Source organism: Prescottella sp. GW823-FHT02E09 (genome assembly GCF_058797375.1).
Genome location: NZ_JBXAJP010000003.1, coordinates 510,119 through 565,334 on the forward strand (window position 1 = coordinate 510,119; position 55,216 = coordinate 565,334).

The following is a 55,216-nucleotide window of genomic DNA, read 5'->3' on the forward strand; positions in this document are numbered from 1 at the left end:
ACGACTCGTGAACACCTTCCTCGACGTTCTCGCGGCGATCTGCATTCTCACCGGATCGTTCCTCGCGCTCACCGCCGCGATCGGCATCGTCCGCTTCCCCGACACCCTCTCCCGCATGCATGCGGCCACCAAACCGCAGGTCGTCGGTCTGGTGCTGGTGCTCGTCGGCGCGGTGATCCGCCTGCACGGCAACGTCGACATCTGGATGCTCGTGCTCATCGGCCTGTTCACGCTGCTGACCGCACCGGTCATCGCGCACAGCGTCGGCCGTGTCGCCTACCGCGAACAGCGCGGGCGCGACGGGCTGCTGATCAACCGCGACGAGGATCCGGGGACGTTCCGCTAGAGCTCACCCGACTACCGCGTTTCGCGCACTTATCGGTGTTCCTGGAGCCGCTCCGAGACCGACAAGTGCTCAAATCGCGGGGAGGAAGCGCGGTAGAACGTCCGCCAGTATGCGTAGGCGAAGAGCGCAGGGACGCCGAGGAGCAGCGGCGCCGACAGGATCGGGTACTCGGCGATCTCCACGGCCAGGAACCGGTAGCTCAGCAGCAGCGCGGCGAGCAGCGCGGCGCCGGACGCGACGATCCGCACCCGGAACAGGCCCCAACCGCGTTCCGGGGCCCGCAGGGCGGACTCCAAGGTCAACGTCAGGACGACGCCGGCGATGAGGTCGACGGCGTAGTGGTATCCGAAGCCGAGGGTTGCGGTGAGCGTGCACACCAGCCAGAACGTGCCGCCCCAGCGCAGCCACCGCGGACCCTGCCGGGAGTGCAGGAAGATCGCGAGCGCCCACGCGGTGTGCAGGCTGGGCATGCAGTTGCGCGGGGTGGCGTCGTCGAACGGCATCGCCGACGGCGTCAGGTCGAACGGGACGACGGACGGCCAGAAGTCGCCCACCTGGAAGCCATTGCCGTCGGCGCCGAAAGCGAAGATGGGTCCGACGACCGGGAACAAGATGTAGAAGACGGGCCCGATCAGTCCGATCAGCAGGAACGTGCGGACCAGATGATGCGACGGCCAGCCTTTGCGCAGCTGGTACAGCGCGACGACGATCGCGGCCACGGGCAGTTCGATGTACACCCAGTGCAGGACGGCGTAGCCGGCGGAGCCCGTGGCCTCGACGACGTTGCCCATCACCCACGACGGGTTGCCGAGCGCGTGATCCGCGAGCTGGACGTACTGGTCCAGAACCTCCGGGCCGGCGAGGACGGTGATGTGCAGCCACACGTCGCCGAACTTGGTGGCGACGATCAGCAGCGCACCGAGGCCGACACCCATGAGCGCGCTGCGGCGCTGTTCGCCGTACCATTTCCAGCCCGCCCAGACGCCGATCGCGGTCAGCACGATGACCGCGCCGTTGCCGACGGTGAGCGGACCGCCCGCGAGGTAGCGGATCGCGGCGATCACCACGTCGATCGCCACCGCGCTCGACAGTGCCAGCACCCGCTGCCGGTTGGTGAGCCCCACCATCGCGAGCGCGAGTCCGGCCCACGGCACCGACGCCGACTTGGGGGTACCGACAAAGTCGTCGCGCAGGCTCTCGAGCGGCCCTTGGAAGCCGCGCGACGACGCGAAGACCTGCAGCGCGATCAGGATGGCGATGCCGGCCGCGACGACGCCACCGAACAGGAGATTTCGAGTTCGTCCGTCGAACCGTCTCGGCTCCGTCCGCGCCCCACCGTCCACTAACACGCCGTTCATAGTAAACGGCGAGTGAATTCGCGCTTACGTGTCCAGTTCGTCGACGAGGGAACGGACGACGGCGCGCAGGTCGCCACCGGTCGCGGCGGCTACCTTGCGCTGACGCTGGTACGACGCTCCGCTCCGCGGGATGTCGGCGACGCGCGCGAGTTCGTCGGTGCAGCCGAGCCGCACCGCGGTGGGAGTGAGTTGTTCGAGCAGGTCGTCGAGGTCGTCGGTGACGAGCCGTTCACGATTGTCGGCGCCGAGGATCACTTCGGCGTCGAGGCCGTATCGGGCTGCACGCCACTTGTTCTCCTGCACATGCCACGGCGGCATGGACGGCAGCGTCTCCCCCGCCTCCAGTCGGGTGTCGAGGTCGACGATGAGGCAGTGGATGAGGGCGACGAGGGCACTCAGTTCGGAGCGGGAGGAGACGCCGTCGCACACGCGGACCTCGATGGTGCCCCAGCGCGGCGCGGGCCGGATGTCCCAGTGCAGGCCGCCGAGGTTCTCGATGACGCCGGTGGTGAGCTGGTCGTCGACGTAGCCCTCGAACTGCGTCCAGTCGTCGAACTGGAAGGGCAGGCCGGCGGTGGGCAGTTGCTGGAACATCAGCGCCCGGTTGCTGGCGTAGCCGGTGTCGACTCCGGTCCACATCGGCGATGACGCAGAAAGCGCAAGCAGGTGAGGGTATTTCAGTAGCAGCGCGTTGAGGATCGGGAACACCTTCGCCTTGTCCGAGATCCCGACGTGCACGTGCACACCCCAGATGAGCATCTGGCGACCCCACCACTGGGTGCGTTCGATCAGTTCGTCGTAGTGGGGCGTGCGAGTGAGCAGCTGTGTGGACCACTGCGCGAACGGATGGGTGCCCGCGCACATCAGGTCGACGCCGAGCGGATCGGCGGCCCGGCGCACCAGCGACATCGTCTCGGACAGGTCGTCCATGGCCTCGCCGACGTTGTCGCAGATGCCGGTCACGAACTCGACGGTGTTGCGCAGCAACTCCTTGGTGACCCGAGGGTGGTCGGCCAGCTCGCCGACGGCGTCGAAGACGGCTGCGGCGGTGTTGGACAGATCGCGGGTGGTCCGGTCGACCAGCGCAATTTCCCATTCCACCCCGAGGGTCGGACGCGGCGAACCGGCGAAAGGGACTCCCACATCACCGATCCAACCACAGCGGTCGAGCGCCTGCAGGACGCGAAACGGCGGGGCCGTGATGGCCCCGCCGTTGTCAGTTCTCGCGTCGTTCGAGCGTCAGTGCTCGCCGATGACGCCGCAGGCGACGCGGCCGCCGGCATCGCCGGTGGCGAGGGTGGCCTGGTCCGGCACCGGCGCGTTGTCGGGCAGCGTGTAGCGGGTGGGGATGTTGGCGAAGTTGTCGGCGTCCGCGTGGATCATCAGCGCGGTGCCCTTGCCGCCGTTCTTCAGGTCGTCGAGGGTGAAGGCGTCGGTGGTGGTGACCAGGTAGCCCTTGCCGTCCTCGCGGACCTCGAGGGAGGTGAGGTCGCCGCTGGCCGGGTGTCCGGTGTGACCCTCGACCTGGAAGTGGCCGCCGGCGGACAGGAAGTTGCCGGGCTCGCCGCCGGTGGGGGCGACCGAGTTGGGCTCGCACTTGCCGACCGAGTGGACGTGCAGGCCGTGGAAACCGGGCTCGAGGCCCTGGGCGTTGACGGTGATCTGGACGTAGCCGTCCTCCGCGGAGAACGACGCGGTGCCGGCGTTGGCGCCCTTCGCATCCTTGAGCTGCACCTCGACGGTGCCTGCCTCGGTCGTGGTGGCGTGCTCGGAGCCGCCCTCCTCGTGCCCACCCGCGGGCGCGGGGGAACCGGTCCACACCGGCGGGGTGGTGCCGGGGACGTCGGTGGGCTCCTCGTTGTTGGAGCACGCGGTCAGCCCCAGAGCGGCGATCGCGACCAACGGGGTCACGACGCGCCAGGACTTGCGACGGGTGGAATGCGAGGCCATCGAACCGCTCCTTCGAGATGGATGAAATCTGCCGATGATCATAACCAGCGGATTTTCGCGGGCTAGTTGGAGGTGACGATCACGATCACACCGGGGGACGCGCTGGCGATGCCGGCGAAACGCGGTTCCGCGGTGACGCCCAGTTCCGCCGCGATGGCCTGCGCGGCCTGCTTCTCGGCGGCGGTGTCGCCGTAGTACACGGTGGTCCTCTGGATCAGTCCGTAGCTGTAGTTGCCGGTCTCGGAGACGTTCCAGCCGTTGGACGTGAGCTCGCCGGCAGTCTCGCCGGCGAGACCGGAGACCGTGCTGTTGTTGAACACCCGCACCGGAATGGACTTGTCGACGCGCGCGGACGTGGTGGCCGACGCCGAACTGGTGGCGGACGCCGAACTGCTCGCCGTCGTCGTCGTTGCCTCGGCCGCCGTGGTGGTGGCGGGCGCGGGCGTGGTGGTACGTGCGGCCGCGGGCGCCGCGGCGGGCGCGGACGTGGTGGTGGCCGCGGCGTCGGTTGCGGCCTCGTCGGAGTCCGAGCCACCCAGGGAGGCGGCGCCCAGCCCCGCGAAGAGGATCGCGAGGGCGATCAGCACCATCGCGAGGGCTCGCAGCGGGGGGCCTGACGACTCTGGGTTCGGGGTGGTCACGGTTCCGACCTTAATCGGCGCGTCGGACTGTTCTCGTAACGAGGTGACGACGGCCGGGAGTTGAATGGCGGCTTACGTGGAGATGTCGAAGCCCAGGCGGCGGGCGGCACGGGCCTTCTGCCGGCTGGCCCGCAGCCGACGCAGGCGCTTGACCAGCATCGGGTCGGCCGCGAGAGCCTCGGGACGATCGACGAGCGCGTTGAGCACCTGGTAGTAGCGAGTTGCCGACATGGAGAAGAGTTCCTTGATGGCCTCTTCCTTCGCGCCGGCGTACTTCCACCACTGCCGCTCGAAGGAGAGGATGTCGTGCTCGCGGCGAGTGAGGCCGTCCTCGCCGACCTCATTGCTCGACGCGCCGTCGCTGCGTTCAGACTGGTCCCGGGCTGCTGCGCCGTCCATCTCACTCCTCGACTGCTGATCCCGCCCGGCCTTCGTGAACCTCGCGCCCCCTGGTGGGCCCGATCGGATCAGGCCGAACGTCGCGCTCGGGTGTACGGCCGACCGGCCCCCCGATCACGAATTACACCGATGTTCTTCCTGGTCATTGAACCACGGTCGGGGCGGGGGTGACGGGGTTCCAGGGGGGCGCGCCGCGAATATCACGCCCATTATCCTTGATGACCATGGCTATTCTTCCGATCCGGATCGTCGGCGATCCCGTCCTGCACGAGCCGACCAAGCCCGTGACCGAGTCCCCCGCCGAACTCGCCGATCTGATCCGCGACATGTACGAGACGATGGACGCCGCGAACGGTGTGGGTCTGGCCGCGAACCAGGTGGGTGTCGCCAAGCGGCTGTTCGTCTTCGACTGCCCCGACGTCGACGAGAACGGCAAGTCGGCCCGTCGCCGCGGCTGCGTGGTCAACCCGGTGCTCGAGACGTCGGAGATCCCGGAGACCATGCCGGACGAGGACGACGACGTCGAGGGCTGTCTGTCGGTTCCCGGTGAGCAGTTCCCCACCGGCCGCGCCGACTGGGCCAAGGTCACGGGCACCGACGAGGACGGCAACCCGGTCGAGATCGAGGGCCACGGCTTCTTCGCGCGGATGCTGCAGCACGAGACCGGTCACCTCGACGGCTTCCTGTACGTGGACGTGCTGATCGGCCGCAACAAGCGCGCGGCGAAGAAGACGATCAAGCGTGAGGGCTGGGGTGTGCCGGGCCTGAGCTGGACGCCGGGCACGGTCGACGACCCGTTCGGTCACGACGAGGACTCCGAAGAAGACTGAGTCGAGGACCCGTGATGAGTCGCGAGCCGGGTCCGCCGACGCTCGGTGGCCGGGTGGTGGTGCGGTACCGCCTGCCACCCGGGGGCACCCATCCGCTCACCGACGTGATCGGGACGCTCGAGCAGCTCGAGCCGACGCTGGTGGTCCGCACCGCCGACGATCGGGTGGTGGAGGTCGAGCGCGCCGACGTGGTGCGGCTCAAGGCGCTGGGCCCCAAGCCGGTGCGCCGGACCGGGCCCGGGTCCGACGACTGTCGGGGCGGCTGACTACCCTCTCGAGTGTGCGACTCGCGACGTGGAATGTGAACTCGGTCCGTGCCCGAACCGACCGGATCGTGGACTGGTTGGCCCGCACCGACACCGATGTGTTGGCGATGCAGGAAACCAAGTGCAAGGACGAGCAGTTCCCGTACGAGCGGTTCACCGAGGCCGGCTACGAGGTGGCACACGTGGGCCTGAGCCAGTGGAACGGCGTGGCGATCGCGTCGCGCATCGGACTCGAGGACGTGCAGGTCGGGTTCGCGGACCAGCCCGGGTTCAACAAGGATCCGGAGGCGGAGGCCGCGCAGGAGGCCCGCGCGATCGGCGCGACGGTGGGCGGGGTGCGGGTGTGGAGCCTGTACGTGCCCAACGGCCGCGAGCTGACGGATCCGCACTACGTCTACAAGCTCGAGTGGCTGGCGAAGCTGCGCGCGGACGCGGAGGGCTGGCTGGCGGGCAACCCGGACGCGCAGATCGCGCTGGTCGGCGACTGGAACGTGGCCCCCACCGACGAGGACGTGTGGGATCCGGCGTTCTTCGAGGGCAAGACGCACACGTCGCAGCCGGAGCGGGACGCGTTCGACGGGTTCGCCGACGCCGGTTTCACCGATGTGGTGCGCCCGCACGCGCCGGGCCCCGGCGTCTACACCTACTGGGACTACACGCAGCTGCGGTTCCCCAAGCGGCAGGGCATGCGCATCGACTACGTGCTGGGCTCCCCCGCGTTCGCGGCGCGGGTCACCGGCGCGCACATCGACAGGGACGAGCGCAAGGGCAAGGGCGCGAGCGATCACGCGCCGGTCGTGGTCGATCTGACCTGATCAGGGTCGCCGCTCGTCGAGCAGGTCCAGGTACTCGGTGTGGGTGCCGAGGAACCGGGTGACGTAGGTGCAGACCGGACGGATCCGGGTGCCCTCGCTGCGGGCGCGGTCGAGCACGGCCCGCACCAGTACCGCAGCCCAGCCGCGGCCGCTTCGATCCTCGCGGACGACGGTGTGCAGCAGGGTGAGCACGTCCCCGGACGGACCGGCACTGTCGCGGCGGTAGCCGAGGATGCCGACGAGGTCGTCGCGCACCCAGAGTTCGTAGCGCTCGTGGGGTGGGCTGTCGACGATGCGGACGGCGTCGGCGACAGCGCCCGCTGTTCGTGGGGATTCGCTGTTCACGTTCCCCATGAAACCGGCCGAACCGCCGGCACCGGGTCCGTTTCGGGACGGGTGGGGCGGTTCGATGCCGATCCTTGACCGCGGCGTGGCCGCGCGTCGATCAGTTCAGCGAGATCGAGTCGGACGCCTCTTGCGGCGCCATCAGATCCAGGTACTCCGGGTTGGCCTCCACGAACCGCTGCACATACGTGCACACCGGGCGCACACGCCAGCCGTAGTCCCGGGCCCGATCCAGGGAGCGCCGCACCATGACGGCAGCGAGACCGCGGTGACCGAAGTCCTCGACGACGACGGTGTGCATGAAGGAGACGACGGGAGCAGGTTTCCGCGCGCCGCGACGCCGGGCGGGCGACGTGTCGTAGTAGCCGACGATTCCCACCAGGTCTCCGTTGAGCCGCAACTCGAAGCGGTTCTGGTCGACGTTGTCGGTCACGTCGGCGCTGGGCGAATCGGCGAACACGACACCTCCTCGGGGCGCTTTCGATGCAACAATGTGATCCACGCCACTATTAGTACAGGCGTTCGCCGCGACCTGTCAGGCATTTGACCGAATCCATTCGACTCGAATTCCGCACCCTTCGATGGTGAGCACCAACCGTGCACCGATACCACCCCACCGGTTTCACAACCTCCTACCCGCGTTGCCGATACAGAAACGCCGATACAGAAACCACACCGAACCTCCCGGCGAGCCGGTGCGCCGAATAGTCCCCTGACAGAGCCGCTTCCATCGAGCACTGACGCATGCAACGCAAGAAGACCTCGACCGTCCCGGCACCATCGATACGAGCACCGGGACGGTCGAGGTCAGATCAGCGTCACGGCGTGACGTCGACTCCCGGCGAGAAGGTCAGCTTGCCCGTCAGGGTGGCCGTACCGGGGCCTGCCGGCGGGCACACGCCACCACCGGTGGAGTTGAAGTTGACCGTTCCGGAGTTCGAGGCGGTCACCGACGGCTTCGCATACGGCAGCGGCCCGATCGTGCTGGCCCCCACTGTGATCGAGCAACCGCTCGACGGCACGGTAACCACCGCTCCACCGGCAGGGATGATCAGCGAACCCTGAGGGGATGCTCCGTCGTGATCGACATTCAGCTTCCAGGTCCCGCTGGCCACGACGTTCGCAGCCTGACCGTTCAGCTGACAGCTCGACAGACTGACGGTGTTGATATCGATCGCGATGCCGCCAGTAGACGGATTGCTGTTGCCGGGTGCGGCCGGCGTTGATCCGCTGCCGGACACATTGGTGCAGCGCATGGTGTACCCCGGGGTGATGATCCGGAGATCGCTACTCGTCGCGGTGACCGGCGTGTTGGCCGGAGCGATAGTCGTCGACGCGTACGACAGCCCTGCTGCCGTCAAAGTCGCGGCCGCCGCAACGGCCAGAACTGCGCTACCACGATTGAGAACCTTCGTTGCCATCTACTTCTCCTTGTGTGAGGTGGAGCCCCGTTCGGGTGAACGGTTCGAGGTGGAACGGCATTGACGATCGACTCGACAGCGGAGCTACAGCAGCTCCCATCCTGCGGCGTTGTAGACCGAGCTGGTGGTGGACAGGTAGTTCCCTGCGCCGCCCGACGGCAGACCCGCACGTTGATTGACAGCCCAGTTCAGCGAGCCGAAGAGTCCGCATCCGGTAGCGCCGGGCACCGCGAAGTTGGTGGCTTTGTGGGTCGCCTGGGGCCAGACCCCGCCCGGAACGCCTGGGACCGTGTCCGAAATCCATTGCGCAGCACCGGCATTTTCAAGGGCGAGAGAGAGACGGATCGGGTTGGACGCAGAACCGATGTAGCAGTTGCTCCCCAGCAGCGGGTTGGTCAGTTTCAACCGAACCGGAAGCTCGACGCCGAGGGTGTAGGGCTGCACCGACGGCAAGGCGACAGCCTCGACCGTCGCCTGGATGGCGGTCGGCCCGAAGTCCTCGGACGAGCCCGTTCCGAGTGCGCCACCCGGAACACTGATCGACTTCGAGTACACACCGAACTTGCCATCGTTCGCGGCCGGGACGAAGACCTGATTGGTCGGCTGCGCCGGATCGGGCTGGCTGACGCCACCGGCAATCATCAAGCTTCCGTCCGCAATCCGGACGTTCAAGCTACCGACTCGCATCGTGCCGTCCCGAACCACAACAGTCATACAGGTACCCAGGTCCGTGGCAGGGTCGTATACCTTGTCGAGTTGACAGGTATCCCAGTTCTCGAATTCGTACTTGGCGCCCGATACCGGGGCGGCTGCGTTCGCCACACCACCACCGACCAGAGCAAAAGCGGCTGCCGCACCCAGGATCATGGAGCGGGTCAATAGTTTCAGCACTTGGAACCCCCATACGGAATAGTCACCCAGCCAGGCTGATTCGAGCGAATTCGATATTCCTGCCCGAGCACACTTCTGAAGAAGAGCATCGGCTCGAGGCGCACTGCAGCTCGTTGCGATGCATGACGTTGGGGTGAGTCGGGCGTGCGCTGTTGGCGTTGGGCCGGAACGAGCGGAGTTGTGCTCATCCCGACCTCCCCCGAGGTTCCCCATCCTGAGCCAGGCCTTGTGCCGGCCTGACTGCGAACGTGTAACAGATCGTCACATGCACGAGGCAGTCATGTGATGATTTTGCAGCTTTTCCTTCCGATCGCCTCGAGGCTTCACCCGACTTGAACAATCGTCCGACATATGTTGGTGCCCTGATCAATTCGATATTCTCCATCGGCTCCTCGACTGTCGACTTCCGGCCCCTGAACCCACGGACCATCCGATAGTCATTGGTACACAACATCTTCGGAGCCGATCTGCAAACCGTCCGCGAGGACTCCGCGCCTCCACCGGCTGACGCTCCGCCTGAACCACGCCATCGTGATGTACGTGCACCGTTCCGCCGCTGCGCACCTGGCACTTCCAGTCGGACCAACCGACTCGATCCACTCGACACGATCCATTCGGCACGATCACCTCGACGGTGACATGCCCGTCCCGCCGGAAGTCCGCAAACGATCTCCCCAAGATCGAGAGCTCAAAGTTTGTACTGCAGTACATCTTCCGATCTCGATGCCGGATTCGCGATTCTCCCCAAAACCGGAGCATGACTCGACGGTGTGTGTGACGATCTGTTACACGCTCGAAGTCGGATCGAAATCAGGTCCGACTCTGGACGGGGGAAATCGGGGGAGATCAGGATGGGCTCATCGCCGCTCATCCGGTCCGTTACACGCCTGACTCACCCCGACGCCAGGCGTCGGATCAGGCCTGTGCGAGGCCGGCGCCGCTCTGTCAGTAGTGCACTCGGACAGTCGAACCAGGGTTCGATCGAACCTCCTGGCCGAGTCGAAATCCATATGGGGGTATTACGTGCGAAAGAACACCACCCGCTCCGCCGTGCTGGCCGCCGTTGCCGCGCTGGCCCTGGTCGGCGGCGGCGTCGCCAACGCGGCCGGCTCCGCCGAAGGCAGCTCCGGCAGCCGCGGAAGCCTGTCCGGCTCCGAAGGCAGCAGCGGCTCCTCGACCGGTTCGTCGGCCGCACCCGGCACGCCGTACGAGTTCCAGAACTGGGACACCTGCCAGGTCGATCAGGTCTACAACCCGGCCACCGACCTGGGTACCTGTATGACGGTGATCATCCGGGACGGCAACATGCGCATCGGCAATCTCGATGTCGCGGTCCCCGACGGCAGCCTGATGATCGCCGGTGGCGTGACAGGGGAGCAGGTCTTCGTTCCCGCCGCCGACGACGGCACGTTCGGGGTGTACGCCAACCCGATCACCGTCCCCGGCGGTGCATTCGGCGCCGCCTCGGCGGAGGACTTCGGTCCCACCGCCATCCAGGCGACCGTCGAGGCCGTCGCCCTACCCGACGTCGATCCTTACAACCTTGCCGTGCAGCTTCCGGTGCGGCTCAAGCTCTCCAATCCGCTCCTGGGCGACAACTGCTACATCGGCTCCGCCGCCACCCCGATCAACCTGTCCCTCGCACTCGTGGGCAGCGCCGGACCGGCCGAATGGATCTCGGACAACGGCCCCGACGTGCCCGGCGCTGTCTGGCCCCAGGCACCCCACACCGCCACCGACTTCGCCGTTCCCGGCGCCACCGGCTGCGGACCGCTCGGCTCACTGAACTGGGCCGTCAACCTGCGGGCGGGCCTGCCCTCCGCGGGCACCGGTAACTCTCTGTCCACCACCAGCGCCGTCTACAACATCGGTGCATGGGAGCTGGCCGAGCTCTGATCCACCCGCATCTTCTGATCCACCGCTGACCTCGTCCCGGTGCCGGTATCTCTTCGGCACCGGGACGAGTCACGTCGTGGACGTCCCAGCACTCGACCTTCACCGCGCCCCTCACACCACCGTCCGTCGCACCCGGTCGCATGGGTAGGCTCGAGGCCGTGAACTACCTGCCCCTGACGCCGACCGGCCAGACCCCGATCCGCGCCCTCACCATCGCCGGCACCGACTCCGGCGGCGGCGCCGGCATCCAGGCCGATTCGCGCACCATGGCGATGTGCGGGGTGCACGCGTGCGTCGCGGTTGCCGCGGTGACGGTGCAGAACTCGGTGGGCGTCAGCGGATTTCACGAGATCCCGCCCGAGACGGTGGCCGCGCAGGTGCGCTGCGTGGTCGAGGATATCGGCGTCTCCGCCGCCAAGACCGGCATGCTGGCGTCCACCGCGATCATCGAGGCCGTGGCGCAGGTGTGCACCGAGGTGGGCATCGGCCGCGACGGCTCCATCCCGCTGGTGGTGGACCCGGTGTGCGCGTCCATGCACGGCGATCCGCTGCTGCACGCCGAGGCACTCGACGCCGTCCGCAGCACCCTCATCCCCATCGCGTCGCTGGTGACGCCGAATCTCGACGAGGTGCGCCTCATCACCGGCATCGAGGTGGTCGACGACGCCACCGCCCGCCGCGCCGCCGAGGCCCTGCACGCACTCGGCGCGCAGTGGTCGATGGTCAAGGGCGGGCACCTGCGCTCGTCGACGTCGAGCACGGACCTGCTGTTCGACGGCGACACGTTCCACGAGTTCACCAGCCCGCGGATCGACACCGGCAACGATCACGGCGGCGGCGACACCCTGGCGGCTGCGGTCGCGTGCGCGCTCGCCAACGGCTACGCGATGCCCGACGCGGTCGCGTTCGGCAAGGAGTGGGTCACCAAGTGCCTCGAGGCGTCGTACGACCTGGGCGCGGGACACGGTCCCGTCTCGCCGCTGTGGCGACTGGATCCGAAGAACGCCTGATCAGCGCGAATAGTCGCGCAGGGTCATGACGAAGCCGACCGCCACCACCGGCACGGCGAGGATGTAGACGGTGACCCGGAACCACGTGGGCCCGTAGTAGCTCACCGCGATCGCGGCCGCCAGCGCCGCGATGATCATCAGCACCCCGTAGAAGGGTGTGCGCTGCGGATGCCCGGACTCGGTCACGTTCCCCAGTGTGCGCGCCGGGCGTCGGGGGCGGCAACGGTTCCCCGAAGTCGTCCGAATGGTCCGCTAGGACGTCATCGCCCCGCCGGCGCCGGGCGCAGCACGTACACCCGCAGGTCCTCCGGGACCCCGCGCTGCGGCGCCGCCAGCAGCCCGCGCCGATGCCGCTTGGCGACCATGCCCAGCTCGCCGAGCCGCTCCTCGCCGATCGCGTCGTGCGTGTTGCCGGAGACGACGACGTTGCCGTTCCCGCCCAGTTCCATCATCCGCGCGGCCACGTTGACGTCGACGCCGAACCAGTCCGCACCGATGGGCTGCGGGGCGCCGGTGTGCAGGCCGACGCGCATGCGGGGGCGGTAGCCGGCGTGGTCCAGGGTCGCGAGCGCCGCACGCGCCGCGAACACGGCCTCAACGGCCCGGTCCGGGTGGTCGAACACCACCATCAGCCCGTCGCCCAGCCGTTTGACCACCTGGCCGCCGCGTTCGATCATCGGCGGCTCGATGGTGGCCGCGACCTCCCGCAGAAGCGACAGCGTCGCACCGTCGCCTACCTGCAGCGACCAGCTGGAGAATCCGACCAGGTCGGTGAACACGATGGTGACCTCGCCGTCCGCGGGGCTGCCCCACGTCTTCTCGAGCACCGCCTGCAGCACCTGCAGCGCCGCCATACTCACCTCGCGCGACGCCCCCGACCCGGTGTCGATCATGCGGGCCGCGGCCCGCGCGCCGCCGGGACCAGCAGTCGACAGGGGGTCACCGAATGCGGGATCACCGGGCAGTGAGCGCCTGATCCGCCGCACGGCGTCGACCAACTGGGGTTGCCGGTCCGCGTCGCGTACCCATTTCGCCACCGAACCGGTGACCTTGGCGTGCCCGCCCTCCGTGCCGGAATCCGTGGGGACCGGTTCCGGTGTGGCGTCGCCCTCCGGGTCGTCACTCACCCCGGCAAGAGTAATCGCGACCGGGTCGTCTCGCAGAACGGCCGCGTGACGCCGGTTCCGGCGCCTACTTCCCCGCATCGGACCTGGCCGCCGTCCGCGCATCGCCCGCCGTCGGCGCCCCGTTCGGGCCGTCGATCGACTGCGCGTAGTGCCCGACGCCGTACCCCACCGCCTCGGCGTTGAGGGCCAGCGCCTGCCGATCCACGTTCGCGAGCGTGTCCTGTGCCGTGTGGTAGTTCGGATCGAACATCGCATCGCCCTCGCCACCCCACTTCTCGGCCTGAGCGGTGGTCTTGTTCTCGTCGGCGCCGGTGAACAGCCCACCCGCCGGAACACCGACCGCGATGAACGGCCCGTAGTCGGAGCGGCCGTCGAAGTCCGTCCCGTCCGGCGAGATGCCCAGTTGCAGCAGGATCGCATCGAACGTGCGCTCGATCCCCGCCGATCCCTCCGGCCCCGGGCCCTCCCCCGCCTTGTCGGAGTTGTCGCCGTCGTACGCGAGGTAGCCGGCATTGTGCGAGCCGACCATGTCGAAGTTCAGGTACATCGCGATGTCGGCGCGCGCGGCGTCGTCGAGACCGTTCACGTACGCCTCCGAGCCGAGAAGGCCGATCTCCTCGCCGCCCCAGAACGCGAACCGCACCGCATTCGTCACGTTCGGCGACGCGCCGAGCTGCCGCGCCGTCTCGAGCAGTGCCGCGACACCGGAGCCGTTGTCGTTGATGCCCGGCCCCTCCCGGACGCTGTCCAGGTGCGCGCCCACCATGACGACGTTGTCGTCGGCACCGGTCTGTGTCTGCGCAATCACGTTGCGGGACTTGGATGATTCGATTGTGGCGTCGATCGTGAGCACCGCGTCGCCGCCCTGCCGTAGAGCCGCACCGTCGGCCTTGTCGACGCTGGCGGTGGGAATGCGCACGTCGTCCTTCTTGCCCAGCGTTCCCGCGGGAAGGTCCTCGTCCTCGTTGTTGGCCACCACGATCGCCACCGCACCCCGATCCGCCGCCACCTGCTGCTTCTGCACGAACGGGCACGACCCGCGATCCACCAGCACGACCGCACCCGCCACGTCCAGGCCGTCGTAGTCGGTGGCCTCGCAGCCCGGGGTCTCGTCCGACGGCACCGGCACCAGCCGAGCGTGCAATCCCCCGGCCGGGGTGGCTGCCGAATACGTCAACGCCGCCGCCGGGACGTCGCGGCCCGACACCTGCAGCGTCTGCGTGGTCACCTCGAAGATGTCGACATCGAATTCCGGTGTCTCCACATCGAACCCGGCCTGCTCGAGTTGTCCCACCACGTAGTCGACGCTCGCATCGTAGCCCGCGGTGCCCGCCGCGCGGTTGCCGCCGTTCGCGGCCGCGATCAGCTCGAGTTGCTCGAGGTCGCCGATCACCGCATCGGTGTCGATCGCCGTCGCCAGTCCCGGGCCGTCGATCGGCGGGCCCACGTCGTCCGGATCGCTGCATCCCGCGAGCAGCAGCGCACCGGCCAGGCCCGTCACGAACGCCGCCGTCATCCGCATGCCGCGAGCCTAACCGCCGCGCCACCCACCCGTCGCTGAACGCGACGAGGGTCCCGCACCGATGTCGGTGCGGGACCCTCGTCGTAAGTCTGGGACGGTCAGGCGTCGCGCTTGTTCACCAGGAACAGGGCGGCGCCGAAGACGATCGCGACGAATGCCGCGAAGTAGACCAGCGCGCCCCACGGGCCCCAGTGGAAGTCGAACCCACTGCCCTGACCCAGGAAGTAGTTCATGTTGTTGAACGGCCCGAACTCGCCGATGTACTTGCCCACCTTGGGAATCATCGTCGCCATGCTCTCGATCACCAGCGGCCACAGCAGCAGCAGCGAGATCGCGCCCGCCGATTGACGGATCAGCGTGCCCACACCCACCGCGAGAACCGCAACAAGTGCGAAGTAGATCGGGACGCCGAACAGCTGTCGGGCATTGTCTCCGTCGCCGATCGACAGGCTCACCCCCGAGGTGGCCTGCCCCAGGAAGAACGACACCAGCGAGATGATCAGGCCCAGCACCGCGGCGAACCCGGACAGCAGCAGCGCCTTGCCTCCGATGACGACCGACCGGTTGGGGATCGCCTGGAACGTGGTGCGGATGACACCGAAACGGTACTCGGTGGTGACAGCGAGCGCCGCCATGATCATCACGAGCATCGAACCGAGCTGGACTGCTCCGACCTGGGTGGCGGCAGCGTTGTAGTCGCCGAACGGGTTGTCGCCCGAGTCGGCGGCCGACTTGTACCCGGCGCCGATGAGCGCCGCGAAGCCGATGCTGACGACGACCGCGATGAGGCTGCACCACATCGGAGACTTCGTGGTCGTCAGCTTGATGCGTTCTGCATTCAACACGCTCATCGGAGCGCACCTCCCATGTTCTGCGCAGCGTCGGCGGGCTGTCCGGCGATCTGGGCGTGGTACTGCACGTCGTCACCGGTGAGCTTCATGAACGCGTCCTCGAGCGAGCCCTGCTGAGACGACAGCTCGTGCAGGACGATTCCGTTGGAACCGGCGAGCACACCGATGTCGTCGGTCTTGACGCCCGACACCAGCAGTGCCGGCTGATGGTCGTGGCCGGCGTCCTCACGGACCGCGAACCCCTGCGCGGTGAGCACGCTGCGCAGCGCGTCGAGCTGCGGGCTGCGCACCCGCACCGACGAATCCGACGAGCGGTCGACGAAGTCCTTGACGCTGGTGTCCGCGATCAGGCGTCCGCGGCCGATCACCACCAGATGCTCGGCGGTGAGCGACATCTCGGACAGCAGGTGGCTCGACACCAGAACGGTGCGGCCCTCCGCCGCGAGGCTCTGCATGAACTTGCGGATCCACACGATGCCTTCGGGGTCGAGACCGTTGACCGGCTCGTCGAACAGCAGCACCTTCGGATCACCCAGCAGCGCACCGGCCAGGCCGAGTCGCTGCGACATGCCGAGCGAGAATCCGCCGGCCTTCTTGTTCGCGACCTCGCTCAGGCCCACCAGCCGCAGCACCTCGTCGACGCGCGAGGCGGGCAGCGAGTTGGCGGCCGCCATCCACTGCAGGTGAGCCTTGGCCGACCGGTTGGGATGCACCCACTTGGCGTCGAGCAGCGCGCCGACGGTACGCAGCGGCTGATTGAGCTGGTGGTACGGCACCCCCTCGATCAGAGCGGTACCCGACGTCGGCTTGTCGAGCCCGAGGATCATCCGCATGGTCGTCGACTTGCCGGCACCGTTCGGGCCGAGGAAGCCGGTCACGATCCCCGGCTTCACGGAGAACGTGAGATCGTCCACCGCTTTCATCGACCCGTAGGTCTTCGTCAGTCCCCTCACTTCAATCATGGGGACCACAATGCCCGATGCGGGGACGCCCGCGCATCGGTCGCAGGTCTACATCCGTGTCATACCCAGGGATGACACGAACCCTGAGACAGTGTCAGGGACCACCCCCGGTCAGGCCCGGAGGGCGCCGTCCGGCATCGTCACGTCGGTGAGATCGGCGCCACTCACGTCGGCCGTGGCGAGCACCGCTCCGGTGAGATCGGCGTGCGCCAGGTACGCGCCCGCCAACCTGGCTCCCGTCAGATCGGCGTCCTCGAGGTGTGCCCCGGTCATGTACGCACCCGACAGGTCCGCCCCGGCGAGAATCGCATGCGCCAGGTAGGTCGACGTGAGGAACGACAGCGTGAGCACCGCACCCGACAGGTTGGCGTTCGTCAGATACGCCTTGCTGAAGTCGGCGTCCGCGGCGACGGCCCCCGCGAGATTTGCTCCCGTCAGGTCGGCACCGCCGAGTTCCGCGGACGTGAGGTCCGCTCCCGACAGGTCGATGCCCGCCATGTTGGCACCCGTCAGGTTGGCTCCGGCGAGGTCGGCGCCCGACAGGTCCATTCCGTGGAGGTCCGGCGCGTCGGGCATTTGGTCGCGTCGGGCGTTCCACGCCACGACATCCGAGCGGAGCAGTTCGAGGAGATCGGTACTCAACGTCGTCATGGCTGCCCTCCAGGCACTCGAACCAACGGAGCAAGTGGTCCCGAGCGTAGCCTGAATCGGCGCCAGGCCTGGGATTTCGACCAATCCGTGATCCGCGTCCGGCCGGAGTGTCCATTCCTTCGCGCCCGAAGCGGCATTCCGCGCAGACCCGGCAGGGAACGGACACCCCCGACGACGTCCGTCTACATCGGCGACGACGCCTGCGCCCAGAACCGCTTGGGGATCCGTCCGGCATGGCGGGCCTCGTAGCCGGCCGTGACCGCGCCACGCATCGCCGACGCCATGAGCGCCGGATCCTTGGCTCGGGTGACGGCCGTCGCGAGCAGCACCGCGTCGCAGCCCAGTTCCATCGCGAGCACCGCGTCGCTCGCGGTGCCGATACCGGCATCGAGGATGACCGGGACGTTCGCGGCGTCGACGATCATCTCGATGTTGTGCGGGTTCGAGACGCCCAATCCGGTGCCGATCGGCGAGCCCAGCGGCATCACCGCGGCGCAGCCCACGTCCTCGAGCCGCTTCGCGAGTACCGGGTCGTCGGTGGTGTAGGGCAGGACGGTGAAGCCGTCGTCCACCAACTGCTCTGCGGCGGAAACCAATTCGATGGCGTCGGGCAGCAGGGTGCGCTCGTCGGCGATCACCTCGAGCTTCACCCAGTCGGTTTCGAGGGCCTCGCGCGCGAGCTGCGCCGTGAGCACGGCCTCGGCCGCGCCCCGGCAGCCGGCGGTGTTCGGCAGCGGCGCGATGTCGAGGCGGCGCAGCAGGTCCAGCACGCCGGTGCCGCCCGCGGCGTCGACGCGGCGCATCGCGACGGTGGTCAGTTCCGTACCCGACGCCACCAGCGCCTCCTCGAGCACCGCGAGGTTCGCGGCGCCACCGGTGCCCATGATCAGGCGAGAGCCGAACGTGCGGTCGGCGATCGTCAGCTTGCCCATGTCAGCCACCCTGCACCGCCGTGAGGATCTCGATCTCCCAGCCGCGGCCGACGGATTCGGCCCAGCGGCCGCGCGGGAACACCGCGCCGTCCACCGCGACCGCGATGCCGCGCTGCGGCAACTCCAGGCGGTCCAGCAGTTCGGCGACCGTCAGCGGCCCGTCGAATTCGTGGTCCTCACCGTTGACGGTGATACCGATCAACTCATTCATCCAAACCTCACTCATGCCTTCGCGGGTGAAAATCGTTCGGCGGCGGCGCTTTCCGCCTCCGCCAAGGGGTTGTCGTCGAGAATCGCGACCGTCGCGTCCGCGGTGACCGGAGTCATCAGGATGCCGTTGCGGCCGTGCCCGGTCGCGAGCACCACCCGGTCCGAGACGCGACCGATGATCGGCATGTTGTCCGGACTCATGGGGCGCAGACCGGCTTTCGCCTCGTACAGCTCGTACTCGCCGATCGCAGGCATCAATGCCTCGGCGTCGGCGATGAGGTCGCGCACGCCCGCGACGGTGACCTGGGTGTCGTGTCCCGACTCGTACTGCGTCGCGCCGACGACGATCCCGTCGGCCCGCGGCACCAGATAGGACGGCCGCCCGTGCACGCTGCCGCGGATGGTGCGCAGCGGCGCCGGCGTCACGCCCGGTCGGGCCCGCAGACGCAGGATCTCGCCCTTCACCGGGCGCACCGGCAGGTCTGGCCACAGCTGCGCCGAGTTCGATCCCGCCGACAGCACCACCTGATCGGTGGGGAGCGCATCCAGATCGGTCACGGTCTGCTCGATCAGCTCGACACCGGCCGCCACGGCGGCCGTCCGCAGCGCCTGCACCAGCAGCCGGTTGTCGACCGCCAGTTCGGTGGGCGCCTGCAGCGCCAACCGGATGCCGCGACCCAGCGACGGCTCCAGTTCCCGGATCCGGGCGCGGTTCAAGATCCTGAGCTCGTGCCCCTGCGTCGCCACCCATTCGGCGATCGTGTGCAGGTCCGCGGCGTCGGCGGCGTCCAGCGCGACGGTCAGCGAGTCGTCGGAGGTGAACAGCGCCACCCCGGCGATACCTTCCAGTTCGGTACCGAAGTCCGGCCACCGCTGCAGCGACGCGGCCCCCAGCGCCAGGGCCTTCTCCTCGCCGGGCCACCCCTCCGACAGCGGGGCCAGCATGCCACCGGCGACCCACGACGCACCGCTTCCCGGCGCCGGGTCGTACAGCTTCACCGTCCAGCCACGCTGCGCCGCGCGCCACGCGATCGACAGGCCGATGACACCGCCGCCCACGACGGAAACCGATCGGGTCACTACATCCACCTCACTCCCTGCGCCGGCATGATCCGGGTCAGGTATGACGGTCGGGGCCGGCCGGCCCCCTCTCAGCCCCGTTTGCAGCCTGCGCTCCTGGGACTCCCGTGTTGATTCGTCCGCATTAGAGACTACCGTTCGAGGTGTGCATGCCTCCCAGTCCGTCAAGCGCCTGACGCCCCGCGAGCGACTCGCGGACGCGCGCCTCTATCTCTGCACCGACGCCCGCCGTGACAAGGGCGATCTGGCTCACTTCGTCGAGGCCGCGCTCGCCGGCGGTGTCGACATCGTCCAACTCCGCGACAAGGGTTCGGCCGGTGAACGCGAACTCGGGCCGATGGAGGTCAAGGACGAACTGGCCGCGCTCGCCGTGATCGGTGCGGCGGCCCGTCGGCACGGCGCGCTGCTCGCCGTCAACGACCGCGCCGACCTCGCGCTCGCCGCGGGCGCCGACGTCCTGCACCTGGGCCAGAACGATCTGCCGGTGCACTACGCGCGCCGGATCGTCGGCCCCGACGTCGTCATCGGACGCTCCACGAACAACCGCGCGCAGGCCAGCCTCGCTGCGATCGAAGAGGACGTCGACTACTTCTGCACCGGACCGGTGTGGGCCACTCCCACCAAGCCTGGCCGGACGGCGTCGGGCATCGAACTGGTCCGTAGCACCGCCGACGCCCAGCCGAGCCGGCCGTGGTTCGCGATCGGCGGCGTCGACCAGGAGCGGCTCCCGCAGATCCTCGAGGCCGGCGCCACCCGGATCGTCGTCGTGCGGGCCATCACCGCGGCCGACGACCCGGAGGCCGCCGCGCGGGCGCTGTCCGACGCCCTGCGCGGTTGACCTCGACCCCGACGCCCTACGGTCAACAGGTTCCGGCGACCGCGCCGTCGACCGAGTCCTCGATCAGTGCGCGACTCTGCTCGGGCATGTCCTCCCACGTAGCGGTGCTCGGGTCGAGCACCGGCTCACCGGCCGCCTCGGCCTGCACGTTGTAGGACGCCACCCAGATGGCGGAGTTCGCCTTCACCTGCTCGAGGAACGCCTGTCCCTGGGCCGCGCGATCGAACGACTCCCCGGTCCCCTCGGCCTGTGCCTCGGAGTTGTCGAGGAAGGCGGCCACCTGGCCGCACATCTCCTTGGCCGCGGCGTCGAGCGCAGCGGCGTCGTCCTGGGCGGGCGCCCCCTGCACGGAGCTGGACTCCGGCGCGGACGCGGCGGTGTCCTCGCTGTCGCTGCAACCCGTCAGGAGCAGGAGTGCGGCGGGGACCACGGCGATCACATGTCGAATACGCATGCCGGACATGGTGACACTACGCCCGGTTCGCATCAGCGGCCGGTACGTTTTCGTGCACGCCGGCCGGTGTGCATCGGGCTGCGACGATGCCGGCGCCGATGAGGACGCCGATGTAGAGGAGGACGTAGATGTTCATCAGGACGTCGGCAACGGTCCACCACGGCGGGTACAGGAACAGCCCCACCACCACGACGTACTCGTCCCACCGGTAGGGCCATGCCCCGGCCGCGACGACGATCACCAGCGCCGCGAGCCACCACCACCAGGTCGTCAGCGCCCGGTGCACGATGTAGACGATCAACGGCACGAACCACACCCAGTGATGGCTCCACGAGAACGGCGAGACGGTCGCGGCGCTCAGCCCTGCGACCGTGACCGCGAGCAGGTGCTCGCCGCCGCGGTGCAGGCGCAGCACGATCCACATGCTCACCGCCACGACGAGCGCCGCGAGCACCACCCACAGCACCGTCGGCGCGGGCTTCCCGGTCAGGTGCGCGATCACGCCTCGGATCGACTGGTTCGACGGGTGCTCGTCCTGCGCGATGCGCGTGGATTCGAAGAACGTCTGCGTCCAGTACTGCCGCGAATCGTTCGGCAGCACCAGCCAACTCACGCCGATGGTGGCCACGATGGTCCCCACCGCGACGGCTGCGGCGCGCCACCGGCGCAACACCAGGTAGTAGAGAACGAAGTACGCCGGTGTCAGCTTGATCCCGGCCGCGATCCCGACACCGACACCCTTGAGCTTGCTGCGGTCGTCCCGCGAGACGTCCCACAGCACCAGCGCCATGAGGACCAGGTTGATCTGGCCGTAGAACAGGGTGGTGCGGACCGGTTCGAGGAACGCGCACGCCACCGCCGTCAGCGCCGAGACGCCCACCAGGTAGGGCGTGATCCGGTAGCCGAGCATCCGCCAGCACAGCGCGACGATCGCGACCAGCAGCAGGACGTTGAACCCCATCCACAGGTACTTGTCGATGCCGCCCGGGAGCAGTCCGAACGGGATGAACATCAGCGTCGAGAACGGGGTGTACGTGTAGAGCAGGCCGTGGATCACCGGTTCGGTGTAGAGCGGCAGATCCTCCATCACGTGCCGGGCACCGTCGCGGTAGACGTCCAGATCGGCGCCGCCGGCGAAGATGCCGATCGTGGGCATCCACGGGCGCACGGTCGTGAACAACAGCACCACCGATGCGATCGCCCACACGACGAGCACCGCGAGATGGCCCGGCCGGCGCGGTAGTTCACCTACCGCGGGCTCCGTTCTACGCAACACCCGTCCAGCCCCCTCACCGATCTGCCCGGATAGTTCTACATACCAAGCCTAAGCAATGAAGCATCCCGATCCCTCATCCGCTCGCGCCCGCCACCTCCCTCCCCCGAGAGATTGCCGCGACGCTCGGCCACGTTACCCGCCGAACGACGCCACCGATCGATACACTCGCCCGAACTTCACGAAAGGGCCGGAACATGATTCGCCTTCTCATCAGGTGTGCGTTCTTCCTGGGCTCGGCCGCGGTCGGCATCCTGGCCGCCGTGTGGTTGATTCCCGAGGTGTCGGTCAGCGCCGCCGGCTTCGTGACCGCCGTCGTACTGTTCGCCATCGCACAGAGCGTGCTGTCGCCGTTCATCACGAAGATCGCAGCCAACAACGCACCGGCGTTCCTCGGCGGGATCGGACTGGTGTCCACCTTCGTCGCGCTGGTGATCGCGTCCGCCTTCGGCGGCCTGTCGATCTCCGGTTGGCGCACGTGGGTGCTCGCGACCCTCGTCGTGTGGCTCGTGACCGCCATCGCCACCCTGGTCCTGCCGCTCGTGTTCCTCCGCAACCGGCACGAAGAGAAGAAGGCCGAATCCTGATCCGCCGCGAGGTAGGTGATCCCGGTGGGCTCAGCCCATCGCCCGGCGCGCCTGCTCGGCGGTGACGTTCGGGACCACCCGCAGCTCATTCAGGGGAACCCGCCGCCCCGATTCACTGCGCACCTCGACGTGAACAGGTTCGCCGGACGTGTCGTCGGCGAGGTCCAGCGGGCCACCGCGCTCACCCTGCAGGTACTTGTCACCCCACTGCATCAGCGCCAGCACCGCGGGTAGCAGATCCCGCCCCTTCTCGGTCAGGACGTACTCGTGCCGGGTGCGCTGTCCCGGTTCCTTGTAGGGCCGCCGCTCGAACAACCCCTCGGCCGTGAGCTCCCGCAACCTGGCGGCCGCGACCGCCTCGGTGATTCCGACGCGTTCGGCGAAGTGGTCGAAACGGGTTGTGCCGTAATACGCCTCGCGCAGGATCAGCATCGCCGAGCGCGTACCGATCACGTCCATCGCCTTCGCGATCGAGCACTGCGTGGCCCGCCACGCGTCGCGGTCCGCGAGAAACCCGTCGAGCCGTGCCGTCTCCATGCGCCAAGGCTACGCCCTGGCTTGCCAAATCCATAGCCAGGGTCCAGACTCCCTGACTATGCAATTCAAAAGTCAGCGTTCGGGTGCGCTCATCGCCGTCCTGTCCGGGGCGCCGTTCGTCGCCGCCCTGGACCTTTTCGTCGTCAACGTCGCTCTCGACGACATCGCCACCGACTTCGCCGGAACACCACTCACCCAGCTCAGCTGGATCCTCAGCGGATACGCGATCGTCTACGCGGCCCTGCTGATTCCGGCGGGCCGCTGGGCCGACCGCGTCGGGCGGCGACGCGCGTTCCTGGCCGGCCTGGCGCTGTTCACGATCGCGAGCGCCGCGTGCGCACTCGCCCCGTCGCTGTGGCCGCTCGTCGCGTTCCGCCTGGCGCAGGCCGCAGGCGCCGCCGCTCTCACGCCGGCCAGCCTGGGCCTGCTCATCGCGGCCCTGCCCGACGCCCGACGCGCGCTCGGGGTGCGCCTGTGGGCCGCGACCGGTGCCGCGGCGTCGGCGCTCGGCCCCGTGGTCGGCGGGCTGCTGGTGTCCGCGTCGTGGCGCTGGATCTTCCTGATCAACGTGCCGATCGGGGTGGCGCTGCTGTGGGCGGCCGCGCGCGTCGTGCCCGAATCCCGAGATCCGAACCCCGCCGCTGTCGACCTTCCCGGCGCGGGGCTGCTCGCAGTCGGCGTCGGCGCGGTGTCGTTGGCCCTGGTGCAGGGCCCCGACTGGGGATGGACGCAGGCCGGCACGCTGGTCGCCGCCGCCGTCGGAATCCTGGCGCTGGCCTGGTTCGCCCGCCGCACGGTGCGCCATCACAATCCACTGGTCGACCCGGCACTGCTCCGGGTGCGACCGTTCGCATGGTCCAACGTCACCGCGGTCGCGTTCAGCGCGTCGTTCGCTGCCGGCCTGCTCGCGAACATCCTGTGGATGCAGACCCAGTGGGACTATTCGGCACTGCGCACCGGTCTCGCGGTGGCCCCCGGCCCACTGCTGGTGCCGGTCTTCGCGATCGTCGGACAGGTCCTCGGTCGGCGCTTGCCGTCCGGCGTCGTGGCCGGTCTCGGCAGCGCACTGTGGGGCGTCGGCACGGTGCTGATCCTCGCGAGTGTCCACACCGAACCGAACTACGCGACGGGTCTGCTCCCCGGGTGGCTGATCGCCGGTGTCGGCGTCGGGCTCGCCCTGCCGACCATCCTGTCGACCGCCACCGCCGCGCTGCCGCCCGCGCAGGGAGCCACCGGCAGCGCGGTCGTCAACACCAGCCGTCAGCTCGGCAGCGTCCTGGGCATCGCGATCCTTGTCGCCGTCCTCGCGGCGTCCGGTTTCACCGCAGCGTGGTGGACCATCGTCGCCCTCGCCGCGATCGGTGCCGTCGCCGCAGTCGGGATGTCGCCCCGACCCGTCGCACCGATGTCGCCGAAAACCCTCACCGCACAGGAGATCTCGTCATGACCACGACACTCGGCTCGTTCCCCGTCCGCTTCGACGACACCTGGCGCGCCTTCGACGGCATCCACGGCGGCATGGTGCTGGCGGCGATGCTGCGGGCTGCGGCCGTCGAGACCGGTGCCGTCCCGGCCACCGCCACCGCACACTTCTACGCTCCGGTGCGGCCGGGCCCGATCGAGGCGACGGTTCAGCCGGGGCCGGCGGGCCGCTCGCCGGGCGTCCGGGTCTCCATCGGCACCGCGGCGACGGCGCTGGTCCGCCTGTCCCGAGGGGGCGCTGCCGCCGAGCACGCACCCTCGATCGGTACGGTCGCCGACCCGGACGACCTTGCGGAACTTGATATTCCGATCGATTTCGTACCGTTCTCGCAGCACCTCGACATCCGCCCGATCAACGCAGCACGCCCGTTCGCGGGCGGACCGGACCCGGAGTTCGACGTGTGGATCCGGCTCCGCCCGGGGTTGGAGTTCACCGGCGTCGAGCGTGCGGCGATCCTGCTCGACGCATTGCCGCCGGGACTGTTCGCCACGCGCACCGCGCCGGTACCGATCCCGACCGTCGAGCTGACGGCACACTTCGCGCCCGCCGCCGGAGCGTCCGCCGGACCGTGGCATCGGCTGCGCCACCGCACGGTGTGGTGGACATCGGACGAATGCGTCGACGAGACCGAACTGTTCACCGCCGGGGGCGAACTCGCCGCCCAGGCACGGCAGCTGCGCCGCATTCTCGACGGCCCGCGGTGACGCGCAGCTCACACCCGATCGTTGTGGCACATGTGCGGATCAGGGGGCAGAGTCGAAAGTGCAGGCTCATCGAGGATCGGAGCAGACATGCAGGACCGGACAGCCCCCGTCACCATGCTCACCGAACAGGACGCGCTGGACCTGTTGACCACCGAACGCCTCGGCCGGCTCGTCCTCGTCACCGACGACCGGCCGGACGTCTACCCGGTCAACTACGTGGTGCACGACGGCAAGATCTACTTCCGTACCGCCGAGGGCGACAAGCTCACCGAGCTCACGCTCAAGCCGCTGACCACGTTCCAGGTCGATCACGCCGACGCGACGTCGGCCTGGAGCATCGTCGTCCACGGCATCGCCCGCACCCTCGTGCGGTTCGACGAGATCAACGCCGCCGAGGAGTTCGCCCTGCAGTCCTGGGTGCCGACCACGAAGTACAACTTCGTCGAGATCCGCCCGACGGAGATCCACGGCCGCCGCTTCGTCCTCGACCGCGGCTGAGGCGCCTTCGGGTCAGTCCAGCCAGTTCAGGACGGTCGACGGCGACAGGGCCAGTACCGACTCGGGCAGCCGGTCACGCAGTCCGCGGTCGGCGGTCACGACGGCGGTGAGCGCCCCGCCGTCGGACGCGAGCCGGGCCAGTTCGTCGTCGCCGCTGCCGGGGGCGACATGCACCGGGATCCGCGCATCGACGTAGCCGGCGGCACGGGCCTGCCCCTCGAGGACCGCCTCGATGCGCGGCAGCCACCCGAATCCGCCGTCGGGCAGTTCGATCGTGCGGGGCAGGACCTGGGCGATCCGGTCCAGCAGTTCCGTCGTGGCACCCGGCCGATCACGCCACCAACCGGTGGGCCGGGAACCGAGCACGTTCGCGGTGTCGAGCAGCACCCGCACCTCGGTGGTCCGCAGGCCCGGCCATGCGGTGGCGAAGCCGGGATGCAGCGGCATGTGCTCCACCTGGGCCTCGGGCACCCAGCGCAGCTCGGTGCTTTCCCCGTTCGGGACCAGGGCCAACGTCTTGTCGGCGTCGGCGACGACCGTCGTGTACGTCCAGCCGCCGGCGACACTCGCCGTCACCCGCTCGGTGCGCACGTGGACCGCGCCGACGTCGATACCGGTCTCCTCCTGCGCCTCGCGTACCGCGGCGTGGATCGTGGTCTCGTGGCTGTCGCGCGCGCCGCCCGGCAGCGCCCACGTTCCGCCCTGGTGGCTCCACGCGGCCCGGTGTTGCAACAGCACCCCGGCCGAACCGTCGGCCAGGGGGGCACGCAGCAACAGCCCCGCCGCACCGTGCCGGCCCCAATGCCGTACCCCGTCGGGCGTCGTCGCCCAACCGTCTCCGTCACCGCGCATGGAGTGCCTCTCACCTGCCCTGTCTGCCGAGCCGCTCGCCTGTCCCCACAGTATTCCCCGCCGCATCACGAATCGGCGGAACAACCTGCCGGTGCTGCTTATATGCTCGGCAATACGGAACGGCGAACCAGACGGACGGCGAACCGAGGTATGAGCCGTGGCAGTGCCGGAGACGACGACGGAGTCGACGCACGCGGCGGACGCGAGGTGGGAGGACGCGCCGCCGAACCGCGCCGCTCGCGTCCGTGTGCGTCCACTCGCCTTCCGTGAGCTGCTCCGATCGACACCCGCCCGCCTGCTCGCCGTCGGAATCGCACTGCTGCTCGGCACCGTGGCGGCCGGCCTGATCGCCTCGATGGCGGCCGGCGAGCGCAAGCAGGACATCGACACTCTGCTGTCCACCACCGAGCCGCTGGCCAGGTCGTCACAGAACCTGTACGCGTCGCTGTCGGTGGCCGACGCCGCCGCAGCCACCGCCTTCTTGTCCGGTGGCGTGGAGCCGAGCGAGGCCCGGGACCGCTACTCGCAGGCTGTCGGGACCGCGGCGGCGGAGCTCGTCGCGACGTCGGACGGGCTGCCCGGCGACGACGAGGGCCGACGGCTGCTCACCGCCATCGCGACGAAACTCCCGGTGTATACGGGGCTGGTGGAGACGGCGCGCGCCAACAACCGCGCCGGCAACCCGGTCGGCACCGCCTACCTGGCGGAGGCGTCGGCGCTGATGCAGACGGATCTGCTGCCACTGGCGCAGGCCCTGCACACCGAGCGTGCGGCCGCATCGCTCGCTCCGCAGTCCGGGTTCGCCCGCCCACCGTGGTTCGCGATCGGACTGCTCGGCGCGCTGTTGGTGGCACTGGTGGCGACGCAGGTGGTGCTGTCGCGGCGAACCCGTCGCACGTTCAACCTCGGGTTGCTGTTCGCGACCGGGGCGATGGCGGCCCTGCTGGTGTGGATGCTGGTGGCCGGGGTCATCTCCGCGGTGTCGGCGAACCGTGCGGTCCGGCAGGGCTCCGAGCCGCTCTCGACGTTCGCGGCGGCACGGATCCTGGCGCAGCAGGCCCGCACCCAGGAGATCCTGCAACTGGTCCGCCGTGACGAGACCGCCGAGCACGCGCAGGTGTTCGTCGCCGACACCGACCAGCTGCATGCGCTGCTGGACAACTACTCGGAGGACGTCGGCAGCGACGACGCCGACCGGGCGGAGCAGGCGCTGGACGCCTGGACTGCGTCGCACGACCGGATGATCGACGCGCTCGCGGTGGGCGACTGGACGTCCGCCGCGATGACGACGGTCGGTCCCGATCCCGCGACGTCGGCCGGGCAGTTCGACATCGTCGACAGCGCGCTGTCGGACGGCGCCGATAGCGCCCGCACCGAACTACGCGACGACATTTCACGGTCGTCGACGGTGCTGTCTGCACTCGGTCCCGGCGCGCTGGTGATCACGGTGGTCGCGGCCGTCTCCATCCCGCTCGGTCTCTGGCCCCGGCTGCGGGAGTACCAGTGATGCCGGTGCGGCGCCTTGCGGCAACCGTCATGGCTGTCGGGACGGCGGCCGCGGTCGTCGCGGGGTGCTCGGCACCGCCGGACCCGTACACGCTCCCCCCGACCGAGACGTACAGCGTTGCGCCGCTCCCGGAAGGGGCGTCGATCGCGACCTCGCCCCCCGCGCCGACGCCGCCGGCGGGCTGCGGGGACCCGACCGCGAGCCTGCGGCCGTTCCCGGCCGGGGAGATACCGCCCAGTGCGTCACTCGACGCCATCCGCGACCGCGGCCGGCTCGTCGTCGGGCTCGACACCGGCAGCAACCTGATGAGCTTCCGCAATCCCGCGACCGGCGAGATCGAGGGCTTCGACGTCGACATCGCCCGGGAGATCGCCCGGGACCTGTTGGGCAGCCCCGACAAGGTGGAGTTCCGCATCCTCACGTCACCCGAACGTGAACAGGCCTTGAAGGATTCGCGGGTCGACATCGTCGCGGCGACGATGAGCATCACGTGCGACCGACGGCAGTGGGTGGACTTCTCCACGGTGTACTACGAAGCGCAGCAGCGAATCCTGGTGATGGCCGGCTCCCCCGTCACCGATGTTGCGGACCTCGCCGGCAAACGGGTGTGCGCGGTCACCGGCACCCGCTCCCTCGAACGCATCGTCCGAGCGCAGCCCGACGCCACCGTCGTCACGGTCCCGACGTGGTCGGACTGCCTCGTGATGCTGCAGCAACGCCAGGTCGACGCCGTCAGTACCGACGACACGCTGCTGGCCGGGATGTCGACGCAGGACCCGTATCTGCGCATCGTCGGACCGAGCCTGGGTCCGGAGCCCTACGGCGTCGCAGTCACCAAGGGCAACGACGATCTGGTCCGGGTCGTGAACGGCACGCTGGAAAGGATCCGCAACGACGGCACCTGGGCGAGGATCTATCAGCGATGGCTCTCCGAACTGGGCCCCGCGCCGGGACCACCACCTCCCACGTACCGGGACTGACCAGGCAGCGAGAACGGAGGATCGATGGCGGGAAAGGACGCGGCAGAAGAACATCCGGTCGACACGGGCGAGATCGCGCAGACCCGCGCCGCGCAGCCCGTGGACGAGCCGATGACGACCCAGGAGAGCGTGCCCACCACCGGGCGTAAGGCCCGTACGCAACGCACCCGGACGGTCTTCCGGCGCCGACTCGGCGACGGCTTGGTGGAGGTGCCGCCGGTCCCGCGGCGGGACCCCGAGACCGCAGTCCTCACCGACCCGCACGTTCCGGAGCGCAAACGGTTCTGCTGGAAATGCGGCAGGCCGGTGGGACGGTCCACCGACGGTGAGCCGGGTCCTACCTCCGGTTTCTGCGCCAACTGCGGGTCGCGCTTCGAGTTCGCGCCGCTGCTCGCACCCGGCATGGTGATCGCCGGCCAGTACGAGGTGCAGGGGTGTATCGCCCACGGTGGCCTGGGGTGGATCTACCTCGCGATCGACCGCAACGTCGACGATCGGTGGGTGGTCCTCAAGGGCCTGCTCCAACTCGGCGACGCCGAGGCCCGTGCCGTCGCCGCGGCCGAACGACAGTTCCTCGCCGAGGTGGAGCACCCGAGCATCGTCAAGATCTTCAACTTCGTCGAGTTCCAGAAGGAAGGGTCTCCGCCGGCCGGTTACCTGGTCATGGAGTATGTGGGTGGAAACTCGTTGCGCGACATCCTGGCCACCTATCGGCGTCCCGACCGGTTGCCCGTCGATCAGGCGATCGCGTACGTCCTCGAGATCCTGCCCGCTCTCGAGTACCTGCACTCCATCGGCCTGGCGTACAACGACCTGAAACCCGACAACGTGATGGTGACCGACGAGCAGGTCAAGCTGATCGACCTGGGCGCGGTCGCACCGCTCGAGAGCTATGGATACCTTTACGGCACCCCGGGTTTCCAGGCGCCCGAGATCACCGAGACCGGACCCACCGTCGCGTCCGACATCTACACCGTCGGCCGCACGCTCGCCGTACTCACGCTCGATCTGCCGTCCGAGAACGGCCGCTATGTGGACGGGCTGCCGTCCCCAGGGGAGGCCCCGCTGCTCGCCGAGTACGACTCGTACCGACGGCTGCTGCTGCGCGCGATCGATCCCGACCCGAACCGCCGATTCGGCTCCGCCCCCGAGTTGTCCGCTCAGCTCACCGGCGTCCTGCGCGAGATCGTCTCCCGGCAGGACGATCAGGAGCATCCTGCCCTGTCCACCGTCTTCAGCCGTCAGCGCGCGACGTTCGGTGCGGACGGGTTCGTGGAACAGACCGACGTGTTCGTCGACGGCGTCGAGCGTGCACGCAAGCTCGACGCCCCCAGGGTCGCCCAGGCTCTCGCGGTGCCGCTGGTGAACTCCGACGATCCCGGCGCCGCACTGGTGAACGCCGCGGCGCACAGCGATCCACAGTTGATGCTCGACGTCCTCGACCGGGCCCGGGAGGGCCGCTCCGGCGAGGTCCTGACGTCCCTGGAGCTACCGCTCGCGGAGGTCCGCGCGTACCTCGACCTCGGCGACGCGGGCCGGGCCCGACAACTGCTGCGGCCGCTGGGCCTGACGCACCCGTACGACTGGCGCATCGAGTGGTATCGGGGGCTCGCGTCGTTGCTGTCGAACGAACTGACCTCCGCCTACGCGTCGTTCGACGCCGTCTACTCGGCGCTGCCCGGCGAGGTGGCACCCAAACTCGCCCTCGGCGCGACCGCCGAACTGCTGCTGGATCACAGCCGCGAAGGGGGCGACCGCTGGCGGATTCCGGCCGCCTCCAACTACGAAACCGTGTGGCGGATGGACCGTAACGTCGTCAGTGCGGCCTTCGGATCGGCCCGTCGCCGAGCCGCCGACGGTGACGTGCACGGTGCGGTCGCCACCCTCGACCAGGTGCCGACCGGCTCGCGCAGCTACGGTGCCGCCCGGATGACTGCGGTCCTGACGTACCTCGCGGTGCGGCCGATCCGCAAGATCACCGAAGCCACCCTGCGGGAGTCGGCCCGACGCGTTCAGGCCATACCCCGCACCGAGATCCGTGGACCGCAGATGCGGACCGTGGTGCTCGGCACCGCGCTCCAGTGGCTCCTCGAAGGGAACACCCCCACCACCGCGCGCGAGCCGCTGCTCGGTGTTCCCTTCACCGAACGCGGCCTGCGCGCGGGAACGGAGTCCTCGCTGCGAGCGATGGCGCGTAGCTCTCCTACACCCACTCACCGCTATACGCTCGTGGATCTCGCGAACGCGGTTCGCCCGAGAAGCCTGTTCTGAGTCCCCCAGCAAACCGATCGGGCTTGTCGGACTCCTGAATTCGCGTGCCGAACCAGCAGATCGCCGCGAGGATGAGGACGACGGCGACGGGTATCGGCAGGACGATCGGAGTCGCCAGCGCCAGCGCCACGGTGAGCAGCGGCGCGAGCAGTCGGCGGGGTTGGGGCCGCTTCTCGGCCGGCGCCGGCTCGGTCATCCAGTTGCGGTACCTCGTGCCGTCGTCCACCGTCAGACCCTCGTTTCGTTCTGCAGTTCGGTGACCGTGCCCGCGGCGTGCTTGTCCTTGCCGTGTCCCAGCCCGACGTGTGCCTCGTCGCGCATGCGCTCGACCATGTGCGGGTAGTGCAGCTCGAACGCCGGACGCTCCGAACGGATCCGCGGTAGCTCGGTGAAGTTGTGCCGCGGCGGCGGGCAGGTGGTGGCCCACTCGAGCGAGTTGCCGTAACCCCACGGGTCGTCGACGGTCACGATCGGTCCGTAGCGGTAGCTCTTGAAGACGTTCCACAGGAACGGCAGCGTCGAGGCGCCGAGGACGAACGAGCCGACCGTGGAGATCGTGTTCAGCGTGGTGAATCCGTCGGTGGGCAGGTAGTCGGCGTAGCGACGCGGCATACCCGCCGCACCGAGCCAGTGCTGGACGAGGAAGGTGGCGTGGAAGCCGACCAGGGTGGTCCAGAAGTGCCACTTCGCGAGACGCTCGTCCATCATGCGGCCGGTCATCTTCGGGAACCAGAAGTAGATACCCGCGTAGGTCGCGAACACGATGGTGCCGAACAGCACGTAATGGAAGTGCGCGACGACGAAATAGGTGTCGGTGACGTGGAAGTCGATCGGCGGGCTCGCGAGCAGGACGCCCGACAGACCACCGAAGAGGAAGGTCACGAGGAAGCCGACCGAGAACAGCATCGGCGACTCGAACGTGAGCTGGCCGCGCCACATGGTGCCGATCCAGTTGAAGAACTTCACGCCGGTGGGGACCGCGATGAGGAACGTCATGAAGGAGAAGAACGGCAGCAGGACTGCACCGGTCGCGTACATGTGGTGCGCCCACACCGCGATGGACAGTGCGGCGATGCCCATGGTCGCGTACACCAGGCCGCTGTAGCCGAAGATCGGCTTACGCGAGAAGACCGGGAAGATCTCGGACACGATGCCGAAGAACGGCAGCGCGATCACGTACACCTCGGGGTGGCCGAAGAACCAGAACAGGTGCTGCCACAACATGACTCCGCCCGTCGCGGGGTCGAACAGGTGCGCACCGAGGTGGCGGTCCACCCACAGGCCGATCAGCGCGGCCGCGAGCAGCGGGAACACCAGCAGGATCAACAGCGACGTGATGAGGATGTTCCACGTGAAGATCGGCATCCGGAACATGGTCATACCGGGGGCGCGCAGGCACACGATGGTGGTGATGAAGTTGACGCCACCGAGGATGGTGCCGACACCACCGAGCGCCAGGCCGATGATCCACAGGTCGGCACCCACTCCGGGGGAATGCAGCTCGTTGCTGAGCGGCACGTACGCCGTCCACCCGAAGTCGGCCGCACCGCCCGGGGTGATGAAGCCGGCCGTCGCGATCAGCCCACCGAACAGGTAGAACCAGTAGCTGAGCGCGTTCAGCCGCGGAAAGCTCACGTCCGGCGCGCCGATCTGCAGCGGGACGATGTAGTTCGCGAAGCCGAACACGACCGGGGTCGCGTACAGCAGCAGCATGATCGTGCCGTGCATCGTGAACAGCTGGTTGAACTGCTCGTTCGACAGGAACTGCAGACCCGGGATCGCCAGCTCGGACCGCATCAGGAGGGCCATCAGGCCACCGATGAGGAAGAACGCGAACGCGGTGACGAGATACATGATTCCGAGCACCTTGGGATCGGTGGTCGTGATCATCTTGTAGATGAACGACCCCTTGGATCCTGCAGTCACCCGAGGCGCCGCGGTCGGCCGCGACGGCGTCGGTGTGCGTGGTGGAGCGGTGTCGATCTCGGGGTTGGCAACCATACCCGACATATTCGGACGTCCGAGGGTTCCACGGCGAGGGTCGAAGGTCCCGACAGTTCCCGCCGACGGACACCAATTCTCCCGATTCAGGCCGCCGCGATCGCCTTCCGTGCAATCGCGAGCTCCTCGTTGGTGGGCACCACCAACACCTGCACCGTCGAGGCGTCGGAACTGATCCGGCGCTCACCGCGCTCCGCCGACTCGTTCCGGGCCTGGTCCACCACGATACCGAGGCGGTCGAGGCCGGCAAGGGCGTCGCGCCGGACGTCGACGTTGTTCTCCCCCACCCCGCCGGTGAACGTGATCACGTCCACGCCACCGAGCTCCACGAGGTAAGCGCCGATGTAGCGGCGCAGCCGGTGCACGTACACGTCGTAGGCGAGCTTCGCGGCGACGTCCCCGTCGGCGACGAGCCCCAGCAGCGAGCGGAAGTCGTTCACGCCGCACAGGCCCTTGAGCCCCGAGCGTCGGTTGAGCAGGTCGTCGATCTCGTCCACCGTCATCCCGGCGTTGCGGGCCAGATGCAGGATGACGCCGGGATCGAGGTCGCCGCTGCGGGTGCCCATCACCAGACCCTCGAGCGGCGTCATTCCCATGGACGTGTCGACGGCACGGCCGCCGCGGATCGCCGACGCCGACGCCCCGTTGCCGAGGTGCAGGACGATCTGGTTCAGCTCCGCGTCGTCCCGGCCGACGAATGCCGCCGCCCGCCCGCTCACGTACTCGTGCGAGGTACCGTGGAAACCGTAGCGCCGCACTCGGTTCGCACGCGCCACCTCGGCGTCGACGGCGTACGTCGCGGCGGCGTCGGGCAGCGTGTGGAAGAACGCGGTGTCGAACACCGCGACGTGCGGGACGTCGGGCAGTTGCTCGCGCGCCACCTCGATCCCGATCACGTTCGGCGGATTGTGCAACGGCGCGAGAGGCGACAGCCGACGCAACTCCTTCAGCACCGCGTCGTCGATCACGACCGGCTCGTGGAACACCGCACCACCGTGGACCACCCGATGGCCGACGGCCACGATGCCGCGGTCGCGCAACGGCGGACCGGTCTCGGCGATGACCTGCTCCGCAACGCGCAGGCCCGCCGCGTGATCGGGGATGTGGAGCTCACGTTCGATCACGCCGTCCGGGTAGCGGTACACGATCCGGCCCGCCGGCTCCCCGATCCGCTCCACCAGACCCGACCCCACTGCGTCACCGGCAACCGGATGGACCAGCTGGAACTTGATCGACGATGATCCCGAATTGATCACCAGCACAATATTTTCGGACACGACTACGCCCCCTGCGCCTGGATCGCGGTGATCGCGACGGTGTTGACGATGTCCTGGACCAGCGCACCGCGGGACAGATCGTTCACCGGCTTGTTCAGGCCCTGCAGAACCGGCCCCACCGCGACGGCGCCCGCACTGCGCTGCACCGCCTTGTACGTGTTGTTGCCGGTGTTGAGGTCCGGGAAGACGAACACCGTGGCCCGGCCCGCCACCACCGAACCGGGCAGCTTCGCGTCCGCCACCGAGGGCTCGACGGCCGCGTCGTACTGGATGGGCCCCTCCACCAACAGGTCCGGGCGCCGCTCGCGCACCAGGGCGGTCGCGGTGCGGACCTTGTCCACATCGGCACCCGACCCCGAGTCGCCCGTCGAGTACGACAGCATCGCCACCCGCGGTTCGATCCCGAACCGCGCCGCCGTCGCGGCCGACGACACCGCGATGTCCGCAAGTTGCTCGGCGGTCGGATCCGGCACCACGGCGCAGTCGCCGTACGCGAGTACCCGGTCCGACAGGCACATCAGGAAGATGCTCGACACCGTCGAGACCCCGGGCTGCGTCTTGATGATCTCGAGCGACGGCCGGATGGTGTGCGCCGTCGTGTGCGCGGCCCCCGACACCATGCCATCCGCAATTCCCCTGTGCACCATCATGGTTCCGAAGTACGAGATGTCGGTCATGATCTCGCGGGCCCGGTCCACCGTCATGCCTCGGTGTGCCCGTAGCTTGGCGTACTCGACGGCGAACTCCGTCATGTGGTCGGACCGACGGGGATCGAGCACGGTCGCGGACGAGAGGTCCACCCCGAGTTCGGCGGCGCGGCCGCGCACCTTGGCCTCGTCACCGAGGATCGTCAGGTCCACCACGCGGCGGCGCAGCAGGCGTCCTGCGGCCCGCAGAATGCGGTCGTCCTCCCCCTCGGGCAGCACGATGTGCTTGCGGTCCGAGCGGGCCCGGTCGATCAACTGGTACTCGAACATCTGCGGCGTGGTGACCGACGGGATCTGCAGACGCAGTCGCTCGATCAGCGTCGGGGCGTCCACCCGGCGCTCCATCAGACCCAGCGCGGTGTCCACCTTGCGCAGTGACCCCACCGCGACGCGCCCCCGCGTCTGGGCGGCGGTGTGGGCCGTGTCGAAGGTGCCCAGCTCGGTGGTGAGGATCGGCAGCCGCGGGTTCAGCCCGGCCACGAGCTTCGCGATCGAGGGGTGCGGCGCGATCCCGCCGTTCATGATGATACCGGCCAGAGACGGGAATCCCTGCGCCTCATGCGCGTTCACCATCGCGAGCAGAACGTCCGAGCGGTCGCCGGGAGCGATCACGACGGTACCCTCGGACAGCCGCTCGAGGATGTGTTCGGCGGTCATGCCGCCCACCATCACCTTCAGCGCTTCACGTTGCAGCAACGCGGTGTCGCCGCTGTACAGCTCGCCGTCGACGGCATCGAGCAGCTCCGCCATCGTCGGCGCCACCAACAGCGGGATCTCCGGCAGGCTCCATGCCGGCACGCCCAGCGGCTCGAGTGCCGACGCGTACTCGTCGAGCATCTCCGGCGCGCACCGGTTCGCGACGATCGCCACCAGGTGCGCGTGCTGCGCCGACAACTCCACCGCGCACATCTGCGCGAGCTGGCGCACCTCGTCGGGGCTACGGTGCTGGCCGCGGAGGGTCAGCAGCACCGGCGCCTCGAGGTTGGCCGCGACGCGCGCGTTGTAGCCGAGCTCGCTGGGGCTCGCGACGTCGGTGTAGTCGCTGCCGACGATCACCACGGCATCGCATTCGGCGGCCACGTCGTGGTAGCGGGACACGATGTCGCTGAGCGCACCGTCCGGGTCGGTGTGGACCTGTTCGTACGTCACGCCCAGGCACTGCTCGTAGCTCAGATCGGCCGTCGTGTGGTCGATGAGAAGTTCGAGGATGTGATCGGTCTCGTCGGTGGCGCGAGCGATCGGGCGGAACACGCCCACCCGTGCGGTGGACGCGCACAGCATCTGCAGCACACCCAGCGCGACCGTCGATTTGCCGGTGTCCCCCTCCGGCGAGGCGATGTAGACGCTCGACACGGTGCCCGAATCAACCATGAGCGACAGCCTAGTGAGGATCGCGCATAATCGGCATCCATGAGCGATTCGTCATTCCCGGACGTGCGGTGGGGTTCGGAGAACAGCATCCTGCGCGGCCCCGGCACCGCGTTCGCCGCGACCGCACTCGGGTCGTGGACCATCCGCCGGCTCGCCGGGGTGGACCGTCGGCTGCTCCTGCGCAGCAAGGGCCGCTACACGATCCTCGGCCCCATCGGCGCACCGACGGTGCTCCTCAACACGGTCGGGCGAAAGTCCGGGCAGCGGCGCACCAGCCCGCTGCTGTACATCCGCGACGGCGGCCGCCTGGTGGTCGTGGGCAGCAACTTCGGGCAGGCGCACCACCCGGCGTGGACGTCGAACCTGCTCGCGCAGCCCGAGGCGAGCGTGACGATGGCCGGACGCGACATCCCCGTCCTCGCCGAGAAGGTCGTCGGCGAGGAGAAGGACCGGCTGTACAAGCAGTTCGTCGAACTGGCCGGCGCGTACGCCGTCTACCAGGGACGGACCGACCGAGACCTGCGGATGTTCACCCTCACCCGCCGCTGACCGGTCGCATTCCGTTTCAGGGATCAGACGACCGAGGCGCGGTCGATGTCGGACACGTCGGCGCCCGCCGACTCGAGTCGTGTGAACAGCTCGTCGGTGCCGAACTGGGACGCGAACTGCAGCTCGGAATCGGTGATCGGCACGGCCTGCAACCACGTGGTCACATCCTCGTCCCGTTCGACGAGAATCTCGAGTGTGGACCAGATGAACGGGACCACGAGCAGCGCGTGCCGGGTGGACCGGCCCGGATCGGCGGCATGAACGGCGTTGGGAACGACGGTGTTCGGGGTGACGTGCAGCGATCCGGACGCGACCTGGAACGCGCACTGGGCGAGGACGTCGGAGAGAAGCCGATAGCCGGCGCGTCCGACGGTGATCAGCTCGGTGCGAATCGGGCGACCGTCCTCGGTGGTGACGTTCGTCGGGAACCGAGCCATGTCGAGGGTCGCGTACGACGCGTAGCCCGCATCGGGGCATCCGTCGCCGACCGCGATCGACACCTCGTGCGGCTCCTCGCCGTCCTCGTCCGGATCGACCGCAGCCCGGAACCGCAACACCTGCGGCGGCACACCGAACACCTCACCGATTCGGCGTGCCGCTGCCCGGACTTCCTCGCTGGCTTCCATGAGCAGAAGCCTAGATGTCGGCCCCGAGCGAGCAGGCGTCGGCGCCTGTCAGGCCAGCGCGCGCAGGCGCGGGGCGAGGTCGCGCTCGAAGAGGTCCAGGAACCGCTTCTGGTCGTGACCGGGCGCGTGGAACACCAGGTGGTTGAGACCGGCGTCGAGATACGGCTTGATCTGCGCGACGGCCTCGTCCGGATCCGACGCCACGATCCACCGCTTGGCGACCTGCTCGATGGGCAACGCGTCGGCGGCGGCCTCCATCTCGATCGGATCCTCGATGCTGTGCTTCTGCTCCGCAGTGAGCGACAACGGCGCCCAGAAACGGGTGTTCTCGAGGGCGGCGTCCGCGTCGGTGTCGTACGAGATCTTGATCTCGATCATCCGGTCGATGTCCGCGAAGTTGCGGGCAGCCTTCTCGGCGCCCTCCTTGACGGCGGGGATCAGCTTCTCGGTGTACAGGTCCATGCCCTTGCCGGACGTGCAGATGAAACCGTCACCCGCACGGCCCGCGTAGCGCGCCACGACGGGGCCACCGGCCGCCACGTACACCGGGATGCCACCCTCGGGAACGTCGTAGATCGACGCACCTTTGGTGCTGTAGTACTCGCCCTCGAAGTCGACGCGGTCGCCGGTCCACAGGTCGCGCATCAGCTGCACCGACTCGCGCAGACGCGCGAACCGCTCCTTGAACTCGGGCCATTCGCCCTTGAACCCGGTCGCGATCTCGTTGAGCGCCTCACCGGTACCGACACCGAGCATGACGCGTCCCGGGTACAGGCAGCCCATCGTCGCGAACGCCTGCGCCACGACGGCCGGGTTGTAGCGGAACGTCGGCGTCATCACCGACGTGCCGAGCTGCAGACGCTGGGTGCGCTCGCCGACCGCCGTCATCCACGCGATCGAGAACGGTGCGTGGCCGCCGTTGTGCCGCCACGGCTGGAAATGATCGCTGACGGTGACACTGTCGAGGCCGTGTTCCTCGGCCATCACGCCCAGTTCCACCAGGTCACGCGGGCCGAACTGCTCCGCGGACGCCTTCAAACCCAACTTCAGTCCCTGTACCACCGGTTCTCCGATCGTCTACCTGATTCGATTTGGGTTCGAGTATGCCCCGAGCTCCCGACGCGGAGTAACCCCCGTCTCAGTCGCGCAGGGCGCGGTGTTCGACGATCGTGGGGTCGGCGCGCCAGTCGTACACCACCGACGTGCGCAGGACGATGTCCTGCAGGGAGCGGCGCTTCGGGTCGATCGCCACCCACAGCAGCCCGAACCCGAACAGCACGCACAGCACCGCGCGGGCGGCGCACCGTGGCCAGCGCACGAGGCGGCCGTTGCGGCTGACCATCCGCAGACCCATCACGACGGCCCCGACCGTTCGACCGCTCGTGGCCCAGAACGCCGTCAGGTACAGCACCGACAGCGCCAGGAACGTCGTCACCGACAGGATCGCCCGAACCTCCGGAAAACGAAAATCCTGCGGCGAGAACAACAACCGCGCGAACATCAGGGCCAGATAGACACCGACCAGCATGGCCAGCACGATGCCGATGTCGATCACCGCCGCCAGACCGCGGGTGACGATGCCGGCCGGGCGATGCGGCGGATCCTCGCGGACGGTGCCCGTCACCGATCGCCATCCGTGCCGAGACCCTGTTCGTCTGCCTCACCGCGGCCGAACAATCGACCGACGAAGCCCGCGACCGCGTCGTCGGCGTGCATGCCCTGACTGCGGGCACCACGAACCGCCTCGGTCGACATCGACCCCGTCGACTCGCGGATGATCCGGGGCAGATCGACGCCGTCGATGACGCTGTTCGACAGGTCCACCAGATCGACCCGCTCGATCACCGCGTCGACGTCCACCTTCGCCGCGATCGCGTCCACGTCGACCTTCGCCGCGATCGCGTTCACGTCCACCCGGTCGATGATGCGGTCGACGTCCACACGCGCAGCAATGTCGTCGACGTCCACCCGGTCCAGGATCGGCGCGATGTCCACCCGCGCCGCGATCGCGTCGACATCGACCCGATCGACGATCCGCTCGATGTCGATGCCCTCCGCGATCGTGTCGAGGTCGACGTGGTCCCGGACGACGGCGGTGATGTCCACTTCCGCGAGCGCGGCCGCGACCACCCGGCGCACGATCTCCCGCAGCACTCGGTCGGCGAGCGCGTCCGCCGCTCGCAGGGTCTGAGCTCCGCGCGACTCGAGTGCGGCCGAACCGGCGTCCACCCCGGGCACGCGGCGGGCGAGGTCCAGTGTGGTGCCCGCCGCGAAGCGCAGTGCGTCGCCGAGGAATGCGACGGATCCGGCCACGACGCGGACCGGATCGGGAGTTCGGTTGCCGTCCATACCGAACATCCAAGACCGATCGGGCGCAAAATGCACGCTCCCAGGTCCGGCGCCCTTCGGAAGCGCCACCCCCGCGCCACTCCCGCGGATATGCTCGTGTGAGCTTCACTCAGCCAGAAGGCAATTCAGGCCGATTCGGCCGGAGGTGCGCGATGAGAAGCTCTGGGGCGACGGCCGGTGCCGGGCACTGGATCCTCCACTCACTCACTCTCGTCGGGGTGTTGGTGGTCTCGCTGCTCGGCGGGGCGCTCACCGCGCGGGCCGCTCCGTCGGGCGTCGCGCACGTGGCCGGGATCGTCCAGGTGAGCGACCGGGTGACTCGTATCTCGGTGTACTCGCCGTCGATGGACCGGGTGGTCTCCAGCGATGTCATCCATCCGGTCGGCGGCGGGCCCGCCCCCACGTTCTACCTGCTCACCGGCATCACCGGCGGCGAGGACGGCGTCTCCTGGTACAACAACACCGACGTGACGCAGTTCTTCGCGGACAAGCACGTCAACGTGGTGCTGCCGGTGGGCGGGAAGTTCTCCATGTACACCGACTGGGCCGACGACGACCCGGTGCTGGGTCGCAACAAGTGGCAGACGTTCCTCACCCGGGAACTGCCGCCGGTGATCGATCGTCAGTTCGGAACGACCGGCGTCAACGCCCTCGGCGGGGTGTCGATGGCGGCCGGCCCGGTGCTCGACCTCGCGATCCAGGCGCCCGACGTCTACCGCGCCGTCGGCTCGTACAGCGGGTGCGCGGGCACCAGCGACTTCAACGGGCAGGCGATGGTCCGCTCGATGGTCGAACTGCGCGGCGGCGGCAACGTCAACAACATGTGGGGGCCCGGTGGCGGTCCGCAATGGATCGAGCACGACCCGGTGGTGCAGGCAGAACGGTTGCGCGGCAAGGTGTTGTATCTGTCCGCCGCGACCGGTATGCCCGGCGCCATCGACCGCCTCGATCCGCTGATCGCCATCCCACAGGGCATCGTGGGCGGTCTGCTGGAGTCGATCACGATGCGCTGCACCCTGGTGATGGACGCCCGCCTGCGGTCGCTCGGGATCCCCGCGACCGTCGTCTACCGCGACGTGGGCAGCCACACCTGGGGCGTGTTCGAGGCCGAGATGCGGGACTCGTGGACGGTGCTCGGGCCGGCGATCGGGGCATGACGGATACTGGTGGCGTGAGTACCGACGAGCGGAACCCCGGTTGGACCTATCTCATGGACATGGACGGCGTGCTCGTCCACGAGGAACACATGATTCCCGGCGCGGATGCCTTCCTCGCCGAACTGCAGGACGCGGGAACACCGTTCGTCGTCCTGACGAACAACTCGATCCGGACGCCACGGGACCTACGGGCCCGACTGCTGCGCAGCGGCCTCGACATCCCCGAGCAGTCGATCTGGACATCCGCGCTGGCCACCGCGACGTTCCTGAAGAATCAGCGACCCGGCGGAAGCGCCTACGTGGTGGGCGAATCCGGCCTCACCACCGCGCTGCACGAGATCGGCTACGTCCTCACCGACAACGACCCGGACTACGTGGTGCTCGGTGAGACCCGCACGTACTCCTTCGAGGCGATCACCACCGCGATCCGGCTCGTGGAGCGCGGCGCGCGGTTCATCGCCACCAACCCGGACGCCACCGGTCCGTCCCGCGACGGGTCACTACCGGCGACCGGTTCGGTCGCGGCCCTCATCACCCGTGCCACCGGCCGCGAGCCGTACTACGTGGGCAAGCCGAATCCTCTGATGATGCGGTCGGCGCTGCGCGCGATCGGGGCGCACTCGGAGAACACGCTGATGATCGGCGACCGGATGGACACCGATGTCGTATCGGGACTCGAGGCCGGACTGCAGACCATCCTGGTCCTCACCGGAATCTCCACCCGCGCGACCGTCGAGACCTTCCCGTACCGTCCGACGCTGGTCCTCGAGTCGGTGGCGGATCTCGTGGGGCGGACCGCGAACCCGTTCTGAACGAGGATGTTTCACGTGATCGAGGCATACGCGGCCTCGATCAGCCGGTACGCGCGCCGGTCGCCGGCGAAGTAGTCGCGCTTGAGGTTCGGCACGAACGCGATCGCCAGACCGTGGTCGGGATCGCCGAGGCCGACGGCACCGCCCGCGCCCGGGTGCCCGAACGCGGTGCCACGGGCGACCTCGGGTAGTTCGAAACTCTGCGCCGACCGCATGAAGCCGAGACCGTACGCGCTGTCGGTGAGCAGCACCCGGTCCGGTCCGCGGACCCGTTCCCGCAACGCGTCGTGCAACGTCTCGTGACTCAACGTCACTCCGTGCACGAGGTCGCGATAGAACCGGGCCAGTGCCCGGGCCGTCGTCACCATGCCCGAGGCCGGCCAACCGCCCCCGAGCAGCGCCGGATCGTTGTACGAAGCAAGCGGATTCGTGGTGGCCCGGAAGATCGGCGAGCCCGGTTCGGCGTAGGCGGAATCGATCCGGGTCTGCGTCGCGACGTCCGTCAGCGGCGACGACGGCTCCCCACGACGTGGGACGCTGATCCGGGCCGCTCGGGCGATCGTCCCCGGGGGCGCCCCGATCCACAGGTCGGTGCCGAACTCCTCGTGGACGAACTGGCCCACCGTCTTCCCGGTCTGCCGCCGGACCACCTCGCCGACCAGCCACCCGAACGTCAGGGCGTGGTAGCCGTGGTCGGTGCCTGGCTCCCACTCCGGTGCCTGCCGGGCCAATCGCTCCGCCATGGCCGCCGGGGCGGCCGCCTGCGCCACCGACACCGGGCCGTCGAACGCCGGCAGTCCTGCCCGGTGGGTGAGCAGATGTTCGACGGTGACCTCGTCCTTACCGTTCTGCGCGAACTCCGGCCACCACTGCGCGACGGGGGCGTCGACCGTCACGTAGCCGCGTTCGGCGAGCAGCAGCGCCGCCGCCGCCGTCACCGCCTTGGTGCACGAAAACACCACGCACGGGGTGTCCCACGCCCACGTCCGCCCGGTGCGCCGGTCCGCGACCCCACCCCACAGGTCCACGACCGGACGGCCGTCGGCGTAGACCGCGACCGCGGCGCCCAGGTTCTGCCCGTCGGCGAAGCTCGCCTCGAACACCTCGCGGACGCCCGTGAACGCCGAATCACATTGACCCTGTACAGATGTCATGAACACCTCGAACCGGACCCCCACAGCAGCCCCACCTGACAGCCTAGGCGTGGCGGTCGCCCTCGGAGCACCATTCGGCCTCAGCGCCCGCGCCTCGGGTCGTCACGCGCATTCCCGCGCCGAAACCGAGAGAACGGGCACTCAGGACGGGCGCAGCGGAGTCGGCACGCCCGCGACGACCAGCACCACCGACTCCGATTCCGTCGCCACCGCCGAGTTCACCCGTCCCAGCAGGTCCCGGAACCGTCGACCCGCCGGCGTCGACGGCACCACGCCGCTGCCGACCTCGTTGCTGACCACGACGACGGGCACCGCGACCCTGCGCATCGCGTCGAGCAGGTCGGCGATGTCGGCGTCGACGGCGGCCCAGTCCCCGCTCGTCCACACGCCGTGGTGATCGAGGCGTCCGGTGAGCCAGGTGCCGAGGCAGTCCAGCAGGACGGGTTCGTGCGCGGACCGCAGCACCGCGGACGCATCCGGGGTCTCGACGGTGCTCCACCCCGACGGACGCCGGGCCCGGTGCAGGGCGATCCGCTCCGCCCACTCCCGATCACCTTCGTGCACCCCACCCGTCGCCAGGTACGTCACGCGGGGATGCGCAGCCAGCAGCGACTCCGCGTAGGTGGACTTGCCGGCACGCGCGCCGCCGAGGACGAGAGTGCGTCCGATGCCCGGCGACGCTGTCGCCGCGTGCGCACCCACCGACACCGTCGTCCCGTCGTCCACCACCCGGGCACCCCACGGCGCGAGGCGCTCCACGAGTTCCGGCGTCGGCGGGTTGTAGTGGCTCAGGTGCACCGCGACCACGTCGGTGGTGTCGGTGACGGCGCCGGCGTCACGCAGCGCGGCGAGGGTGCGCGGGAAGGTCGTCAGATCGTGATGTCCGGCACCGAGATCGGTGCGGGTCCCGAACGTCTCCTCGAGGAACACCGCGTCGTAGCGGGCATCGTGGACCGCGTCGAGAGTCGACGACGGCAGCGGCCCGGTGTCGGTGGCCCACAGCAGCCGCGCCCCCTCCGGGGAGGTGATGTCGTAGAGCGCGCTGTCACCGTCGCGGAACACCCGGTGCGCGGCCTCGACCACCCGAACCTCGTACCCGTTCAGGGCAATTCGTTCGCCGGGGACGACCGGGACGAACCGCACCGGATCGCCCGGCCCCACCCAGTCGCGGCACAGGTCCAGCGCGTCGGCCGGACCGATCACGTCGAGAGGCTGATCGCGCCGCACCCACGACCGGAACAGCAGCGCCGCCGGATTCAGATGGTCGGGGTGGGCGTGGGTGAGGAGGATGTGGCTCACACCGGCCAGCGAACGCCCGGCACGGACCGCAGCGCGCGGGATGTCCGGACCGCAGTCGAGCAGGATCGCGTCGTCGATCAGGGCCGCGGTCTGTCCGCGGATCTCACCACGCTCGGCGGCGACACGACACGACGCACACACGCAGAAGGGGTTGGGCCATCCGTCGGCACTGCCGGTGCCCAGCAGCACGACCTCGATGGCCAACCCCTTCCGTGTGTACTGGCCGAATGTCACATGCGTTCAGTCCAACTGAACGTGTGTGACATTCGGCCACACAGCGAACGTCAGCGCAGCGCCTGCGCCAGATCCTCGAGCAGGTCCTCGGGATCCTCCAGGCCCACGGACAGGCGCACGACGCCGTCCGACAGACCGATCGCCGCACGCCCCTCCGGGCCCATCGCGCGGTGCGTGGTGGTGGCCGGGTGGGTGATGAGCGACTTGGAGTCACCGAGATTGTTCGAGATGTCGATGACCTGCAGCTTGTCGAGCAGCTCGAAGGCGCGCTTCTTGCCCTCCCCGTCGGCCGAGTCCAGCTCGAACGTGACGACGGTGCCGCCACCGCTCATCTGCGACTTCGCCAGCTCGTGCTGCGGATGCGACTCGAGGTACGGGTACTTGACCCAACGGATCGCGTCCTCGGCCTCGAGGAACCGCGCGATCCGCAGCGCACTGTCCACCGAGTGGCGCACACGCAGGGGCATCGTCTCGAGTCCCTTGAGCAAGGTGTGCGCGTTGAACGGGCTCAGCGCCGGACCGGTGTGCCGGATCAGCTGCTGCACCGGACCGTCGATGTAGTCCTTGGGGCCCAGGATCGCGCCGCCGAGGACGCGGCCCTGGCCGTCGATGTGCTTGGTGCCCGAGTACACGATGACGTCGGCGCCCAGGTCGAGGCTGCGCTGCAGCAGCGGCGTCGCGAAGACGTTGTCGAGTACCACCTTCGCGCCCGCGGCGTGCGCCATCTCCGACACCTTGCGGACGTCGACGAGGGTCTGCATCGGGTTGGACGGCGTCTCGAAGAACACGGCCGTGGTCGGCACCGACAGCGCCTGCTCCCACTGGTCCAGGTCCTCGCCGTCGACGAACACCGTCTCCACACCCCAGCGGGGCAGGATCTCGTTGCACACCACGAAGCACGAACCGAACAGGCTGCGGGCCGCGACCAGCCGGTCACCCTTGCCGAGCAGCGCGCCGAGCGCGGTGAACACCGCGGACATGCCCGACGCGGTGGCGTAGCAGCCCTCCGCGCCGTCGAGCAGCCGCAACCGCTCCTCGAACATCTTGACGGTGGGGTTGCCGTAGCGGGAGTAGACGAAGTGGTCGACCTCGCCGGTGAACGCCTGTTCGGCCGCCTCGGCGGACTCGTAGACGAAACCGGAGTTGAGGTAGATCGCCTCGGACGTCTCCTCGAAGCCCGAGCGCAGCGTGCCGCCGCGGACGCCGAGGGTGGCCGGACGCACGGAGTCGGGCAGTGTCTTGCGGAAGGATCCGCCCTGCGGGATGGCGCTCACGACTGCCTCCAGGGCAGGCCCACGGCCCGCCAGCCGGCGGTGCCGCGACGGTTGTCGCCACCGAGCCCGCCCTCGAAGCCGTCGAGCACGTTGTACGACGGGCCGATGCCGGCGGCGGTCGCGGCCTCGGCCGCACCGATGGAGCGCTGTCCGGAGCGACACAGGAAGATCACCGGCCGCGGAGACTCGCCGTCGGCGGTGCCGACAGTTCCATCCACGTCGGCCCCACCGACGATGCCCGCCTCGACCAACTGGTCGACGAAGGACTCGTTGCGCGCACCCGTGGGGTAGCTCACCCATTCGATGAGCACGGTCCGGCGGTCGATCGACGACGTGTCGGGCAACCCGACGTATCGCCATTCCGCGTCGGTCCGCACATCCACGAGCACGGCTTCCGGATGCTCGCACAGCAGCTCCCAGGCTTGCTGCGGCGTTATGTCACCTGCGTAGCTCACCGTTCCAGCTTTCCACAGTGCCCGGGCGGGCGTAGCACGCGGAGGGTCGGAAACGGGCGATCGGTGCAGGTACGGCGGGTCAGTTACACACGAGCCAGAGGCCGTCGCCCTGGACGAACTGCCACGTCGAGGTGGTCGCGCCCTTGCCGTCGCCCGCGTCGAACCGAACGTCCGCGGTGGCGTTGTCGCCGTTCACCGCGACGTTGGTGACCTCTTCGACCTTGACCTCGCCGTCGCGTCCGGCGATCGGGGAGCGGTCCTCCGCGAATCCCTGGCACACCATGTGATCGATCGCGTCGGCGTCGTCGTTGTTGGTCGCGCGGACGAAGTCACCGACGGACGCATTGATCCGCTCGGCATCGGATCGGCTCTCCTCCGCCGGGCGCAGAACCGCGGAGAGGACGATTCCGATCATCAAGATCGCGACTATTGACACGGCGAGGATGAAGGGCTTCGCCGTCGTGCGCGAGGGGTCGTCGAGGGGCTCCTGCTGATCGGTCATACCTGCGATTTTCCCCCGACGGCGCGGGTCCTCTCCATCCGGGTCAGGAACAGGCCGAGACACAAACGCAATTTGTGACCCCCCAATCGAGGGCGTACTACCCGGGGGTAGGAGACACCGGGAGTATGCGGTGCCGTCGCCGCGCGGGTTCTAGCATGAAGGCTGGGGACGGTGGGTTCGGGGGAAACCACCACCCCGCGACAGTCCGACAGCACCACGTGTTAGGTAGGGCTTAGTTTAAGCTGGAGCTTCGCACACGGCTGTCGTACAACCACCAGCACGTCCGTCCAATCGAAAAGGTAGTTCGCCTCAGATGACTGACCAGACTCGTCCACTGCGCGTGGCCATCGTCGGTGCCGGCCCGGCCGGAATCTATGCCGCCGATGCGCTCATGAAGTCCGACACCGAGGTGAGCATCGACCTGTTCGAGCGGATGCCGGCCCCGTTCGGGTTGATCCGGTACGGCGTCGCACCGGACCACCCGCGGATCAAGGGCATCATCACCGCCCTGCACAAGGTCCTCGACAAGGACCAGGTCCGCCTGCTCGGCAACATCGACTACGGCAACGACATCACCCTCGACGACCTGCGCCGCTACTACGACGCCGTGATCTTCTCCACCGGAGCCAACGCCGACCGCGCCCTGAACATCCCGGGCATCGACCTCGACGGCAGCTACGGCGCCGCCGACTTCGTCTCCTGGTACGACGGCCACCCGGACGTCCCGCGCACGTGGCCGCTCGAGGCCGAGAAGGTCGCCGTGCTGGGCGTCGGCAACGTCGCTCTCGACATCGCCCGCGTCCTGGCCAAGACCGGCGACGAACTGCTGCCCACCGAGATCCCCGCGAACGTCTACGAGGGTCTCAAGAACAACAAGGCCGTCGAGGTCCACGTCTTCGGCCGCCGCGGCCCCGCACAGGCCAAGTTCACGCCGCTCGAACTGCGCGAGCTGGACCACTCCCCCACGATCGAGGTCATCGTCGACCCCGAGGACATCGACTACGACGAGGGCTCCGAGGCCGCCCGCCGCGGCTCCAAGCAGGTCGACATGGTCGCCAACACCCTGCAGGACTGGGCCATCCGCGACCAGGGCGACCGCCCGCACAAGCTGTTCCTGCACTTCTTCGAGTCCCCCCACGAGGTCCTCGGCGAGGACGGCAAGGTCGTCGGGTTGAGAACCGAACGAACCGAACTCGACGGCACCGGCAACGTCCGCGGCACCGGCAAGTTCAAGGACTGGGACGTCCAGGCCGTCTACCGCGCCGTCGGCTACCTGTCGCAGAACATCGCGAAGCTGCCGTTCGACGACCAGGCCGGGACCGTCCCCAACGAGGCCGGCCGCGTACTGGACGAGGACGGCAAGCACATCGACGCCACCTACGTCACCGGCTGGATCAAGCGTGGCCCGGTCGGCCTGATCGGCCACACCAAGGGCGACGCCAACGAGACCATCGCCTGCCTGCTCGAGGACGCCCCGAACTTCGCCGGTGCGGCCGAGCCGGGCGAGGACGCGATCATCGAATTCCTCGAGGGCAAGGGTGTCCCGTACACGACGTGGCAGGGCTGGTACCGCCTCGACGCCCACGAGCGTTCCCTCGGCGAGCCCGAGGGCCGCGAGCGCGTCAAGGTCGTCGAGCGCGAGGACATGCTGCGCGCCAGCGAGCCGCACAAGGCCTGACGCCCAGGCTTCCAACTGAAGGGTCCCGTCACGCGCTGTCAGCGCATGACGGGACCCTTCAGCTGTTTCGGGAGGCATGATGAACACGTGTTTGACGCGCACGTGCACATCATCGACCCGCGGTTCCCGCTCGTGGAGAACAACGGGTACCTGCCCGATCCGTTCACGATCGACGACTACCGCCGCCGCATGCAGGGCTTCGGCGTCGACGGCGGGGCGGTGGTGACCGCGTCGTACCAGGGCACGCTCGGTCGGCCGCAACTGTTGGCCGCGCTGCGCGAACTCGGCGACGGCTGGGTGGGCGTCACACACCTCGATCCCGACGCCACCGACGAGGACATCCTCGAACTCGACCGGGCCGGGGTCCGCGGGGTGCGATTCAATCTGCGGCGCAGCGCCACCGATGTCCAACTGCTCACGACGCAGGCCCTGCGGGCGTACGAACTGGTGGGCTGGCACGCCGAGTTCTACGTGGACGCGACGCTGCTGCTGTCACTCGAGCCGGTGTTCGCGAAGTTGCCCGCGGTGAGCATCGACCACCTGGGGATGTCGACGCGCGGGCTGCGTTACCTGCTCAATCTCGTCGACCGCGGCGCCAAGGTGAAGGCCACCGGGTTCGGACGCACGTCGATCGACGACGTCGGCAGCGCCATCCGGCAGGTCCACGCCGTCAATCCGAAGGCGCTGATGTTCGGTACGGACCTGCCGGGCACCCGTGCCCGGCGTGCATTCGAGGCCGCCGACGTCGACATCCTCGCCGACGCCGTCGGCGACGACCTCGAGGCGGTCCTCGGCGGCAACGCGCGCGAGTGGTACCGCTGCGGCTGAGCCGGGCCAGGACCGATCCGGGTCGCAACGACGACTGGTTCTTCCGGACTGTCTCATAGCGCGAACAGGGCACTCGCGGCGTCTCTCGCGAGCAGAAAGCCCGCTATTCCCAGCGCCCAACCGACCGCGCTGTCCGCGTTGCGGGTGAAGAAGTCGTCGATCCGGTGCAGGACGCCGTCGGCTCGCTTCCCGACCAGGATCCGCAGCCCCAGCAGGGTAACGGCCGGGAGGATCATCACCATGCAGTACGCGGCGAGCAGGGGAATCGACAGCACGGTCGGCGCACCCACGGACACGATCAGGGCAATGGCAGCGAGGTAGGGGACCATCGTGACCAACTCCAGCGTTCCCGCCGTGAGCGCCAGTGTGGCGACACCGCCGGACCCGCCCCTCGTGAGTGCCCGATCGCGCCAGCGGACAACACGACTCGACTCCCCACGTTCGCGGCGCTTCTTCGAGTCGAAGCGGAAACTCAGCGCGAACAGAACCGCACCGACCGCCAACTGGACCGCCTTTGCCACAGGAGATTCCAGCATCGGGCCGCCAACTTCGAGGCCCGCACGCGCCGCGGTCAGAAGTGCCGCGCCGACGACGAGATAGAACCCGGAGATCGCCACCAAGTAGCGGACGATCCGTCCGAGGGGTGGGCGGCCGGGCGTGAGCAGCATCCAAACCGGCAACACCAGCGTGCCGATACTCGTACTGTCCACGAGCGCAAGGCCTGCCAGCGATGCCAGCAGCATCGCGTTCACGTCAACGCCCACTGCCGCCTGTCCTACGCGCGCTGACGACGTCGATCACCCCGACCGCCACGAGTGCTATGCCGAGCGGTCCGCCCCGGAACCAGAAGAGCTCGGCGTCGCGTGCGAACAACCACAACGCCGCCCCGACGACGATCAGGAACACTCCGAACATTGCCGCAAGTCGTAACTGCATGCCACGAATACTGCTGGCGCCCTCCGGGGCGACACATCAGCCGCCGGGCGGCTGCGACGTCATCACTTGGTATGACGGGTCCGACTGTCCACTGTGCTGTGATGGAGCGATGGCGTATCCGTTGCAACCGTCGCGGGGCGGCCTGCGGACGCGCCGGCACGTGAGCACCGCCCGGTCACGCCGCCGTGATGACATCCTGATCGCAGGCGGGATGCTCGTCATCGGGTTGGTCCTGTATGCCGTCGGCGCATTTCAACTCGGCACCGGGCCGAGCAGCACCCCCGCCGGTGTTCGGGTCGCGCTGCTCGTCGCAATCGCCGCAGCGGACACCTTCCGCAGTACGTCCCCTGGGGCGGCCCTGATCGCCGGTGCAGCCCTCTCTGCCGTCGATCTCGCACTCGGCCCCACCGTCCCCGTGTGGCTGGTTCTCTCCGATCTCGTCTACGCCGCGGTGTTGTACGGGCGGCCCCGCGTCAGCCGGGCAGTCTGCTACGCCACCGGAGCGGCGGTCGTCGTCCTCACTGCTGCCGCCTACGTCGGATGGCAGAACGGCCGCGCGGCCGCGGCGGCGGGAATCGTCCTCGCACTGTTCTTCACGACGCCCGTGTGGTGGGCGCTCGCGATCCGTCGCCACCAGGAGGTCGCGGCCGCCGAACGGGCACGGGCCGAGACGATGCGGGCCCTCGCAGAGGCAGACCGGGCGGCCGCGGTCGCCCACGAACGGAATCGCATGGCTCGGGATCTGCACGACGTGATCGCGAGTCACCTGTCGGCGATCGCGATTCAATCGGAGGCCGCGCTGTCTCGACGGACCACCGGGACCGATCCGACTCTCGACAACGTCCTGACCGCCATCCGGGCGGGGAGCGTCGCCGCGCTGAACGAGATGCGCTCGATGATCGATCTGCTCCGAGCCGAGACCGATCCGGATGATCCTGGCGCCCCACCACGGTTGAGCGACCTCGACTCGCTGATAGCCGGTGCGCGCGCGGCCGGAAGCGCCGTCGACGCCCGCATCGCGACCAATCCCGAATCGTTGTCCAGCGTGGTGGATCACGCCACGTACCGGATAGTGCAAGAATCGATCACCAATGCAGTCAAACATGCTCCCGGTCAGCAGATCTCAATCGTCATCCGGCAGGATCCCGATGCCGTTCGGCTGCGCGTGCACAACCCGATCCTGTGCGACCCGGGCAACGAACCCTCCGCAGCGTCCGGCGGGCAGGGTCTGCGCAACATGACGGAACGCGCCCAACTCCTGGGTGGCCGGCTGCACGCGGGCGCGGCACCGGACGGTTGGATCGTCGACTCCGTGCTGCCGCTCGAGTCACGGGGAACTGCCGAATGAACGAGCGCAACGGACTGCCGATCCGCGTGGTGCTGGCAGACGACCACGCCGCCATCCGTGCGGGACTCGCGATGATCCTCGACGGCCAACCGGACATCGACGTCGTAGCCGAGGCGGATTCGGGGACGTCGGCGGTGACGCTCGCGCGCACCCACCGCCCGGACATCGTCCTGATGGACGTGCGGATGCCCGGCACGGACGGCATCACGGCGACACGTGCGATCACCGGCACCACCGACAGCCGGGTGGTCGTGCTCACCACATTCGACCTCGACGAGTACGTGTTCGGCGCGCTGCGCGCCGGCGCGTCGGGGTTCCTCGTGAAGACCGCGACTGCGGATGAACTGACTGCGGCGGTGCGCACGGTCGCGGCGGGAGAGTCCGTGCTGGCACCCCGCGCCGCATCCGCGTTGATCGACCAGTTCGTTCGAGTCCCCGCGCGCCGTACCCCACCGACGGCACTCGACGACCTGACCGACCGAGAGCTCGAGGTGCTGCGGCTGCTCGGGCAGGGCCTGTCCAACGCCGAGTTGTCCCGGGAGCTGGGGGTGGGGGCTCCCACGATCAAGACGCACGTGTCGCGGGTGCTGTCCAAGCTCGGATTGGCGTCGCGGGTCCAGGCCGCGCTCCTCGCTCGCGAACTCGACCTGTGACGGACCGATCAGTCAGCCGATCAGCACCGCCCCCAGCCACAGCCCCACTGCGAGCAGGGCGCCGAACAGTTCGACGAGGATGGACAGCCCGACGGCCTTGGTGGCGTGGACGGTCGACACCCAGGCGTCGCGGTGGGTGCGGTGCCGCGCCGCCTCGGCCACGTAGGTGCCGAGCAGGAACCCGAGGAGCAGTCCCACCACCGGCACCACGAAGAATCCGACGATGCCGACCAACCCGCCGAACACCACCGACCGGTTGGGAACGCCGGCGTCGCGCATCCGACGCCCCGGCCACGTGTACTTGACGACACCGGACGCCACGAGCAGCAGCGTCGCCACCGCGAACACGGCCCATCCGGTGGAGGTGGCGTCGAGGATCGCCCACACCAGCAGCGCACCGGCGATCAGCAGGGTGCCGGGGAGGATCGGCACGACGATGCCGACCAGCCCGACCAGCATGACCAGTCCGAGCAGAACCAGGGCGCCGGTGCTCACTCCGGTACGACGACCCGCACCCGCGACGCCGCCTCGCGGGCGCGTTCGCGGGCCGTCTCGACATCGGGTCCGGTCGAGACCGCGACACCCATGCGGCGACGGGTGAACGCCTCGGGCTTGCCGAACAGGCGAAGGTCGGTCTCCGGCACCGCGAGTGCGTCGGCGACGCCCTCGAACGCGACCCCGACGGCCTCGGTGCCGCCGTAGATCACTGCGGAGGCACCGGGAGCCGCGAGCGTCGTGTCGACGGGCAGTCCGAGGATCGCTCGCGCGTGCAGTTCGAACTCCGAGAACCGCTGCGAGCGCAGCGTCACCAGACCTGTGTCGTGCGGGCGGGGGCTCACCTCGGAGAAGTAGACGTCGTCGCCCTTGACGAACAGTTCGACGCCGAAGATGCCGCGGCCACCGAGCGCGGTGGTGACCTTCTCGGCGACGTCACGCGCGGCGGCGAGTGCGGTCGGGCTCATGGCCTGCGGCTGCCACGACTCGATGTAGTCGCCGGCGTCCTGCAGGTGGCCGATCGGCTCGCAGAAGTGGGTGCCGTCGACGGCGCGGACGGTGAGCTGGGTGATCTCGTAGTCGAAGTCGACGAAGCCTTCGACGATCACCCGGCCCTTGTTCACGCGACCGCCGGAAAGCGCGTACTCCCAGGAGTTTTCGAGGTCGTCCGCACTGCGGGCGACGGACTGTCCCTTGCCGGACGACGACATCACCGGCTTGATGACGCACGGGAACCCGATCCGCTCCGCGGCGGCGCGCACCTCGTCGAGGGAGTCGGCGAACGCGTACGGCGACGTCGGCAGGCCCAACTCCTCCGCCGCGAGGCGACGGATGCCCTCACGATTCATCGTCAACTGCGTCGCCCGCGCGGTGGGGATGACGACGGCCAGGCCGCGCTCCTCCACCTCGGCGAGGGCCTCGGTGGCGATGGCCTCGATCTCGGGTACCACGAAGTGCGGGCGCTCGTCCTCGATGACGCGCAGCAGTTGTTCGCGGTCGCCCATGTCGACGGTGTGCGCGCGATGTGCCACCTGGTGACCGGGGGCGTCGGTGTAGCGGTCGACGGCGATCACCTCGACGCCCAGTCGCTGCAGCGCGATGATCACCTCCTTGCCGAGTTCACCGGAGCCCAGCAGCATCACACGGGTGGCGCTCGGGCTCAGCGGGGTACCGATCCGGGTGGGAACGTCAGGGGAAGTGTCGGGGCGCATGTCTCGGACTATATGCGGTTGCCACAGGTCATACTGTCGCGATGGAACTCGGCCTCGACACCCGTCTCACACTGCTCGCGGCAGGGCTGATCTTCCTGCTCGCCCTGCTCCTCGGGGTGTGGAAGTACCACCAGATGCACACGTCGCCGAAGCACCTCGCGCACCCGTACGTCGACATCGCGCACCGGTCGGCACTGCTGTATTCCTTTGCGACCCTGATGGTGTCGGTGTTCGTGGAGCTCAGTGCGTGGCCGACGGCAGTGAATGCGACGTGCGCGGGAATCCTGGTGTTCTTCTTCGTCGCGGCCATCGGCAGTTACATTGTGCACGGTGCCCGCCGCGACACCACCAACCAGTTCGCCCATCCCGACGCCGGCCTCCGTGTGGCGATGATCGCACTGATCGTCGGCGAGATCGGCGCCTTCGCGGTGCTGCTCGCCGGCTTCGTCTCGGCACAGATCCTCTAGCCGGGCGCCTCCACGCCGGCCAGGAAATCCAGCACCGCGGCGTTGAACAGATCGGGTCGCTGCTCGGCGCACGCGTGCCCGGCGTCCGGCACGTACATCAACTCCGCGCCGGGAATCGAGCGTGCGATCAGCTCGGTGTGCGGGCGCGGGATCGCGTCACGCTCCCCCACGATCACGAGCGTCGGCACGGTGATCGACGCGAGGTCGTCGGCCGGGATGTGCGGATGCCGGACCATCAACTCGAGCAGTTCCCGCTGCCGGTGCACCCGCGCCGACAGCGGTGCGACGACACCGGCCGCGAGCCATGCGAGGGTCGCCGGAATCCGGAACCTTGCACCGAGTCCGT

General features: G+C 68.8%; 62 protein-coding genes and 1 riboswitch (2 of these 63 cut by a window edge). Of the genes, 23 read left to right on the plus strand and 39 right to left on the minus strand.

Annotated features, from left to right (window positions below; genetic code table 11):
* Nucleotides 1–11: the 3' portion of a monovalent cation/H+ antiporter complex subunit F gene (locus AC1RIF_RS10105; protein WP_492601211.1), read on the plus strand. It extends 250 nt beyond the left edge of the window; 11 of the gene's 261 nt are visible here — the last part of the coding sequence; its start codon lies off the left edge, out of view; the stop codon is at nt 9–11.
* Nucleotides 8–346, plus strand: a complete 339-nt coding sequence (gene mnhG, locus AC1RIF_RS10110; RefSeq protein WP_114718601.1) for a monovalent cation/H(+) antiporter subunit G — start codon at nt 8–10, stop codon at nt 344–346. Before AC1RIF_RS10105 ends, mnhG begins: the two co-directional genes overlap by 4 nt.
* A gap of 29 nt (nt 347–375) precedes the next feature.
* On the opposite strand, the gene AC1RIF_RS10115 is transcribed toward mnhG, so the two are convergent.
* From AC1RIF_RS10115 to napA, 5 genes are all read right to left on the minus strand, one after another.
* Nucleotides 376–1,704: a phosphatase PAP2 family protein gene (locus AC1RIF_RS10115; RefSeq protein ID WP_492601212.1), complete on the minus strand. Its 1,329-nt coding sequence runs from the start codon at nt 1,702–1,704 to the stop codon at nt 376–378.
* Between the two features lie 24 nt (nt 1,705–1,728).
* A complete protein-coding gene (locus tag AC1RIF_RS10120) occupies nt 1,729–2,847 on the minus strand; it encodes a glutamate--cysteine ligase (RefSeq protein ID WP_492601213.1) in 1,119 nt (372 codons plus the stop codon).
* Between the two features lie 96 nt (nt 2,848–2,943).
* A complete protein-coding gene (gene sodC, locus AC1RIF_RS10125) occupies nt 2,944–3,654 on the minus strand; it encodes a superoxide dismutase[Cu-Zn] (RefSeq protein ID WP_492601214.1) in 711 nt (236 codons plus the stop codon).
* A gap of 62 nt (nt 3,655–3,716) precedes the next feature.
* The gene (locus AC1RIF_RS10130; protein WP_492601215.1) at nt 3,717–4,295 is read right to left on the minus strand and encodes a LytR C-terminal domain-containing protein; all 579 of its coding nucleotides are present in this window, start codon (nt 4,293–4,295) and stop codon (nt 3,717–3,719) included.
* A gap of 72 nt (nt 4,296–4,367) precedes the next feature.
* Nucleotides 4,368–4,694 (minus strand): nucleoid-associated protein NapA, encoded by a 327-nt coding sequence (napA, locus tag AC1RIF_RS10135; RefSeq protein ID WP_492601216.1) that lies wholly within the window; start codon nt 4,692–4,694, stop codon nt 4,368–4,370.
* A 224-nt stretch (nt 4,695–4,918) separates the two neighbouring features.
* Between napA and AC1RIF_RS10140 the strand changes: the two genes are divergently transcribed.
* The 3 genes from AC1RIF_RS10140 to AC1RIF_RS10150 are packed head-to-tail and all read left to right on the plus strand — an operon-like array spanning nt 4,919 to nt 6,605.
* On the plus strand, nt 4,919–5,524 hold the full coding sequence (locus tag AC1RIF_RS10140; protein WP_492601217.1) for a peptide deformylase: 606 nt from the start codon (nt 4,919–4,921) through the stop codon (nt 5,522–5,524).
* A gap of 14 nt (nt 5,525–5,538) precedes the next feature.
* A complete protein-coding gene (locus tag AC1RIF_RS10145) occupies nt 5,539–5,790 on the plus strand; it encodes a putative acetyltransferase (RefSeq protein ID WP_492601218.1) in 252 nt (83 codons plus the stop codon).
* 14 nt (nt 5,791–5,804) lie between these two features.
* A complete protein-coding gene (locus AC1RIF_RS10150; protein WP_492601219.1) occupies nt 5,805–6,605 on the plus strand; it encodes an exodeoxyribonuclease III in 801 nt (266 codons plus the stop codon).
* Here the strand turns inward: AC1RIF_RS10150 and AC1RIF_RS10155 are convergent, their stop codons facing one another.
* The 4 genes from AC1RIF_RS10155 to AC1RIF_RS10170 all read right to left on the minus strand — a co-directional run bounded on the left by AC1RIF_RS10155 (nt 6,606) and on the right by AC1RIF_RS10170 (nt 9,262).
* Nucleotides 6,606–6,959: a GNAT family N-acetyltransferase gene (locus AC1RIF_RS10155; protein WP_492601220.1), complete on the minus strand. Its 354-nt coding sequence runs from the start codon at nt 6,957–6,959 to the stop codon at nt 6,606–6,608.
* Between the two features lie 91 nt (nt 6,960–7,050).
* Entirely contained in the window at nt 7,051–7,410 is a 360-nt protein-coding gene (locus AC1RIF_RS10160; protein ID WP_492601221.1) for a GNAT family N-acetyltransferase, read from the minus strand.
* A 358-nt stretch (nt 7,411–7,768) separates the two neighbouring features.
* Complete coding sequence (locus AC1RIF_RS10165) at nt 7,769–8,371, minus strand: hypothetical protein (RefSeq protein ID WP_492601222.1); 603 nt, start codon at nt 8,369–8,371, stop codon at nt 7,769–7,771.
* Nucleotides 8,372–8,455: 84 nt separating this feature from the next.
* On the minus strand, nt 8,456–9,262 hold the full coding sequence (locus AC1RIF_RS10170) for a hypothetical protein (protein WP_492601223.1): 807 nt from the start codon (nt 9,260–9,262) through the stop codon (nt 8,456–8,458).
* A 1,023-nt stretch (nt 9,263–10,285) separates the two neighbouring features.
* Between AC1RIF_RS10170 and AC1RIF_RS10175 the strand changes: the two genes are divergently transcribed.
* Nucleotides 10,286–11,158, plus strand: coding sequence for a hypothetical protein (locus tag AC1RIF_RS10175; RefSeq protein WP_492601224.1), 873 nt, complete (start codon nt 10,286–10,288; stop codon nt 11,156–11,158).
* Between the two features lie 158 nt (nt 11,159–11,316).
* Nucleotides 11,317–12,168, plus strand: a complete 852-nt coding sequence (gene thiD / locus AC1RIF_RS10180) for a bifunctional hydroxymethylpyrimidine kinase/phosphomethylpyrimidine kinase (protein WP_492601225.1) — start codon at nt 11,317–11,319, stop codon at nt 12,166–12,168.
* Here the strand turns inward: thiD and AC1RIF_RS10185 are convergent, their stop codons facing one another.
* The 9 genes from AC1RIF_RS10185 to thiO all read right to left on the minus strand — a co-directional run bounded on the left by AC1RIF_RS10185 (nt 12,169) and on the right by thiO (nt 19,503).
* Complete coding sequence (locus tag AC1RIF_RS10185; protein ID WP_492601226.1) at nt 12,169–12,354, minus strand: hypothetical protein; 186 nt, start codon at nt 12,352–12,354, stop codon at nt 12,169–12,171.
* Nucleotides 12,355–12,428: 74 nt separating this feature from the next.
* Complete coding sequence (locus tag AC1RIF_RS10190; RefSeq protein WP_492601227.1) at nt 12,429–13,295, minus strand: adenylate/guanylate cyclase domain-containing protein; 867 nt, start codon at nt 13,293–13,295, stop codon at nt 12,429–12,431.
* 64 nt (nt 13,296–13,359) lie between these two features.
* Entirely contained in the window at nt 13,360–14,817 is a 1,458-nt protein-coding gene (locus AC1RIF_RS10195; protein WP_492601228.1) for a M20/M25/M40 family metallo-hydrolase, read from the minus strand.
* 98 nt (nt 14,818–14,915) lie between these two features.
* Entirely contained in the window at nt 14,916–15,668 is a 753-nt protein-coding gene (locus AC1RIF_RS10200) for an ABC transporter permease (protein WP_492601229.1), read from the minus strand.
* Nucleotides 15,665–16,630, minus strand: a complete 966-nt coding sequence (locus AC1RIF_RS10205; RefSeq protein ID WP_492601230.1) for an ABC transporter ATP-binding protein — start codon at nt 16,628–16,630, stop codon at nt 15,665–15,667. Before AC1RIF_RS10205 ends, AC1RIF_RS10200 begins: the two co-directional genes overlap by 4 nt.
* 111 nt (nt 16,631–16,741) lie before the next feature.
* Complete coding sequence (locus AC1RIF_RS10210; protein ID WP_492601231.1) at nt 16,742–17,281, minus strand: pentapeptide repeat-containing protein; 540 nt, start codon at nt 17,279–17,281, stop codon at nt 16,742–16,744.
* A 182-nt stretch (nt 17,282–17,463) separates the two neighbouring features.
* Entirely contained in the window at nt 17,464–18,213 is a 750-nt protein-coding gene (locus tag AC1RIF_RS10215) for a thiazole synthase (protein ID WP_492601232.1), read from the minus strand.
* Between the two features lies 1 nt (nt 18,214).
* A complete protein-coding gene (gene thiS, locus AC1RIF_RS10220) occupies nt 18,215–18,439 on the minus strand; it encodes a sulfur carrier protein ThiS (protein ID WP_492601233.1) in 225 nt (74 codons plus the stop codon).
* A complete protein-coding gene (gene thiO, locus AC1RIF_RS10225; protein WP_492601234.1) occupies nt 18,436–19,503 on the minus strand; it encodes a glycine oxidase ThiO in 1,068 nt (355 codons plus the stop codon). Before thiO ends, thiS begins: the two co-directional genes overlap by 4 nt.
* A riboswitch (TPP riboswitch) is annotated at nt 19,502–19,622 on the minus strand. (Overlaps the previous gene by 2 nt.)
* Before the next feature lie 26 nt (nt 19,623–19,648).
* On the opposite strand from thiO, the gene thiE reads away from it, so the two are divergent.
* Nucleotides 19,649–20,341, plus strand: coding sequence for a thiamine phosphate synthase (gene thiE, locus AC1RIF_RS10230; RefSeq protein ID WP_492601235.1), 693 nt, complete (start codon nt 19,649–19,651; stop codon nt 20,339–20,341).
* 22 nt (nt 20,342–20,363) lie between these two features.
* On the opposite strand, the gene AC1RIF_RS10235 is transcribed toward thiE, so the two are convergent.
* Both AC1RIF_RS10235 and AC1RIF_RS10240 read right to left on the minus strand, forming a co-directional pair.
* Nucleotides 20,364–20,795, minus strand: a complete 432-nt coding sequence (locus AC1RIF_RS10235; protein ID WP_492601236.1) for a hypothetical protein — start codon at nt 20,793–20,795, stop codon at nt 20,364–20,366.
* 16 nt (nt 20,796–20,811) lie between these two features.
* The gene (locus AC1RIF_RS10240) at nt 20,812–22,071 is read right to left on the minus strand and encodes a glycosyltransferase 87 family protein (RefSeq protein WP_492601237.1); all 1,260 of its coding nucleotides are present in this window, start codon (nt 22,069–22,071) and stop codon (nt 20,812–20,814) included.
* Between the two features lie 194 nt (nt 22,072–22,265).
* On the opposite strand from AC1RIF_RS10240, the gene AC1RIF_RS10245 reads away from it, so the two are divergent.
* Nucleotides 22,266–22,655 (plus strand): hypothetical protein, encoded by a 390-nt coding sequence (locus tag AC1RIF_RS10245; protein WP_492601238.1) that lies wholly within the window; start codon nt 22,266–22,268, stop codon nt 22,653–22,655.
* Nucleotides 22,656–22,685: 30 nt separating this feature from the next.
* Here AC1RIF_RS10245 and AC1RIF_RS10250 read toward each other — a convergent pair whose 3' ends face one another.
* The gene (locus tag AC1RIF_RS10250) at nt 22,686–23,192 is read right to left on the minus strand and encodes a winged helix-turn-helix transcriptional regulator (RefSeq protein ID WP_492601239.1); all 507 of its coding nucleotides are present in this window, start codon (nt 23,190–23,192) and stop codon (nt 22,686–22,688) included.
* A gap of 58 nt (nt 23,193–23,250) precedes the next feature.
* Between AC1RIF_RS10250 and AC1RIF_RS10255 the strand changes: the two genes are divergently transcribed.
* The 3 genes from AC1RIF_RS10255 to AC1RIF_RS10265 all read left to right on the plus strand — a co-directional run bounded on the left by AC1RIF_RS10255 (nt 23,251) and on the right by AC1RIF_RS10265 (nt 25,877).
* A complete protein-coding gene (locus AC1RIF_RS10255; RefSeq protein ID WP_492601240.1) occupies nt 23,251–24,639 on the plus strand; it encodes an MFS transporter in 1,389 nt (462 codons plus the stop codon).
* Nucleotides 24,636–25,379: an acyl-CoA thioesterase gene (locus tag AC1RIF_RS10260; protein WP_492601241.1), complete on the plus strand. Its 744-nt coding sequence runs from the start codon at nt 24,636–24,638 to the stop codon at nt 25,377–25,379. Before AC1RIF_RS10255 ends, AC1RIF_RS10260 begins: the two co-directional genes overlap by 4 nt.
* Before the next feature lie 87 nt (nt 25,380–25,466).
* Nucleotides 25,467–25,877: a pyridoxamine 5'-phosphate oxidase family protein gene (locus AC1RIF_RS10265; RefSeq protein WP_492601242.1), complete on the plus strand. Its 411-nt coding sequence runs from the start codon at nt 25,467–25,469 to the stop codon at nt 25,875–25,877.
* Between the two features lie 12 nt (nt 25,878–25,889).
* Here the strand turns inward: AC1RIF_RS10265 and AC1RIF_RS10270 are convergent, their stop codons facing one another.
* The gene (locus AC1RIF_RS10270; RefSeq protein WP_492601243.1) at nt 25,890–26,729 is read right to left on the minus strand and encodes an NUDIX hydrolase; all 840 of its coding nucleotides are present in this window, start codon (nt 26,727–26,729) and stop codon (nt 25,890–25,892) included.
* 157 nt (nt 26,730–26,886) lie between these two features.
* Here AC1RIF_RS10270 and AC1RIF_RS10275 point away from each other — a divergent pair, with 157 nt between their 5' ends.
* Genes AC1RIF_RS10275 through AC1RIF_RS10285 form a run of 3 tightly spaced genes read left to right on the plus strand, consistent with a single transcriptional unit; the run spans nt 26,887 to nt 31,487 of the window.
* Complete coding sequence (locus tag AC1RIF_RS10275) at nt 26,887–28,236, plus strand: GlnX family signal transduction membrane protein (RefSeq protein WP_492601244.1); 1,350 nt, start codon at nt 26,887–26,889, stop codon at nt 28,234–28,236.
* A complete protein-coding gene (locus AC1RIF_RS10280) occupies nt 28,236–29,216 on the plus strand; it encodes a glutamate ABC transporter substrate-binding protein (protein ID WP_492601245.1) in 981 nt (326 codons plus the stop codon). The genes AC1RIF_RS10275 and AC1RIF_RS10280 overlap by 1 nt, the downstream gene beginning before the upstream one ends.
* Nucleotides 29,217–29,240: 24 nt before the next feature.
* On the plus strand, nt 29,241–31,487 hold the full coding sequence (locus tag AC1RIF_RS10285; RefSeq protein ID WP_492601246.1) for a serine/threonine-protein kinase: 2,247 nt from the start codon (nt 29,241–29,243) through the stop codon (nt 31,485–31,487).
* Nucleotides 31,488–31,715: 228 nt separating this feature from the next.
* Here the strand turns inward: AC1RIF_RS10285 and ctaD are convergent, their stop codons facing one another.
* The 3 genes from ctaD to pta form a co-directional block, all read right to left on the minus strand.
* Complete coding sequence (gene ctaD / locus AC1RIF_RS10290; RefSeq protein WP_492601247.1) at nt 31,716–33,488, minus strand: aa3-type cytochrome oxidase subunit I; 1,773 nt, start codon at nt 33,486–33,488, stop codon at nt 31,716–31,718.
* Nucleotides 33,489–33,574: 86 nt separating this feature from the next.
* Complete coding sequence (locus tag AC1RIF_RS10295; RefSeq protein ID WP_492601248.1) at nt 33,575–34,765, minus strand: acetate/propionate family kinase; 1,191 nt, start codon at nt 34,763–34,765, stop codon at nt 33,575–33,577.
* A 2-nt stretch (nt 34,766–34,767) separates the two neighbouring features.
* Nucleotides 34,768–36,843 carry a phosphate acetyltransferase gene (gene pta / locus AC1RIF_RS10300; RefSeq protein ID WP_492601249.1) on the minus strand — a complete coding sequence of 692 codons (2,076 nt, stop codon included), beginning with the start codon at nt 36,841–36,843 and terminating at the stop codon, nt 34,768–34,770.
* 39 nt (nt 36,844–36,882) lie between these two features.
* Between pta and AC1RIF_RS10305 the strand changes: the two genes are divergently transcribed.
* Nucleotides 36,883–37,392: a nitroreductase/quinone reductase family protein gene (locus tag AC1RIF_RS10305; RefSeq protein ID WP_492601250.1), complete on the plus strand. Its 510-nt coding sequence runs from the start codon at nt 36,883–36,885 to the stop codon at nt 37,390–37,392.
* Nucleotides 37,393–37,415: 23 nt separating this feature from the next.
* On the opposite strand, the gene AC1RIF_RS10310 is transcribed toward AC1RIF_RS10305, so the two are convergent.
* The 4 genes from AC1RIF_RS10310 to AC1RIF_RS10325 form a co-directional block, all read right to left on the minus strand.
* Nucleotides 37,416–38,018 (minus strand): suppressor of fused domain protein, encoded by a 603-nt coding sequence (locus AC1RIF_RS10310; RefSeq protein WP_492601251.1) that lies wholly within the window; start codon nt 38,016–38,018, stop codon nt 37,416–37,418.
* Nucleotides 38,019–38,066: 48 nt separating this feature from the next.
* Nucleotides 38,067–39,080, minus strand: a complete 1,014-nt coding sequence (fgd, locus tag AC1RIF_RS10315; protein WP_492601252.1) for a glucose-6-phosphate dehydrogenase (coenzyme-F420) — start codon at nt 39,078–39,080, stop codon at nt 38,067–38,069.
* A 76-nt stretch (nt 39,081–39,156) separates the two neighbouring features.
* Nucleotides 39,157–39,642, minus strand: a complete 486-nt coding sequence (locus AC1RIF_RS10320) for an RDD family protein (RefSeq protein WP_492601253.1) — start codon at nt 39,640–39,642, stop codon at nt 39,157–39,159.
* Nucleotides 39,639–40,367 carry a hypothetical protein gene (locus tag AC1RIF_RS10325; RefSeq protein ID WP_492601254.1) on the minus strand — a complete coding sequence of 243 codons (729 nt, stop codon included), beginning with the start codon at nt 40,365–40,367 and terminating at the stop codon, nt 39,639–39,641. The genes AC1RIF_RS10320 and AC1RIF_RS10325 overlap by 4 nt, the downstream gene beginning before the upstream one ends.
* 152 nt (nt 40,368–40,519) lie before the next feature.
* On the opposite strand from AC1RIF_RS10325, the gene AC1RIF_RS10330 reads away from it, so the two are divergent.
* Nucleotides 40,520–41,524 carry an alpha/beta hydrolase gene (locus AC1RIF_RS10330; RefSeq protein WP_492601255.1) on the plus strand — a complete coding sequence of 335 codons (1,005 nt, stop codon included), beginning with the start codon at nt 40,520–40,522 and terminating at the stop codon, nt 41,522–41,524.
* A complete protein-coding gene (locus tag AC1RIF_RS10335) occupies nt 41,521–42,336 on the plus strand; it encodes an HAD-IIA family hydrolase (protein ID WP_492601256.1) in 816 nt (271 codons plus the stop codon). Before AC1RIF_RS10330 ends, AC1RIF_RS10335 begins: the two co-directional genes overlap by 4 nt.
* A gap of 11 nt (nt 42,337–42,347) precedes the next feature.
* Here AC1RIF_RS10335 and AC1RIF_RS10340 read toward each other — a convergent pair whose 3' ends face one another.
* From AC1RIF_RS10340 to AC1RIF_RS10360, 5 genes are all read right to left on the minus strand, one after another.
* Entirely contained in the window at nt 42,348–43,490 is a 1,143-nt protein-coding gene (locus AC1RIF_RS10340) for a serine hydrolase domain-containing protein (protein WP_492601257.1), read from the minus strand.
* 141 nt (nt 43,491–43,631) lie between these two features.
* On the minus strand, nt 43,632–44,987 hold the full coding sequence (locus tag AC1RIF_RS10345; protein WP_492601357.1) for a bifunctional adenosylcobinamide kinase/adenosylcobinamide-phosphate guanylyltransferase: 1,356 nt from the start codon (nt 44,985–44,987) through the stop codon (nt 43,632–43,634).
* 86 nt (nt 44,988–45,073) lie between these two features.
* A complete protein-coding gene (locus tag AC1RIF_RS10350) occupies nt 45,074–46,297 on the minus strand; it encodes an O-succinylhomoserine sulfhydrylase (protein ID WP_492601258.1) in 1,224 nt (407 codons plus the stop codon).
* The gene (locus tag AC1RIF_RS10355; protein ID WP_492601259.1) at nt 46,294–46,752 is read right to left on the minus strand and encodes a rhodanese-like domain-containing protein; all 459 of its coding nucleotides are present in this window, start codon (nt 46,750–46,752) and stop codon (nt 46,294–46,296) included. Before AC1RIF_RS10355 ends, AC1RIF_RS10350 begins: the two co-directional genes overlap by 4 nt.
* 79 nt (nt 46,753–46,831) lie before the next feature.
* A complete protein-coding gene (locus AC1RIF_RS10360; protein WP_492601260.1) occupies nt 46,832–47,254 on the minus strand; it encodes an Rv0361 family membrane protein in 423 nt (140 codons plus the stop codon).
* 313 nt (nt 47,255–47,567) lie between these two features.
* On the opposite strand from AC1RIF_RS10360, the gene AC1RIF_RS10365 reads away from it, so the two are divergent.
* Nucleotides 47,568–48,932 (plus strand): FAD-dependent oxidoreductase, encoded by a 1,365-nt coding sequence (locus AC1RIF_RS10365; protein WP_492601261.1) that lies wholly within the window; start codon nt 47,568–47,570, stop codon nt 48,930–48,932.
* 87 nt (nt 48,933–49,019) lie between these two features.
* Nucleotides 49,020–49,760 carry an amidohydrolase family protein gene (locus AC1RIF_RS10370; protein WP_492601262.1) on the plus strand — a complete coding sequence of 247 codons (741 nt, stop codon included), beginning with the start codon at nt 49,020–49,022 and terminating at the stop codon, nt 49,758–49,760.
* Between the two features lie 53 nt (nt 49,761–49,813).
* Here the strand turns inward: AC1RIF_RS10370 and AC1RIF_RS10375 are convergent, their stop codons facing one another.
* Nucleotides 49,814–50,524 (minus strand): GAP family protein, encoded by a 711-nt coding sequence (locus AC1RIF_RS10375; protein ID WP_492601263.1) that lies wholly within the window; start codon nt 50,522–50,524, stop codon nt 49,814–49,816.
* Complete coding sequence (locus AC1RIF_RS10380; RefSeq protein WP_492601264.1) at nt 50,514–50,696, minus strand: hypothetical protein; 183 nt, start codon at nt 50,694–50,696, stop codon at nt 50,514–50,516. The genes AC1RIF_RS10375 and AC1RIF_RS10380 overlap by 11 nt, the downstream gene beginning before the upstream one ends.
* Nucleotides 50,697–50,805: 109 nt before the next feature.
* On the opposite strand from AC1RIF_RS10380, the gene AC1RIF_RS10385 reads away from it, so the two are divergent.
* On the plus strand, nt 50,806–52,044 hold the full coding sequence (locus AC1RIF_RS10385) for a sensor histidine kinase (protein ID WP_492601265.1): 1,239 nt from the start codon (nt 50,806–50,808) through the stop codon (nt 52,042–52,044).
* A complete protein-coding gene (locus tag AC1RIF_RS10390; protein ID WP_492601266.1) occupies nt 52,041–52,697 on the plus strand; it encodes a response regulator in 657 nt (218 codons plus the stop codon). Before AC1RIF_RS10385 ends, AC1RIF_RS10390 begins: the two co-directional genes overlap by 4 nt.
* A gap of 12 nt (nt 52,698–52,709) precedes the next feature.
* Here the strand turns inward: AC1RIF_RS10390 and AC1RIF_RS10395 are convergent, their stop codons facing one another.
* Nucleotides 52,710–53,192 (minus strand): DUF456 domain-containing protein, encoded by a 483-nt coding sequence (locus AC1RIF_RS10395; protein WP_492601267.1) that lies wholly within the window; start codon nt 53,190–53,192, stop codon nt 52,710–52,712.
* Complete coding sequence (purT, locus tag AC1RIF_RS10400) at nt 53,189–54,403, minus strand: formate-dependent phosphoribosylglycinamide formyltransferase (protein WP_492601268.1); 1,215 nt, start codon at nt 54,401–54,403, stop codon at nt 53,189–53,191. Before purT ends, AC1RIF_RS10395 begins: the two co-directional genes overlap by 4 nt.
* Nucleotides 54,404–54,444: 41 nt before the next feature.
* Between purT and AC1RIF_RS10405 the strand changes: the two genes are divergently transcribed.
* Nucleotides 54,445–54,870 (plus strand): hypothetical protein, encoded by a 426-nt coding sequence (locus AC1RIF_RS10405; protein WP_492601269.1) that lies wholly within the window; start codon nt 54,445–54,447, stop codon nt 54,868–54,870.
* Here the strand turns inward: AC1RIF_RS10405 and AC1RIF_RS10410 are convergent.
* On the minus strand, nt 54,867–55,216 hold the final stretch of the coding sequence (locus tag AC1RIF_RS10410) for an alpha/beta fold hydrolase (RefSeq protein WP_492601270.1). The gene runs 367 nt beyond the window's last position; 350 of the gene's 717 nt are visible here — the last part of the coding sequence; the start codon falls outside the window, past its right edge; it ends in the stop codon at nt 54,867–54,869. The genes AC1RIF_RS10405 and AC1RIF_RS10410 overlap by 4 nt on opposite strands.

Coding starts and splice junctions, on each gene's coding strand:
- AC1RIF_RS10115 (WP_492601212.1), bottom strand. CDS start 1,704: ATGAACGGCGTGTTAGTGGACGGTGGGGCGCGGACGGAGCCGAGACGG.
- sodC (WP_492601214.1), bottom strand. CDS start 3,654: ATGGCCTCGCATTCCACCCGTCGCAAGTCCTGGCGCGTCGTGACCCCG.
- napA (WP_492601216.1), bottom strand. CDS start 4,694: ATGGACGGCGCAGCAGCCCGGGACCAGTCTGAACGCAGCGACGGCGCG.
- AC1RIF_RS10140 (WP_492601217.1), top strand. CDS start 4,919: ATGGCTATTCTTCCGATCCGGATCGTCGGCGATCCCGTCCTGCACGAG.
- AC1RIF_RS10145 (WP_492601218.1), top strand. CDS start 5,539: ATGAGTCGCGAGCCGGGTCCGCCGACGCTCGGTGGCCGGGTGGTGGTG.
- AC1RIF_RS10155 (WP_492601220.1), bottom strand. CDS start 6,959: ATGGGGAACGTGAACAGCGAATCCCCACGAACAGCGGGCGCTGTCGCC.
- AC1RIF_RS10165 (WP_492601222.1), bottom strand. CDS start 8,371: ATGGCAACGAAGGTTCTCAATCGTGGTAGCGCAGTTCTGGCCGTTGCG.
- AC1RIF_RS10195 (WP_492601228.1), bottom strand. CDS start 14,817: ATGCGGATGACGGCGGCGTTCGTGACGGGCCTGGCCGGTGCGCTGCTG.
- AC1RIF_RS10200 (WP_492601229.1), bottom strand. CDS start 15,668: ATGAGCGTGTTGAATGCAGAACGCATCAAGCTGACGACCACGAAGTCT.
- AC1RIF_RS10205 (WP_492601230.1), bottom strand. CDS start 16,630: ATGATTGAAGTGAGGGGACTGACGAAGACCTACGGGTCGATGAAAGCG.
- AC1RIF_RS10210 (WP_492601231.1), bottom strand. CDS start 17,281: ATGACGACGTTGAGTACCGATCTCCTCGAACTGCTCCGCTCGGATGTC.
- AC1RIF_RS10215 (WP_492601232.1), bottom strand. CDS start 18,213: ATGGGCAAGCTGACGATCGCCGACCGCACGTTCGGCTCTCGCCTGATC.
- thiS (WP_492601233.1), bottom strand. CDS start 18,439: ATGAGTGAGGTTTGGATGAATGAGTTGATCGGTATCACCGTCAACGGT.
- AC1RIF_RS10235 (WP_492601236.1), bottom strand. CDS start 20,795: ATGCGTATTCGACATGTGATCGCCGTGGTCCCCGCCGCACTCCTGCTC.
- AC1RIF_RS10245 (WP_492601238.1), top strand. CDS start 22,266: ATGATTCGCCTTCTCATCAGGTGTGCGTTCTTCCTGGGCTCGGCCGCG.
- AC1RIF_RS10250 (WP_492601239.1), bottom strand. CDS start 23,192: ATGGAGACGGCACGGCTCGACGGGTTTCTCGCGGACCGCGACGCGTGG.
- AC1RIF_RS10255 (WP_492601240.1), top strand. CDS start 23,251: ATGCAATTCAAAAGTCAGCGTTCGGGTGCGCTCATCGCCGTCCTGTCC.
- AC1RIF_RS10260 (WP_492601241.1), top strand. CDS start 24,636: ATGACCACGACACTCGGCTCGTTCCCCGTCCGCTTCGACGACACCTGG.
- AC1RIF_RS10265 (WP_492601242.1), top strand. CDS start 25,467: ATGCAGGACCGGACAGCCCCCGTCACCATGCTCACCGAACAGGACGCG.
- AC1RIF_RS10270 (WP_492601243.1), bottom strand. CDS start 26,729: ATGCGCGGTGACGGAGACGGTTGGGCGACGACGCCCGACGGGGTACGG.
- AC1RIF_RS10280 (WP_492601245.1), top strand. CDS start 28,236: ATGCCGGTGCGGCGCCTTGCGGCAACCGTCATGGCTGTCGGGACGGCG.
- AC1RIF_RS10285 (WP_492601246.1), top strand. CDS start 29,241: ATGGCGGGAAAGGACGCGGCAGAAGAACATCCGGTCGACACGGGCGAG.
- ctaD (WP_492601247.1), bottom strand. CDS start 33,488: ATGGTTGCCAACCCCGAGATCGACACCGCTCCACCACGCACACCGACG.
- pta (WP_492601249.1), bottom strand. CDS start 36,843: ATGGTTGATTCGGGCACCGTGTCGAGCGTCTACATCGCCTCGCCGGAG.
- AC1RIF_RS10305 (WP_492601250.1), top strand. CDS start 36,883: ATGAGCGATTCGTCATTCCCGGACGTGCGGTGGGGTTCGGAGAACAGC.
- AC1RIF_RS10310 (WP_492601251.1), bottom strand. CDS start 38,018: ATGGAAGCCAGCGAGGAAGTCCGGGCAGCGGCACGCCGAATCGGTGAG.
- AC1RIF_RS10325 (WP_492601254.1), bottom strand. CDS start 40,367: ATGGACGGCAACCGAACTCCCGATCCGGTCCGCGTCGTGGCCGGATCC.
- AC1RIF_RS10330 (WP_492601255.1), top strand. CDS start 40,520: ATGAGAAGCTCTGGGGCGACGGCCGGTGCCGGGCACTGGATCCTCCAC.
- AC1RIF_RS10335 (WP_492601256.1), top strand. CDS start 41,521: ATGACGGATACTGGTGGCGTGAGTACCGACGAGCGGAACCCCGGTTGG.
- AC1RIF_RS10340 (WP_492601257.1), bottom strand. CDS start 43,490: ATGACATCTGTACAGGGTCAATGTGATTCGGCGTTCACGGGCGTCCGC.
- AC1RIF_RS10360 (WP_492601260.1), bottom strand. CDS start 47,254: ATGACCGATCAGCAGGAGCCCCTCGACGACCCCTCGCGCACGACGGCG.
- AC1RIF_RS10365 (WP_492601261.1), top strand. CDS start 47,568: ATGACTGACCAGACTCGTCCACTGCGCGTGGCCATCGTCGGTGCCGGC.
- AC1RIF_RS10380 (WP_492601264.1), bottom strand. CDS start 50,696: ATGCAGTTACGACTTGCGGCAATGTTCGGAGTGTTCCTGATCGTCGTC.
- AC1RIF_RS10385 (WP_492601265.1), top strand. CDS start 50,806: ATGGCGTATCCGTTGCAACCGTCGCGGGGCGGCCTGCGGACGCGCCGG.
- AC1RIF_RS10390 (WP_492601266.1), top strand. CDS start 52,041: ATGAACGAGCGCAACGGACTGCCGATCCGCGTGGTGCTGGCAGACGAC.
- purT (WP_492601268.1), bottom strand. CDS start 54,403: ATGCGCCCCGACACTTCCCCTGACGTTCCCACCCGGATCGGTACCCCG.
- AC1RIF_RS10405 (WP_492601269.1), top strand. CDS start 54,445: ATGGAACTCGGCCTCGACACCCGTCTCACACTGCTCGCGGCAGGGCTG.